This is a genomic window from Pseudomonas sp. Colony2 (assembly GCF_019382755.1).
Lineage (GTDB): Bacteria > Pseudomonadota > Gammaproteobacteria > Pseudomonadales > Pseudomonadaceae > Aquipseudomonas.
In genome coordinates, this window is record NZ_CP080030.1 from 1,534,813 (window position 1) to 1,578,424 (window position 43,612).

46 protein-coding genes, 2 tRNA genes and 1 riboswitch are annotated in these 43,612 nt (G+C 61.1%); of the genes, 24 read left to right on the forward strand and 24 right to left on the reverse strand.

Going from position 1 to position 43,612, the window contains the following annotated elements:
- Nucleotides 1–82 precede the first annotated feature (82 nt).
- From JV201_RS06485 to JV201_RS06530, 10 genes are all read right to left on the reverse strand, one after another.
- A tRNA-Gly gene (locus tag JV201_RS06485) sits at nt 83–156 on the reverse strand.
- Between the two features lie 137 nt (nt 157–293).
- Nucleotides 294–1,178 carry an alpha/beta fold hydrolase gene (locus tag JV201_RS06490; RefSeq protein WP_003212046.1) on the reverse strand — a complete coding sequence of 295 codons (885 nt, stop codon included), beginning with the start codon at nt 1,176–1,178 and terminating at the stop codon, nt 294–296.
- 305 nt (nt 1,179–1,483) lie between these two features.
- Nucleotides 1,484–2,176, reverse strand: coding sequence for a pseudouridine synthase (locus JV201_RS06495; RefSeq protein WP_178903176.1), 693 nt, complete (start codon nt 2,174–2,176; stop codon nt 1,484–1,486).
- Entirely contained in the window at nt 2,176–2,388 is a 213-nt protein-coding gene (locus tag JV201_RS06500) for a cysteine-rich CWC family protein (protein WP_008437822.1), read from the reverse strand. Before JV201_RS06500 ends, JV201_RS06495 begins: the two co-directional genes overlap by 1 nt.
- A 73-nt stretch (nt 2,389–2,461) precedes the next feature.
- Nucleotides 2,462–6,091, reverse strand: coding sequence for an urea carboxylase (gene uca, locus JV201_RS06505; RefSeq protein ID WP_219406651.1), 3,630 nt, complete (start codon nt 6,089–6,091; stop codon nt 2,462–2,464).
- Nucleotides 6,092–6,396: 305 nt separating this feature from the next.
- Complete coding sequence (locus JV201_RS06510; RefSeq protein WP_177123718.1) at nt 6,397–7,029, reverse strand: urea amidolyase associated protein UAAP2; 633 nt, start codon at nt 7,027–7,029, stop codon at nt 6,397–6,399.
- A 9-nt stretch (nt 7,030–7,038) separates the two neighbouring features.
- Nucleotides 7,039–7,764, reverse strand: coding sequence for an urea amidolyase associated protein UAAP1 (locus JV201_RS06515; protein WP_219406652.1), 726 nt, complete (start codon nt 7,762–7,764; stop codon nt 7,039–7,041).
- Nucleotides 7,761–8,525 carry an ABC transporter ATP-binding protein gene (locus JV201_RS06520; protein ID WP_003212032.1) on the reverse strand — a complete coding sequence of 255 codons (765 nt, stop codon included), beginning with the start codon at nt 8,523–8,525 and terminating at the stop codon, nt 7,761–7,763. The genes JV201_RS06515 and JV201_RS06520 overlap by 4 nt, the downstream gene beginning before the upstream one ends.
- The gene (locus JV201_RS06525) at nt 8,522–9,337 is read right to left on the reverse strand and encodes an ABC transporter permease (protein WP_003212030.1); all 816 of its coding nucleotides are present in this window, start codon (nt 9,335–9,337) and stop codon (nt 8,522–8,524) included. Before JV201_RS06525 ends, JV201_RS06520 begins: the two co-directional genes overlap by 4 nt.
- 12 nt (nt 9,338–9,349) lie before the next feature.
- Nucleotides 9,350–10,417, reverse strand: coding sequence for a putative urea ABC transporter substrate-binding protein (locus JV201_RS06530; protein ID WP_003212027.1), 1,068 nt, complete (start codon nt 10,415–10,417; stop codon nt 9,350–9,352).
- A 61-nt stretch (nt 10,418–10,478) separates the two neighbouring features.
- A riboswitch (guanidine-I (ykkC/yxkD leader) is annotated at nt 10,479–10,579 on the reverse strand.
- A 302-nt stretch (nt 10,580–10,881) separates the two neighbouring features.
- On the opposite strand from JV201_RS06530, the gene JV201_RS06535 reads away from it, so the two are divergent.
- Both JV201_RS06535 and JV201_RS06540 read left to right on the forward strand, forming a co-directional pair.
- Entirely contained in the window at nt 10,882–11,238 is a 357-nt protein-coding gene (locus JV201_RS06535) for a hypothetical protein (protein ID WP_003212026.1), read from the forward strand.
- 160 nt (nt 11,239–11,398) lie between these two features.
- A complete protein-coding gene (locus tag JV201_RS06540; protein ID WP_219406653.1) occupies nt 11,399–11,848 on the forward strand; it encodes a DUF3757 domain-containing protein in 450 nt (149 codons plus the stop codon).
- On the opposite strand, the gene JV201_RS06545 is transcribed toward JV201_RS06540, so the two are convergent.
- Complete coding sequence (locus tag JV201_RS06545; protein ID WP_087692610.1) at nt 11,842–12,954, reverse strand: enoyl-CoA hydratase/isomerase family protein; 1,113 nt, start codon at nt 12,952–12,954, stop codon at nt 11,842–11,844. The two genes, JV201_RS06540 and JV201_RS06545, sit on opposite strands and share 7 nt — an antisense overlap.
- Before the next feature lie 135 nt (nt 12,955–13,089).
- Between JV201_RS06545 and ung the strand changes: the two genes are divergently transcribed.
- Nucleotides 13,090–13,782, forward strand: coding sequence for a uracil-DNA glycosylase (ung, locus tag JV201_RS06550; RefSeq protein ID WP_003212020.1), 693 nt, complete (start codon nt 13,090–13,092; stop codon nt 13,780–13,782).
- A 68-nt stretch (nt 13,783–13,850) separates the two neighbouring features.
- Here ung and JV201_RS06555 read toward each other — a convergent pair whose 3' ends face one another.
- The 5 genes from JV201_RS06555 to JV201_RS06575 form a co-directional block, all read right to left on the reverse strand.
- Nucleotides 13,851–14,888, reverse strand: coding sequence for an AbrB family transcriptional regulator (locus tag JV201_RS06555; RefSeq protein ID WP_003212018.1), 1,038 nt, complete (start codon nt 14,886–14,888; stop codon nt 13,851–13,853).
- Nucleotides 14,881–16,395 (reverse strand): tripartite tricarboxylate transporter permease, encoded by a 1,515-nt coding sequence (locus JV201_RS06560; protein WP_003212016.1) that lies wholly within the window; start codon nt 16,393–16,395, stop codon nt 14,881–14,883. Before JV201_RS06560 ends, JV201_RS06555 begins: the two co-directional genes overlap by 8 nt.
- Nucleotide 16,396: 1 nt before the next feature.
- Nucleotides 16,397–16,855, reverse strand: coding sequence for a tripartite tricarboxylate transporter TctB family protein (locus JV201_RS06565; RefSeq protein WP_008437838.1), 459 nt, complete (start codon nt 16,853–16,855; stop codon nt 16,397–16,399).
- Nucleotides 16,856–16,985: 130 nt separating this feature from the next.
- Entirely contained in the window at nt 16,986–17,972 is a 987-nt protein-coding gene (locus JV201_RS06570; protein ID WP_219406654.1) for a tripartite tricarboxylate transporter substrate binding protein, read from the reverse strand.
- A 28-nt stretch (nt 17,973–18,000) separates the two neighbouring features.
- Entirely contained in the window at nt 18,001–19,281 is a 1,281-nt protein-coding gene (locus tag JV201_RS06575; RefSeq protein WP_008437839.1) for an OprD family porin, read from the reverse strand.
- 236 nt (nt 19,282–19,517) lie between these two features.
- Here JV201_RS06575 and JV201_RS06580 point away from each other — a divergent pair, with 236 nt between their 5' ends.
- Entirely contained in the window at nt 19,518–20,189 is a 672-nt protein-coding gene (locus JV201_RS06580) for a response regulator (RefSeq protein ID WP_003212008.1), read from the forward strand.
- Nucleotides 20,182–21,567 (forward strand): sensor histidine kinase, encoded by a 1,386-nt coding sequence (locus JV201_RS06585; protein WP_003212006.1) that lies wholly within the window; start codon nt 20,182–20,184, stop codon nt 21,565–21,567. Before JV201_RS06580 ends, JV201_RS06585 begins: the two co-directional genes overlap by 8 nt.
- Here the strand turns inward: JV201_RS06585 and JV201_RS06590 are convergent, their stop codons facing one another.
- Together JV201_RS06590 and JV201_RS06595 are read right to left on the reverse strand one after the other, a co-directional pair.
- A complete protein-coding gene (locus tag JV201_RS06590) occupies nt 21,568–22,389 on the reverse strand; it encodes an HDOD domain-containing protein (RefSeq protein WP_003212004.1) in 822 nt (273 codons plus the stop codon).
- Between the two features lie 36 nt (nt 22,390–22,425).
- On the reverse strand, nt 22,426–23,367 hold the full coding sequence (locus tag JV201_RS06595) for a folate-binding protein YgfZ (RefSeq protein WP_219406655.1): 942 nt from the start codon (nt 23,365–23,367) through the stop codon (nt 22,426–22,428).
- A gap of 139 nt (nt 23,368–23,506) precedes the next feature.
- On the opposite strand from JV201_RS06595, the gene JV201_RS06600 reads away from it, so the two are divergent.
- The gene (locus tag JV201_RS06600) at nt 23,507–23,761 is read left to right on the forward strand and encodes a succinate dehydrogenase assembly factor 2 (protein WP_003212000.1); all 255 of its coding nucleotides are present in this window, start codon (nt 23,507–23,509) and stop codon (nt 23,759–23,761) included.
- Nucleotides 23,745–24,197: a protein YgfX gene (locus tag JV201_RS06605; protein ID WP_177008913.1), complete on the forward strand. Its 453-nt coding sequence runs from the start codon at nt 23,745–23,747 to the stop codon at nt 24,195–24,197. The genes JV201_RS06600 and JV201_RS06605 overlap by 17 nt, the downstream gene beginning before the upstream one ends.
- Here JV201_RS06605 and nadB read toward each other — a convergent pair.
- On the reverse strand, nt 24,166–25,782 hold the full coding sequence (nadB, locus tag JV201_RS06610) for an L-aspartate oxidase (protein ID WP_219406656.1): 1,617 nt from the start codon (nt 25,780–25,782) through the stop codon (nt 24,166–24,168). The two genes, JV201_RS06605 and nadB, sit on opposite strands and share 32 nt — an antisense overlap.
- A 467-nt stretch (nt 25,783–26,249) precedes the next feature.
- Here nadB and rpoE point away from each other — a divergent pair, with 467 nt between their 5' ends.
- The 4 genes from rpoE to JV201_RS06630 all read left to right on the forward strand — a co-directional run bounded on the left by rpoE (nt 26,250) and on the right by JV201_RS06630 (nt 30,107).
- Nucleotides 26,250–26,831, forward strand: a complete 582-nt coding sequence (gene rpoE, locus JV201_RS06615) for an RNA polymerase sigma factor RpoE (protein ID WP_003172477.1) — start codon at nt 26,250–26,252, stop codon at nt 26,829–26,831.
- A 31-nt stretch (nt 26,832–26,862) separates the two neighbouring features.
- Nucleotides 26,863–27,450, forward strand: a complete 588-nt coding sequence (locus JV201_RS06620) for a sigma-E factor negative regulatory protein (protein ID WP_003172479.1) — start codon at nt 26,863–26,865, stop codon at nt 27,448–27,450.
- Between the two features lie 16 nt (nt 27,451–27,466).
- Nucleotides 27,467–28,423, forward strand: a complete 957-nt coding sequence (locus JV201_RS06625; RefSeq protein WP_219406657.1) for a MucB/RseB C-terminal domain-containing protein — start codon at nt 27,467–27,469, stop codon at nt 28,421–28,423.
- A gap of 244 nt (nt 28,424–28,667) precedes the next feature.
- Complete coding sequence (locus tag JV201_RS06630; RefSeq protein ID WP_003211993.1) at nt 28,668–30,107, forward strand: DegQ family serine endoprotease; 1,440 nt, start codon at nt 28,668–28,670, stop codon at nt 30,105–30,107.
- 67 nt (nt 30,108–30,174) lie between these two features.
- Here the strand turns inward: JV201_RS06630 and JV201_RS06635 are convergent, their stop codons facing one another.
- On the reverse strand, nt 30,175–31,608 hold the full coding sequence (locus JV201_RS06635) for a M48 family metalloprotease (RefSeq protein ID WP_003211991.1): 1,434 nt from the start codon (nt 31,606–31,608) through the stop codon (nt 30,175–30,177).
- 95 nt (nt 31,609–31,703) lie between these two features.
- On the opposite strand from JV201_RS06635, the gene JV201_RS06640 reads away from it, so the two are divergent.
- Together JV201_RS06640 and JV201_RS06645 are read left to right on the forward strand one after the other, a co-directional pair.
- Nucleotides 31,704–31,943: a sulfurtransferase TusA family protein gene (locus tag JV201_RS06640; RefSeq protein ID WP_003211989.1), complete on the forward strand. Its 240-nt coding sequence runs from the start codon at nt 31,704–31,706 to the stop codon at nt 31,941–31,943.
- Nucleotides 31,944–31,983: 40 nt separating this feature from the next.
- Entirely contained in the window at nt 31,984–33,054 is a 1,071-nt protein-coding gene (locus JV201_RS06645) for an AI-2E family transporter (RefSeq protein WP_003211986.1), read from the forward strand.
- Between the two features lie 132 nt (nt 33,055–33,186).
- Here the strand turns inward: JV201_RS06645 and JV201_RS06650 are convergent, their stop codons facing one another.
- Nucleotides 33,187–33,660: a peroxiredoxin gene (locus tag JV201_RS06650; protein WP_003211984.1), complete on the reverse strand. Its 474-nt coding sequence runs from the start codon at nt 33,658–33,660 to the stop codon at nt 33,187–33,189.
- 10 nt (nt 33,661–33,670) lie between these two features.
- Nucleotides 33,671–34,231 carry a glycine cleavage system protein R gene (locus JV201_RS06655; protein WP_003172487.1) on the reverse strand — a complete coding sequence of 187 codons (561 nt, stop codon included), beginning with the start codon at nt 34,229–34,231 and terminating at the stop codon, nt 33,671–33,673.
- Between the two features lie 261 nt (nt 34,232–34,492).
- Between JV201_RS06655 and dapA the strand changes: the two genes are divergently transcribed.
- The 11 genes from dapA (at nt 34,493) to JV201_RS06710 (ending at nt 41,672) form a co-directional block, all read left to right on the forward strand.
- Entirely contained in the window at nt 34,493–35,371 is an 879-nt protein-coding gene (dapA, locus tag JV201_RS06660; protein WP_003211981.1) for a 4-hydroxy-tetrahydrodipicolinate synthase, read from the forward strand.
- Between the two features lie 17 nt (nt 35,372–35,388).
- Entirely contained in the window at nt 35,389–36,504 is a 1,116-nt protein-coding gene (gene bamC / locus JV201_RS06665; protein ID WP_008437851.1) for an outer membrane protein assembly factor BamC, read from the forward strand.
- A 4-nt stretch (nt 36,505–36,508) separates the two neighbouring features.
- The gene (locus JV201_RS06670) at nt 36,509–37,267 is read left to right on the forward strand and encodes an MBL fold metallo-hydrolase (RefSeq protein WP_003211977.1); all 759 of its coding nucleotides are present in this window, start codon (nt 36,509–36,511) and stop codon (nt 37,265–37,267) included.
- 28 nt (nt 37,268–37,295) lie between these two features.
- Nucleotides 37,296–38,009 carry a phosphoribosylaminoimidazolesuccinocarboxamide synthase gene (gene purC / locus JV201_RS06675; RefSeq protein ID WP_003211975.1) on the forward strand — a complete coding sequence of 238 codons (714 nt, stop codon included), beginning with the start codon at nt 37,296–37,298 and terminating at the stop codon, nt 38,007–38,009.
- A gap of 83 nt (nt 38,010–38,092) precedes the next feature.
- Nucleotides 38,093–38,182: transfer RNA gene (locus JV201_RS06680), tRNA-Ser, on the forward strand.
- A gap of 121 nt (nt 38,183–38,303) precedes the next feature.
- Nucleotides 38,304–38,699 carry a nucleotidyltransferase domain-containing protein gene (locus JV201_RS06685; RefSeq protein ID WP_087692601.1) on the forward strand — a complete coding sequence of 132 codons (396 nt, stop codon included), beginning with the start codon at nt 38,304–38,306 and terminating at the stop codon, nt 38,697–38,699.
- Nucleotides 38,689–39,123 carry a DUF86 domain-containing protein gene (locus JV201_RS06690; protein ID WP_008437859.1) on the forward strand — a complete coding sequence of 145 codons (435 nt, stop codon included), beginning with the start codon at nt 38,689–38,691 and terminating at the stop codon, nt 39,121–39,123. The genes JV201_RS06685 and JV201_RS06690 overlap by 11 nt, the downstream gene beginning before the upstream one ends.
- Before the next feature lie 75 nt (nt 39,124–39,198).
- On the forward strand, nt 39,199–39,756 hold the full coding sequence (locus JV201_RS06695) for a cytochrome b (RefSeq protein WP_087692600.1): 558 nt from the start codon (nt 39,199–39,201) through the stop codon (nt 39,754–39,756).
- 43 nt (nt 39,757–39,799) lie between these two features.
- Nucleotides 39,800–40,351 (forward strand): tetratricopeptide repeat protein, encoded by a 552-nt coding sequence (locus tag JV201_RS06700; protein ID WP_003211945.1) that lies wholly within the window; start codon nt 39,800–39,802, stop codon nt 40,349–40,351.
- A gap of 59 nt (nt 40,352–40,410) precedes the next feature.
- Nucleotides 40,411–40,908: an RNA polymerase sigma factor gene (locus JV201_RS06705; protein WP_003211943.1), complete on the forward strand. Its 498-nt coding sequence runs from the start codon at nt 40,411–40,413 to the stop codon at nt 40,906–40,908.
- A complete protein-coding gene (locus JV201_RS06710; protein WP_219406658.1) occupies nt 40,905–41,672 on the forward strand; it encodes an anti-sigma factor in 768 nt (255 codons plus the stop codon). The genes JV201_RS06705 and JV201_RS06710 overlap by 4 nt, the downstream gene beginning before the upstream one ends.
- Nucleotides 41,673–41,674: 2 nt before the next feature.
- Here the strand turns inward: JV201_RS06710 and JV201_RS06715 are convergent, their stop codons facing one another.
- Together JV201_RS06715 and JV201_RS06720 are read right to left on the reverse strand one after the other, a co-directional pair.
- Nucleotides 41,675–42,703 (reverse strand): AraC family transcriptional regulator, encoded by a 1,029-nt coding sequence (locus JV201_RS06715; RefSeq protein WP_219406659.1) that lies wholly within the window; start codon nt 42,701–42,703, stop codon nt 41,675–41,677.
- Nucleotides 42,704–42,729: 26 nt separating this feature from the next.
- A complete protein-coding gene (locus tag JV201_RS06720) occupies nt 42,730–43,551 on the reverse strand; it encodes an SDR family NAD(P)-dependent oxidoreductase (RefSeq protein ID WP_003211936.1) in 822 nt (273 codons plus the stop codon).
- Between the last annotated feature and the right edge of the window lie 61 nt (nt 43,552–43,612).

Consider the following 43,612-nt stretch of genomic DNA (forward strand, 5'->3'; position numbering starts at 1 on the left):
CCATAAAAAAACCGGTCACCAAGGACCGGTTTTTTTACACATCCCCCGTCAAAACCAGCCTGACGCAGGAGCAAAATCTGAGTGGAGCGGGTAGAGGGAATCGAACCCTCATCTAAAGCTTGGGAAGCTTTCGTTCTACCACTAAACTATACCCGCTCAGAGCGGCTGACTTTGTACCAGATGTGCTCGCGGATTTGAAGTTTTTCTTCGAAAATTCTGTGTTTTACGTGCCAACGGTCGATCGTGGGCAGGCGGCCCCCCTGGGAAATCCGGCCCGCCCACAACCCCACCGCTCATACGGCAAACGCATGCTGTGGCTGTGACGCGTGGTACCGCAACCGGCTTGGCTGCTGCTCCGGTCTCAAAAAGCCCATCAACGCCTCCCGGCTATCCCGGCACGCGGCCTTGTGCTCCATATCCAGAAAGTGCCCGGTTGCCTGAATCGTGCCGAAGCTGCTTTTCGCAATATGTTGCCCAAACAGCTTGGCATCCTGGGCACTGGTGTACTCGTCCCATTCGCCGTTCAAGAACAACACCGGTATATCAATCTGCTTAGCGGCCTTGAGGTAGCACAGCCGGTCGCTGTTGAGCACGTGGCTGATGTGAAAGTGCATCTGCCCATACTCGTGCTCGGCCAGGCTGCTCACGTGTTTGTGATTGAAGCGTTTGAACAGCGACGGCAGGTGTTTGCCGATGGTGCTGTTGACCAGGTGGCCCACGCGGTCGCGGTCGAGGTTGCCGAGGTAGTCGACACCGCGCTCCAGGTAGTCGCGCATCGGGGCGTTGATCACCGGGGAGAACGAGCTGATCACGGCCTTTTCCACACGGCGCGGGCGGTGGGCGAGGGCGACGAGGGTCGCGGCGCCGCCCCAGGAAAAGGACAGCACGTGTTCGGCGGCGAAGTGGTCGATGAGTTCCAGAAGGATCTGGCCCTCGACTTCTTTCGTCAGCATATGCTCGTGGCGGTTGTGGATTTTGGAGCGGCCAGCGTAGGGCTGGTCATACAAAACCACGTTGAACGTCGGGTGCAGGCTTTTCACGGTCTGGGCGAAAGACGCAGTGGTGGCCATTGAGCCGTTGACCAGGATGATGGTCTTGGCTGCTGCGTCCGCGCGATAGAACTCCGTGTAAACCCGATACTGACCCTGTATATCCAGCACAGCGATTTCTGGCCTCATGTCGTAAGACTCCTGGCAAGCGGGTAATGCGCGCAGATCACTCTGCACGAGCTTTGTGACAGGTAGGCATACGCCTGGAAGTGAGGGCCCATGTCGATCCGGTACTGGCTGGCCGACGGGTGTTGTTATGGCGGGCAATTTGCCGTGAGAGGCCCGCAGGTCAAGCGTGCGGACGGGCAAAGTGTTTCTTGTAGGTAGGGGTGACTCGCCAGTCAGATTGCGGCTGGCTGGGTTGATTCAAGCATCAGGGATGCCAGTTCGCCAGTCGATGGCGTGGGTTTTTGCCATCATCGGCTGAACGGTCATCAGACCTGTTGGATTTCAGCCTCTGTAAGCGCCCGGTAATGGCCTGGCGCAAGGGCTGCGTCCAACTCCAGCGGTCCCATGCGTTCGCGGTGCAGGCGTATCACTTTGTTGTCGAAGTGCCCGAACATGCGCTTCACCTGGTGATAACGCCCTTCAATGATGCTCAGGCGCGCCGTTCTGGGGCCCAATAGTTCCAGTTCCGCCGGTTGGGTGGTGAGGTCTTCAAAGGCGAAGTACAGGCCGGCGGCGAAAGTGGCCGTGTATTGCGGGCCGATGTCCTGCTCGGTCTCGACGTAGTACACCTTGGGCAACTTGGTTTGCGGCTGGGTCAGGCGGCGCGACCACTGGCCGTCGTTGGTGATCAGCATCAGGCCGGTGGTGTTGAAATCCAGACGACCGGCGATGTGCAGTTCGTGCTTGTCCGGTTCATCCAGCAGGTCGAGCACCGTGGGGTGTTGCGGGTCGGACGTGGCGCTGACGCAGCCCTGGGGTTTGTGCAGCATGAAGTAACGCGCGGGTTTGCCGGCTTGCAGCACTTCGTCATCCAGCAACACACGGCTGAACTCGCTTACCGGGTGGTGCGGATCGCTGATGGCCTGGCCGTCGACGCTGATCCGCCGCTCCACCAGCAACAGGCGAACCTGTTTACGGTTGAAACGGGGCAGGTTGCTGAGGAAACGATCTACGCGCATTACGACCGCTCGTTGCCGCGCAGTTGTTCGTCCACCTGAGCACAACGCGGGCACAGGCAGGCTTTATTGCGCAGTTCCGCCGGCAAGGCTTCGAGCACTGCGGGGTCGATGCTGACGGAATAGCACCAGCACGCCTGGTCGGCAGTGCGCGGGTCGGCCAGGACGCAATCGTTGCGGGCGCCGCAGGCGGGGCAGAGGGTTGGCGTGGTCATCGGTCGGTTCAGGCTGTATCGGACAAGGTCCCGGTGAAACCCGGTGTGCCTTGCACGATACAGCCCCGCCGCGTTATTGCAAATCACGCTCCAGCACCACCACCCGTTGGCCTGCACCTATGCCGCTGCCCGGTTGCACGGGGATTTCCCTTACGGTACCGGCGAACGGTGCGACTACCGGGATTTCCATTTTCATCGACTCCAGGATCACCAGCACATCTCCCGCCGCCACGCGTTCGCCAGCGCTGACCTGCACTTGCCAGAGATTGCCGGCGATGTGGCTGTCGATGCTGTATTCGTTGGCCTGCAAGGGCGTGTCTGCGCCCTGTGGTGCGGCGAGTTCCTCGCTGTCGAAATGCGCCTGGCCGCTGGCGATCCAGCGTTCGCGTTCGGCGTTGAACGCGCGCTGCTGTTGCCCGCGAAACGCGCCGATGCTTTCGGCTTCCTGCGCGAGAAAGGCCTGGTAATCCGTCAGGTTCAACTGGCTGTGTTCGATGCTCAGTTCAAACCGCCCAAGGGGGAAATCCCGGCGTATCTGCACCAGCTCATCGGCGCTCACCGGGTAAAAGCGGATCTGGTCGAAGAAGCGCAGCAACCACGGTTTGCCATCGAACGCGGCCACTTCCCGGTAGCGGTTCCACATCTGCAAGGTACGCCCGACGAACTGATAACCGCCGGGGCCTTCCATGCCGTAGACGCACAGGTAGGCGCCACCGATGCCCACGGAGTTTTCGGCGGTCCAGGTGCGTGCCGGGTTGTACTTGGTGGTGACCAGGCGGTGACGCGGGTCCAGCGGCGTGGCCACGGGCGCGCCGAGGTAGACGTCGCCCAGGCCCATCACCAGGTAGCTGGCATCGAACACGGTGTGGCGCACTTCGTCGAGGTTGGCCAGGTCGTTGATGCGGCGGATGAACTCCAGGTTGCTCGGGCACCACGGGGCATCCTTGCGCACGGTGGTCATGTATTTTTCGATCGCCAGTTGGCAGGCCGGGTCGTCCCAGGACAGTGGCAGGTGGACGATGCGCGACGGCACCTGCAGGTTTTGGCTGGCGCAGACGGCGTGCCATTCGGCGGTGATCAGCGCCAGGAGGTCGGCGAGGGTAAGTTGTTCGGGCTGGTAGTGGATTTGCAGGGAGCGGATGCCGGGTGTCAGGTCGATGACGCCGTGCAGGGCTTGTGCTTCGAGGGCTTGCATCAGGGCGTGGGCGCGAAAGCGCAGCACCAGGTCGAGTTCCGGGGCGCCGATTTCCAGGAGCAGGTGGGTGTCGCCGGCGAGGCGGGCGACGAGGCGGGTGTCGGCCTGGCCGATGTCCAGAACAACAGGCGACTCAATCAAATGTGGGAGCGGGCTTGCTCGCGAAAGCATCGCCTCGGTTTGCCTGTCGGACCGAGTTGCCTGCATCGCGAGCAAGCCCGGCTCCCACACTTGATCCCAGTTCAAGGCGAGGTCTCGGGCGGTCTTGATGTCGACGGGGGTGAAGCAGATTTTGTCACCCGCCTTGAGCTGGCCCAACTGCCACAAGTCCGCCTCGATCACCGTCACCGGGCATACAAACCCACCCAGGCTCGGGCCGTCGGGGCCGAGGATCACCGGCATGTCCCCGGTAAAATCCACCGCACCTATCGCATACGGATTGTCGTGAATATTCGACGGATGCAACCCCGCCTCACCGCCATCCGTACGCGCCCACAGAGGCTTCGGCCCGATCAACCTCACACCCGTGCGGCTGGAGTTGAAATGCACTTCCCACTGGGTGGCAAAGAACGTCTCGATGTACTCGGGCTTGAAGTATTCCGGCGCGCCGTGGGGGCCGTAGATCACCCGCAGTGTTCGCACCTCGCCAAGCGGTTCAGGCACTAGCGTATTGCCGCAACTGAGATCCTCCAACGGCAGTAAGTGCAACACATCACCCGCCCGCAAAGCCCGCCCGCCATGCCCACCAAACTGGCCAAGGGTGAAGGTACTTTTGCTTCCCAGATAATCCGGAACCTGCAGCCCGCCGCGCACGCAAAGGTAGCTGCGAGCTCCGGCCCCGGCGATGGTGCCCAGGCTCAAGGTTGCGCCCGCCGGGATCAGCAACGCGGTGTTCATCGGTACCGCTTCATCATTCAAGCGCAGCACAATGTCTGCACCCGTCACCGCCACCACCGCCGCACAATTGAAGCGCAGCAACGGCCCGCTCATGGTGATTTCCAGCGCAGCGGTGCCCTCGGCATTGCCCAGCAGGCGATTGCCCAGGCGCAGCGCGCGACTGTCCATCGGCCCCGACGGCGGCACGCCTACGGCCCAGTAACCGAGGCGCCCCGGATAGTCCTGCACACTGGTTTGCGTGCCGGCGCTGAGCACTTCAAACGTGTTGGCGTGGTACACCAAATCTTCAAGGCAGCGCGTCCACGGATGGCCACTGGCGAACGGTGTAGCGAGCAGAATCTGGCGCAGATAATCGCGGTTGGTTTCCACGCCGCACAGTTGGCTGTTGCTCAGGGCTTGATGCAAATCCAGGCGTGCCTGTTCGCGGGTCGGCGCCCAGGTGATGAGCTTGGCGATCATCGGGTCGAAGTAGGGCGGAATCTCGCAACCGGCCTCCACCCACGTGTCGATGCGCAGGCCTTCAGCGACCGGGAAGTCCACATACGTCAAAAGCCCCGGGCTTGGCTGAAACTCCCGGCCCGGATCTTCGGCGTACAGGCGTGCCTGAATCGCGTGGCCGTGAGGCTTCAGTTGCAGTTCCCGCAATGGCGGCATTTCCCCGGCGGCCAATTGCACCATCCAGCGCACCAGGTCCACGCCCCACACTTGCTCGGTGACGCCATGCTCCACCTGCAACCGGGTGTTCACTTCCAGAAAATAGAAGCGGCCATCGGCGCTATCAAAGATAAATTCCACGGTGCCGGCGCTGCGGTAATCCACTGCCTTGGCCAGGGTGATGGCGGCACGGCACAGCTCATCCGCCATGCCGTCGGGCAGGTTCGGCGCCGGGGTTTCTTCAAGCACTTTCTGGTTGCGCCGCTGCACCGAACAGTCGCGCACGCCGAGGGCGATCACCTCGCCGCAGCCGTCACCAAACACCTGCACTTCCAGGTGCCGGGCGTGCTGGATGTACTTCTCGATAAACACACCGGCATCGCTGAAATTGTTCTGGCCCAGGCGTTTCACCGCCTCGAAACAGTCGCGCAATTCATCGGCGCTGTGGCACACGCGCATGCCGATCCCGCCACCACCGGCGGTGCTTTTAAGCATGATCGGATAGCCCACGGTTTCCCCGGCCAGTAGTGCGGCGTCGAGGCTGTTGAGCAGCTCGGTGCCTTCCAGCAGCGGGATGTTGTGCTGCCTGGCCAACGCGCGCGCGGTGTGCTTGAGGCCGAATACCCGCAGCTGTTCCGGCGTCGGGCCGACGAAGGCGATGCCTGCTGTTTCGCAGGCTTCGGCGAAGGCGGCGTTTTCCGATAGAAAGCCATAGCCGGGATGAATCGCGGTGGCGCCACACGCCTTGGCCGTGGCGAGGATTTTCTCCACCGACAAATAGGTGCCGGCCGCCGCGCCTTCGCCCAGGCTGTAGGCCTCATCCGCTTGCTGGATATGCAGGCTCGCGGCATCGGCTTCGGAATACACCGCCACGCCCTTGACCGAAAGCTCACGCAAGGTGCGCAGGATGCGGCAGGCGATGGCGCCACGGTTGGCGATCAACAGTTTTTCGAACATGGCAAAACCCCGCAGGCCGATGAGTGCTCGGCCTTGTCCTGGGATGCGGGCCGTCCCGCAAATGTGGATGGCGCTGCGGTCGTCCGCAGCGCAAATTTCAACACCAATGGAGATCAAATGTGGGAGCCGGGCTTGCCCGCGATGGCGGTGGATCAGTCACCCCATATGTCGGCTGATCCACCGCTATCGCAGGCAAGCCAGCTCCTACAGGTCATCTTCCACAGTTGATCTTCAGCGTTTTCGCAGGCACTGCCCGGCGCGGGCCTGGCACAGGGCGAACAACCACCGGCGCAACCGCTTGATCTTCAGTTCCATACCAGTAACTCCGCAGGGGTTGGGTTGTAGCCGTTGCACGGGTTGTTCAGTTGCGGGCAGTTGGAGATCAGTACGATCACGTCCATCTCGGCCCGCAGGTCGACGTACTTGCCGGGGGCGGAAATCCCGTCCTCGAAGGTCAACCCGCCATCGGCGGTCACCGGCACGTTCATGAAGAAATTGATGTTCGGCCCGATGTCGCTTTTACCCAGCCGGCCATCGTGGGCACAGGCCCGCAGATAGTTGTCACGGCAGCTGTGCATGTAGCGTTTTTCCAGGGCGTAGCGCACGGTGTTGCTCTCTTGGGCGCAGGCGCCGCCAAGGGTGTCGTGGCGTCCGCAGGTGTCGTCGACGATGGTCAGCATCGGCTGGCCGAGGTTGGAATACAGCACGCTGCCGGTGCTCAGGTACACGCTGTTTTGCCGACGCAGGGTGCGCTGCACGTCGTAGCGTTCCCTGGGGTTTTTCAGGCTGTAGAACAGCGTGTCGACCGCCTGGTTGCCCTCAAGGTCGAGGATGCGCAGGGTCTGGCCGGCCTTGACTTCCATCAGCCAGGGTTCGCCGGCGGGAATGGTCGCGCGGTACAGGGCCGCGTCCGGTTGTTTGGCGAGTGCGATAGACATGGCAGGTCCTCAGGCGAACAGACGGTCGGTGTTGATAAAGCCGCGCTCGTTTTCCGGGCGCGAGGCACGGCAGTGTTCGGCGACGCTTGGGTCGGCGTTCATCCAGCTGAGTTTCAGCGGCTGCGGCGCGTACTCGGGGTTGGGGTCCATGGGATGTTGCAGCGCGGTGAGCACCACCAGTGTGTCCATCGGTGCGTAGAGTTCGATGTAGTCGCCGGCCTTGGAGTGACCGGGGACAAAGTGCAGGCTGCCAGCTTCATCTACCGTGACTTTGCTGAACAGGTTGAGGGTCATCAGCAGGTCGGACAGCCCCAGGCCCCACTTGCCCAGTTCCACCAGCAGGTTGTCGGTGCCGTTGCGGTAGAAGCCGTTGCGCAGCTCTTGATAGCGGCCTTTGCCATATTTTTCCGCGACCTCGGAGGCGCATGACACGCCGCCGATACTGTCACTCCAGCCGCAGGTGTCGGCGGTGATGGCAGCCAGCACGCGGCCCATGTCCGAGTACAGGCAATGGCCGTTGGTGAGCTTGGCGGTGTGTTGGCATTTGAGGCTGTCGGGCAGGTTCAGGCGCTCGGTTTTTTCATTGGCATTGAGCAGGGTCAAGCTGACGTTGGCGCCGCCGCGAATGTCGGTGAGGCGCAGCAGTTGGCCGCGCTTGAGCACAAAGGAACGGTGGCCGCCGCCGGGGAGCATTTCCTCGGCAAAAGGTGGGAACAATTGAGTTGAGTCGGTCATTTGGAAGTGGCTCCAAGTTCGGCGGCGATCGCCTTGCGGCGCTCGCTGTTCAAAGGGATGTCGTAGGTGATGCGGGCGCCGTAGGCGCCGGGGGCGTGTGGGTCGAGGCGCACCTTGTCGAATACCAGCAAGCGGGTGCCGAGGCTGAAGCCTTCACTCAGGTCGTGGGTGACCATGAACACCGTCAGCCTGGTTTCGCGCCACAGCTCCAGCAACAGCAGGTGCATGTCTTTGCGAATGCCCGGGTCGAGGGCGCCGAAGGGTTCGTCCAGCAGCAACACGCGGGGCTTCATGATCAGCGCCTGGGCGATGGCCAGCCGCTGCTGCATACCGCCGGAAAGCTGCGCCGGGTACTTGTCCAGGGCATGGCCCAAACCGACTTTATGCAGCAGCGCTGCGGCCTGTTCCCGGGCCTGTTTTTTCGCGCTGCCGAACAGGCGGCCGAGCAACGCTGAACGCGGCAACTCAAGGCCCAGCGCAACGTTGTCCAGCACCGTCAGATGCGGGAACACCGAGTAGCGCTGGAACACCACGCCACGGCTGGCATCGGGTTCGGCGGCGAGCGGTTTACCGTCCAGCAGGATCTCGCCATGGCTGGCGGTTTCCTGCCCCAGCAGCAGGCGCAGGAAGGTCGATTTGCCGCAACCGGAGGTGCCGACCAGGGTGCAGAATTCGCCTTCGGCCACGTGCAGGTTCAGGCGCTCCAATACCACCTGGTCGCCATAGCGCTGCCACACATTGTTGACGCTGATAAAACTCATGCCCGCGCTCCTTCGTACCAGGGGAACGCGCGCCGCGTCAGGGCCTTGAGGCCCCAGTCCATCAGCCAGGCCAGCAGGGTGATCCACACCACGTAGGGCAGGATCACGTCCATCGCCAGGTAGCGGCGCACCAGGAAGATCCGGTAACCCAAACCGTCGGTGGAGGCGATGGCTTCGGCTGCAATCAGGAACAGCCACGCCGAGCCGAGCATCAGGCGCAGGGAGATCAGCAAGCGTGGCAGCAATTGTGGCAGCACCACCCGCAGCATCAGGGTCCAGGTGGAGGCGCCGAGGGTCTGTGCCTTCACCAGCAACTCCACGGGAATTTCCCGTGCCCGCTGTTCCAGGTCCCGCGCCAGGGCCGGGGTGATACCGATCACGATCAGCATCACTTTCGACAATTCCCCCAGCCCGAACACGATGAACAGGATCGGCAGGATCGCCAGCGGCGGCACCATCGACAGCACCGTCAGCAAGGGGGACAACGGTGCGCCAAACAGCGGCAAGGTGCCGGCTGCAATGCCCAGGCACAGGCCGGCGAGGGCGCTGATGCCCAGGCCGATCGCCAGGCGGCGCAGGCTTGAGGCGCTGTCTTGCCACAGCACGTATTCACCGGTGCGAGTGTCGGCGCTGAAGGCCAGGCGTTTCACTGCGTCGCCCATTTGTGCGGCGCTGGGCAGCAGCTTGTCGTTGGGGTTGTCTGCCAGGCGCTCGGCCGAGCCCACGAAGTAGGCGAACAGCAGCAGGGCGAAGGGCAGCAGCACCAACAGCAGGCGACTGGAGCGTTCCGGGTGACGGTTGATCAGGCGCATGGCCGCGTCCTCTTACAGCGTGCCGTCGGCGGCCATCTGTACGTAGCTGGGGTCGAAATGCAGCTTGAGGTTGGCGGTGTCGCCGCGGGTCACGCCATTGGCGAAGCTCATGCCCACGGCGTTGGTGTCCTTGGCACCTTCACCCAGCAGGCCGTGTTTAAACGAGAACTCGGCGACTTTGCCCATGGTGGCGGGCAACTGCGCGCTGGTGGCGAAGGCCAGGGCTTCCTTGGGCGTGGCGAACAGCTTGGTGGTGTCCAGTTGCGACTGGAAGCCCTTGAGGTCGGTGCCGGAGGCCTTGGCCATGTGCTCCAGGGCGTCGGTGCTGGCGGCGTTTTTCGCGTTCATCAGCGCCACCACTTCAAACCAGGCGCCGGTCAACGCTTTGCCCAGCTTGGGGTTGTCCTTGAGGGTCTGGGTGTTGACCACCATCATGTCCATGATTTCGCCGGGCACTTTGCTGGAGTCGAACACTTCGGTGACACCGGGCTTGGCCTTGATCTCCGAGAGCATCGGGTTCCAGGTGGTGACGGCCTTGACCTGGTCGGTGTTGAAGGCGGCGGCGATGTCGGCGTCGGAGGTGTTGACCACTTTCAGGTCTTTTTCGCTGAGGTTGGCCGACTCCAGGGCGCGGGCCAGCAGATAGTGGGACACGGAGAGTTCCACCAGGTTGACGTTCATGCCCTTAAGGTCGGCGACGGTCTTGCCTTCACCTTTGATGACCACGCCATCGTTGCCATTGGAGAAGTCGCTGACCACCAGCGCGGTGCTGTCCACGCCGCCGGCGGCGGGAATGGTCAGGGCGTCCATGTTGGTCATGGTGCAGCCGTCGAACTGGCCGGCGGTGTACTGGTTGATGGATTCGACGTAGTCATTGAGCTGCACCATGTCGATCTTGATGCCGTACTTCTTGGCCCACTTGTCGAGGATGCCTTGGCTGCCGGCGTATTCCCACGGCATCCAGCCGGCATAGATCGTCCAGCACACGCTGAAATGGTCTTTGGGGGCGGCTTGGGCGGAAAAACTCACCACGGCGGCGAAGGCGGCGGCGAGCAGGGCGGGTAAACGTATCGAGGGCATGGATGCTTCTCCAGTTGATCAAGGGCGAGCAGGAGCAACGCGGCACCGTGAACGGTGGCTTGTCTCCCGGGCTTTTATCCCGCCGTGTAACCTCAACTGGAGGTCGCCGACTCTCGGACCAGCCACTCGCCTTAGCGAGCCGGAACCCTAGTCAGCCATTGCAAATTGTGGTGCCGCGAACCTGTGATGACTCCTGCACGGGAGAGGTAAAGCGAGAGTCGTGCCAAGTGGCACGGGCGCAGTAATGGCGTGGGTTGGCGCGAGGAGGGGGGCGCAACGTGCGGTGAATATGCGTCGTGGTGGTGCGGGATTGCACTGCAATGAGGCGACCGGCAGATGTATCAATCTATGTCTAAATCGCACCAGATTCCGTTTTTGATGTCAGATATTTCGTCAGGCAGTGAAAGCTGTTTGCCGCCCCCCAGCGTCGCTGGGTGTGCTCTTCCGCGGTCCAGGAGGCCGCCATGTATCGTCGACTGCTTCTCATCGCTTTGCTCGGCTTGACCCTTTCTGCGTGCGCGCCTTATTACGGTGGCGGCCAGGCCTACTACGGTTCCGAGGTCTACACGGCGCCCGCGCCGGCGTATTACTACGGCGGCGGCCCGTATTACCATTACCGCCAGGGTTACTACCCGCCACCGCAGCGTTATTACCCGTCGCCGCGTTATTACCAGCCGGCGCCGCGCTATTATCCTGCGGGGCCGCGCGCGGGTTATCGGCCTTACCCAAACCAGGGTTGGGGCAACAGTCACTGGGGTAATGGTGGCGGACATGGCCAGGGTGGTGGTCAGGGTGGAGGCCGTGGCGGCGGTCATCGCTGATAGGAATAATTGGAAAAACGGCGCTCAGGCGCCGTTTTTGTTTACCGTTGGTCGGCACTGTCATATTTGACAGCTATGCTGTGGGTTACGCCTGTAGTTAATTGGGAGCAGTCGCCTGTTTGGCGTATCGCTTCCAGCATCGACTGATGGAACCCATGACATGAACGTCAGCCCGCTCTACCTGTTATTTTTTGCTTTTCTTGGCGTCAGTACGTTGGCAGCAGCGCAATCCTGTCCTTACCCGAGTGCTGTACGGTACGTTGACGGTCACTTTCAGGGAACTGACAGCGACTCGCCATGGATAAGCCAGGCAATGAGCGGCGGGGAATTCGTGGAAACCTTTGTCGGCGCGCTTTTTACTCCAAGCGAGCAGGACGAGCGCAAGCATGGCTATCTGGAAAAGTGCATTTATAAAACCCTGAGGGGTAAGACAGTCACCCTGAGGTACGGCACGGCTCAAGCCGGAGGCTCAATGTCGCTGGCAGATACCACGCATTGGGTACCGGGCACCGATGCTTTCGGGCAACAGATTTTCCAGTGCGACGACCACCAACCCGATAATTGTGCCTTCACGTTCGAGGGCAAAAAAGCGCCGACGGGCGCTCAATAGTCAGACAGGTCCGCCAGCGGATGCCGCCCTTCCCAGACCTTGTGGAAGTGCGCCTGCACCACGGCCTCGGGGATCAAGTTGATGTCCGGCCAGTGCCAGTGTGGCTGCTGGTCCTTGTCGATCAACCGCGCCCGCACACCTTCGCTGAATTCCGGGTGACGGCAGCAGTTCAGGCTCAAGGTGTATTCCATCTGGAACACCTGGGCCAGGGACAGGTGCCGCGCGCGCTGGATCTGTTCCCACACCAGGTGCGCGGTCAGCGGGCAGCCTTCGTTCAGGGTCTTGCCTGCGCGGCGGAGCAGCGGGTCGGTGTGATCGCGTAACTGGCTCAAGGCTCGCCACGCACAGCGCACATCCCCCACGTCCAGCCACTCGTCGATCTGCCCACGGCGCGGCAGCCATTGGGCTTCGGGCAACTGGACGGCGGCTTCCTGGGCCAGGGCCTTGAGCAGGCTGTTGAGCTGCATGTCGGTCTGTTCCTGCCAGTTCAGTTGCAGCAGGCCTTCAAGCAGTTCGTCTTGTTGTTCATCCAGCAGGAAACGGTCGGCCAGGCCCAGGTCCAGGGCGTCGCGGCCATTCATATGGGCGCCGGTCAGGCCGAGGAACAACCCCAACTTGCCGGGCAGGCGAGACAGGAACCAACTGGCGCCCACGTCCGGGTACAGGCCGATGCTGATTTCCGGCATGGCCAGGCGGCTGCTCGGAGTGACGATGCGCACGGCGGCGCTTTGCAGCAAGCCCATGCCACCGCCCAGCACATAGCCGTGGCCCCAGCAGATCAGCGGTTTGGGATAGGTGTGCAGGCGGTAGTCGAGGCGGTACTCCGCGGCGAAAAATTGCGCGGCCAGCGCCGGTACTTCGCCGGGATGTTCACGGCAGGCCTGGGCCAGGCTGCGGACTTCGCCACCGGCGCAAAAAGCCTTGGGGCCATTGCCGCGCAGCAGCACGCAGACGATTTGCGGGTCTTTGGCCCACGCGTCCAGGCGTTCGCTCAGGGCCAGGATCATCGGCAACGACAAGGCATTGAGGGATTTTTCCGCGTCCAGGCTGGCGATGCCAACGCGGGCGCCGCCGGTGCCAATCAGCTCTTCGAAGTGCAGGTTCATCATGACCTCAATCGATAAAGTGAAGGTTCAGTATGATCGCTTCGCAGGAAAGTGCGGTATCTGCGTCAGATCAATTGACAAGCAAGGTCGGCTTTCCTAGGGTTCGCCTCATTCTTTTGACTAGACAGCGTAACCATGACCACCGACGACCGTATCAAACTCGAACCCAGCTGGAAACACGCCCTGCGTGACGAGTTCGACCAGCCGTACATGGCCCAGTTGCGGGAATTCCTGCGCCAGGAGCACGCGGCAGGCAAGGAGATCTACCCACCCGGCCCGATGATCTTCAACGCACTCAACTCAACGCCCCTGGACAAGGTCAAGGTGGTGATCCTCGGCCAGGACCCGTATCACGGCCCGGGCCAGGCCCACGGCTTGTGCTTCTCGGTGCAACCGGGCGTGCCGGCACCGCCGTCGCTGGTCAATATCTACAAAGAACTCAAGCGTGACCTGAACATCGACATTCCCAACCACGGCTACCTGCAAAGCTGGGCCGACCAGGGCGTGCTGATGATCAACACCACCATGACCGTGGAGCGCGCGAATGCCAACGCCCATGCGGGCAAGGGCTGGCAGTTCTTTACCGATCGGATTATTGAAGTGGTGAGCGAGCATCAGCCGCACCTGGTGTTCTTGCTGTGGGGCGCCCATGCGCAGGGCAAGCAGAAGCTGATCGACGCCACCAAGCACCTGGTACTGACGTCGGTGCATCCGTCGCCGTTGTCGGCCTATAGAGGGTTTATTGGCTGCGGGCATTTCAGCCGCACCAACAAGTTTCTTGAGCAGAATGGCGAGACGCCGATCGAGTGGCGATTGCCGCCGGTTTGACATAGCTCCAATGTAGGAGCTGTCTCGCTAAAGCTCGACAGCTCCTACAATTGAACGTCTCTTGGGCTTCAGATTTTGTCTGGCTGCCGGTTCCAGTGCCGAAACAAAGGCTCCGCCAGAAACAGCACAAACAACAAACGCATCACCTGCATCGCCGTCACCAACGGCACCGACAATTGCAGGGTTTCCGCCGTCAGGCTCATTTCCGCAATTCCGCCTGGCATCATGCCCAGTGTCAGCGAACGCAGGTCCAGATGTGTGAGTGCACTCAAGCCCACAGCCGCCAGCGTCGCAATCAACATAGTCAACGCCGTACCGATCAACGTACGTCCCATGAACAACGGCGCGCGCCGGAAGAACTGCCGGTTGAAGTGGCAGCCCAGGCCGCTGCCGATCAGCCACTGGCCGATCTGGCTGCCGCCGTCGGGCAGCCCGATGTGCAAGTCCCAGGTAATGCTGGCGGCGGCACTGACCAGCAGCGGCCCGAACAGCCAGGGGTTTGGCTGACGCAAGCGCTGCCAGCCCCAGGCCACCAGTGCGCCGACGGGAAACAGCAGCGCCAGCCAGGTCCAATCCACCGTCGCCGGATGAAACTGCGGGGCACCTTCCCCCAGCAAATACTTGAACGCCGCCGGCACACAGAGCACCACCACCAATACCCGCAAACTCTGGCCCGCCGCGACGCGGCTGAGTACTGCGCCGTTGCGTGCGCCGAGGTTGACCATCTCCCCCGACCCACCCGGCATGCTCGAGAAAAACGCTGTGGCACGGTCTTCACCGCTGCGGCGCATCAACCACACACCCACGATGCTGGAGAGGCTGGTGACCAGCGCGCCGAAGAAGATCAGGCCGAAGTGGCTCATCACCTGCTCGATCACCACCGGGGTGAAGTGCAGGCCGATGCCGATGCCCACCACCCATTGGCCGCATTTGCGGCCGCCGGGAATTTCTGCGAGCTGCCAGGGTGTCAGGCAGCGCACCAGGATGATCGCCAGCAACGAGCCGACCATGTACGGCAGTGGCCAGCCGATCTGGCTGGCGAGATACCCGCCCAGCAGACCGACCAGCGGTGTTGCCCACCAGTTTCTGAACGTGGCCTCAGACATCGGCCACGGCACGACGCTGCAGGGAACGCTTGCGCCAGATGCGCAGGAGCGGGAACAACAGCATCAAGGCCGTCAGTACCCACACGCCGAAGGTGATCGGGCTCGACCAGAGGATCTGCAATTCGCCGTTGGAAATCGACAGCGCACGACGCAGGTTCTGCTCCATCAACCCGCCGAGGATAAAGCCCAGCAGCACCGGCGAGAGCGGGAAATCCAGCTTGCGCAGGATGTAGCCGAAGATGCCGATGCCGACCATCAGGAACAGGTCGAAGGTGGTGGCGTGAACCGCGTACACACCGATCGCAGTGATGATGGCGATCACCGGCACCAGTGCCCAGTTCGGCACGGCAAGGATGCGGGTGAAGATGCGGATCATCGGGATGTTAAGGATCACCAGCATGATGTTGGCGATAAACAACGAGGCGATCAGGCCCCAGACGATGTCCGGTTGCTGTTGGAACAGCAGCGGGCCGGGGGTGATGTTGTACAGCGACAGGGCGCCGATCATCACCGCCGTGGTGCCCGAGCCGGGTACGCCGAGGGTCAGCATCGGCACCAGGGCGCCGCAGGCGGAAGCGCCGATCGCGGTTTCCGGAGCCGCGAGGCCGCGCATGTCGCCCTGGCCGAATTTACCGCTGGCACCGGCCAGGCGTTTTTCGGTCATGTAGGCCACGGCCGAGGCCAGTGTGGCACCCGCGCCCGGCAATACACCCATGATGAAACCCAGCAGGCCGCAGCGAATATTCACAACGAATACCGCGGAAGCTTCCTTCAGGTTGAACATCATGCGTCCGGTGGCTTTCACGGCTTCCTGGCCACGGTGGGTTTTTTCCAGCAGCAACAGGATCTCGCTGATGGAGAACAGGCCCAATACAAGCACCACGAACTGGATGCCGTCGGTCAGGTGGATGTTATCGCCGGTGAAGCGGTAAACGCCGCTGTTGGCATCGATACCCACTGCTGACAGAAACAGGCCGATCAATGCCGCGACAAAGGTCTTCAGGGGCTTGTCACCGGCCATGCCGCCCAGGCAGACGATGGCAAACACCATCAGTACGAAATATTCCGCCGGGCCGAAGGCAATCGCCCATTTGGCCAGCAGCGGGGCGAACAGCACCATGCCGCAGGTGGCGATAAACGCACCGATGAACGAACTCCACGCCGACAGCGACAACGCCACGCCCGCCAGGCCTTTGCGAGCCATCGGGTAGCCGTCGAGGGTGGTCATCACGGTGGAAGCTTCACCCGGGATGTTCAACAGGATCGAGCTGATGCGCCCGCCGTATTCGCAGCCCAGGTACACGGCCGCCAACAGGATCAAGGCCGACTCAGGCGGCAGCCCCAGGGCAAATGCGATGGGGATCAACAGCGCTACGCCGTTGATCGGCCCAAGGCCCGGCAACAGGCCGACCACGGTGCCGATCAAGGTGCCGCACAGTGCGGTGATCAGGTTGTAAGGGGTCAGTGCAACGCCGAAGCCCTGGCCCAAATAGCTGAACGTATCCATATCAGTTCTCCAGAACTTCAAGCAGGCCGAGCGGCAGCGGTACATCCATGGCCTTGTCGAACAGCAGGTAAAGACCGATGCTCATCAAGGTCACGATCACCACGCTGGGCATCCAGCGGCCGCCATACAGGCGCGCCATCGGAATGCCGATCAGCATGCTGCTGAGGATGAAACCCAAGGGTTCGAAGGTGCCGGCAAACACCAGCAGCAACCCGACGCAGATGCCGATCTTGATCAGGGTCTGGCGGTCCAGCGCGGGCTCTTCTTCTGTGTGCTTGGTGGGCTGTGGACGAAACAGCATGTAGATCAGGCCCAGGCCCATCAGCCCGAGCATCAGCAGCGGGTAGGCCCGAGGCCCTACCGGCTCGTAGGAAAACGACGCCTGATATGGCCAGGCCATCAGTGCGAGGCCGGCACAGACCAGCAACATCACTGAGGCGAAAATGCGTTGTAAGAGCATGGGAAACTCCTTGGAGACTCTTGTAGGCGCGAGCTTGCTCACGAAGAACGCCAGGACGTCGCGTTTATACAGGCAGCACGCGTCATCGTTGAAGTTTTTCGCGAGCAAGCCCGCTCCCACAGAGGGGCGATTACTGGATCAGGCCGAACTCTTTGGCCAGCACTTTGTAGTCAGCCACCTGTTTCTTCACGTAGGTGTCCAGCTCCTGGCCGGTCATGGCGAACGGGAACAGCTCGCGCTGGTCACGCAGCTTGGCGAACTCTTCGGAAGCCAGCAGTTTGTCGAAGGCGTCTTTCCACCAGGCATAGTCTTCGTCGCTGACTTTTGGCCCGAGGTAGAAGCCACGCACCACCGGCCAGACGATGTCGTAGCCTTGTTCCTTGGCGGTCGGGATGTTCTTCATTTCCGGCTCGTCCAGGCGTTCGTCGGAGAACACCGCCAGCAGGCGCATGTCACCACTGAGGATGTGCGGCATGGAGTCGGAGATGTCGGTACTGCCTACCTGGATATGGCCGCCGAGCAGGGCGGTGGCGATCTCGCCGCCGCCTTCCAGTGCCACGTAACGCAGGTCACGCGGGTTGATGCCGGCGGCCTTGGCGATCAGGGCGGTTTGCATCCAGTCCTGGCTGCCGACGGTGCCGCCGGAACCGATGACCACGCTGCCCGGATCTTTCTTCAGGGCCTTGACCAGATCGTCGAGGTTTTTGTAGGGCGAATCGCTTTTCACCGCGATGGCACCGTAGCTGGTGCCGACGGCCGCGAGCCAGCGCACGGCGCTTTCATCGAAGCGGCCAAATTTGCCCTGGGCCAGGTTCAACAGCGAGCCGCTGGACCACGCCACCAGCGTGCCGGCGTCGGCCGGACGCTGCGCCACGACGGCGTTGTAGGCCACCGCGCCCACGCCGCCGGGCATGTAGGTCACGCGCATCGGCTTGCTCAGCAGTTTCTCGTTGACCAGCGCGCTCTGCGCCAGTTTGCAGGTCAGGTCGAAACCACCGCCGGGGGACGCCGGGGCGATGCATTCCGGGCGCTTGGGCTCGGCGGCCAGCAGTTGGCTGGCGAACAGCATGCAGCTGGCCGTCAGGGCAAATTTACGCAGTGAAAGGGTCATGTTCATCTCCATCATTGTTGTTATGAGGTTGCTGTTACCAGAGTGCGACGCTGTAGCTCACCAGCAGGCGCACTTCATCCGCATCACGGGCCGAATAGTTGGAACGGTAGGTGGCATTGCGCAGACGCACGGCCACGTCCTTGAACGTGCCGCTTTGCACCACGTAGCGGATCTCGCTGTTGCGTTCCCACTCCTTGCCGGTCTCGCCGTTCTTGAGCTTGATGTTGTCACCCGACAGGTAACGGCTCATGAAACTCAGGCCGGGAATCCCCAGCTTGGCGAAGTCGTAGTCGTAGCGGGCCTGCCAGGAGCGTTCTTCGGCGCCGGCAAAGTCGTTGATCTGCACGAAGTTGACAAGGTAAGGATCGCTACCGTCCACGTAGGGAAAGGCGCTGTCGCCGGACATGTGCTGGTAACCGGCGCTGAGCTTATGGCCATTGAGGGCATAGCTGAAGAGGCCGTTGAGGGAGGTGTTGTCGATCTTGCCGCCGCGCGCCGCGCCGGTGTCGTCACTGACGGCCAGGCGCAGGTCGGCGCCGAAGGTGCCGGGGCCCATCGGGCGCGAGGCCACGAGGCCGAGGAAATGCTGGCGGTACACGTCGTCGAGTTGGGCGAAGTGGTAGCTACCGGTGATCTTGTCGGCGAACTTGTAGTCCACGCCGCCGAAGTCGAAATGCTTGCCGGTGGCGCCGCTGAGGAAGCGGCTGTTCTTGTTGTTGAGGCCGATGTCTTCGTAGTTGGTGTCGTCGCGGTCCTTGGCCTTGTTCAGGCGGCCGCCGGTGAACACCAGGTTCTTGAATTCCCTGGAACTGAGCAGGCCGCCTTCAAACGTCTGCGGCAGGATGCGCCCGTCGTTGGGCTTGAGGATCGGCAATTCGGGGATCAGCGCGCCGATCTTCAGCTCGGTGGCGGAGATCTTCACTTTGCCGGTCAGGCCGAGTTTGGAATATTCGTTGGCGGCGCGGCCGTCGTCGTGGGTCGGCAACAGCCCGGTGCCGGTGCGGTCGGGGCTGGAGTCGAGCTTGACCCCGAGCATGCCCAGCGCATCCACGCCGAAGCCGACGGTACCGTCGGTATAGCCCGACTGCAGGTTGAGCATGAAGCCCTGGGCCCACTCGTCGCGCTTGGATTGTTGTGCGCTGGTGCCGTCGCGAAAGTCGCGGTTGAAGTACATGTTGCGGGTTTCGAGGGTGGCGGTGCTGTCCTCGAAAAAGGCGGCCTGGCCTGCGGGCGAAAAGCCGGCGAGGGCGGCGGCACTGGCAAGGGCGGTCTGGGTGATACGAGAAGAACGAGCAGGCGGCTGTGTGCGCAGCATCGTGGGTGTACTCCGTTATTGTTCTTATTTTGGCGAAAACGCTTCGAGGCGTTTTTCGGGCGCTATGGGTGAAATAGCTCGGCAGGCGAAACCCACCGTGGCTGGATGCTAAAGGGCGAAGCTTTCACTAACCTTTCAGTCGCCTTTCAATGTTTTCGGGCTTCACAGCGCAGGCCGCGCCTGTAAACTCCCCGGCAAAGCGTGGCGCCGACCACCCCCAAACGAGGTAAAGACCCATGCGTGTCCTTCTGGTCGAAGACCATTTGCAGCTAGCCGAAAGTGTCGCCCAGGCGCTCAAGAGCACGGGTTTGACCGTCGACGTGTTGCACGATGGAGTGGCGGCGGACCTGGCCTTGAGCAGCGAGGAATACGCGGTGGCGATTCTCGATGTGGGCCTGCCGCGCATGGACGGTTTTGAAGTGTTGGCGCGCCTGCGGGCCCGTGGAAAAAATCTGCCGGTGTTGATGTTGACCGCACGCAGCGATGTGAAGGACCGCGTGCATGGCCTCAACCTGGGCGCGGATGACTACCTGGCCAAGCCGTTCGAACTGACGGAGCTGGAAGCCCGGGTCAAGGCGCTGCTGCGCCGTAGCGTGCTGGGCGGTGAGCGGCAACAGGCGTGTGGTGTGCTGATTTACGACCTGGACACGCGGCGCTTCACCCTGGGCGGCGAATTGCTGACGTTGACCTCCCGCGAGCAGGCGGTGCTTGAGGCGCTGATCGCGCGTCCTGGCCGGGTGATGAGCAAGGAGCAACTGGCCTCCCAGGTGTTTGGCCTGGATGAAGAGGCCAGCCCCGATGCCATCGAAATCTACGTGCACCGCCTGCGCAAGAAACTCGATGGCCAGCCTGTGGCCATCGTCACTTTCCGTGGCCTGGGGTACCTGCTGGAAGCCCGCGATGCATAAGCCCAGCAGCCTGCGCTGGCGCCTGCTGTGGAACCTGGCGCTGTTGCTGGTGGTGTTGATGATTGCCAGCGGCTTGAGCGCTTACTGGAATGGGCGCGAGGCGGCGGACACGGCTTACGACCGCACGCTGTTGGCCTCGGCGCGGACCATTGCGGCCGGCCTGTCCCACCGCGACGGCACCTTGAGTGCCGATGTGCCCTACGTCGCCCTGGATACGTTCGCCTACGACAGCGCCGGGCGAATCTACTACCAGGTCAACGATATTCACCAGAAGCTGATTTCCGGCTACGAAAACCTGCCAGGCCCGCCGCCGGGTACTCCACGCACCGATGACTATCCGGCGCTGGCGCGCTTTTATAACGCCAGGTATCAAGGCCAGAACGTGAGAGTGGTCAGCCTGCTCAAGGCAGTCTCCGAACCGAACATGAACGGCATGGCGGAAATCCGCGTGGCCGAAACCGACGAGGCGCGGGTGGCGATGGCGCGCAGCCTGATGGCCGATACCTTGCTACGCCTGGGGATGCTGGCCATCGGTGCTTTGTTGTTGGTGTTCTTTGCCGTGAGTGCGGCGCTGCGGCCGTTGGAGCGCTTGCGCACGGCCGTGGAAGAGCGTCAGCCCGATGACCTGCGGCCATTGCCGCTGGTGGAGGTGCAGCATGAATTGGGCCCGCTGGTACATGCGCTCAACCATTTCACCGAACGCCTGCGCGGGCAGTTCGAGCGCCAGGCACAGTTTATTGCCGATGCCGCCCATGAGCTGCGCACTCCGTTGGCAGCGCTCAAGGCACGCTTGGAGCTTGGCCTGCGTGCCGAAGATCCGGCTACCTGGCGCACCACCCTGGAAACCGCAGCCCAGGGCACTGATCGCCTGACTCACCTGGCCAATCAATTGCTCTCGCTGGCGCGCATCGAAAACGGCGCCCGGGCGATTGCCGAAGGCGGGGCCCAGTTGCTGGACCTGAGCCAGTTGGCTCGCGAGCTGGGCATGGCCATGGCGCCGCTGGCCCATGCGCGTGGCGTGGCCCTGGCGCTGGAGGCGGATGAACCGGTGTGGCTGCGGGGCGAGCCCACCTTGTTGAACGAGTTGTTGAGCAACCTGGTGGACAACGCCCTGGCCCACACGCCCCCGGGCGGCAACGTGATCTTGCGGGTCACGGCGCCGGCGGTACTTGAGGTGGAAGATGACGGCCCGGGCATCCCGCTGGATGAGCGGGACCGAGTGTTCGAGCGCTTCTATCGGCGCAGCCAGCAGGGCTTGGGGGCGGGCTTGGGGTTGGCGATTGTTGGCGAGATCTGCCGGGCACACCTGGCGCAGATCAGCTTGCATGACGGAGAGTTGGCGGGGTTGAAAGTGCGGGTCAGTTTTATCGCGGGGTAATCAGTAGAACATCGACCGTGCTTCATCCAGCTCGGCGCGCAAGGTGTCGCTGTAGGGGTCGAGTCGCAGCTTCTTGATCGCAGGTACCGTCAATATCGGCACGCTGGCCAGCGGGTGGTCAGTGTCGCGGTGGCAATACAACACGGCGACCTGCACCAGGTCGATATAGTCCAGGCGCTCGGAGTCGCGCTCAAGGTTCATGTACTGCGCCGGCAGGTTCACCAGCATTTCCGGGAAGTCCCAGCGCCGCAGCAGCTTGTCCCCCAGCAACGGGTGGATGCTTTCAATCACGTGATCGAGGCTGACCGGATCGGACAGCAGTTCATAGTGATCTTCGGCGAAGGTCAGGATCGGTAGCACGCCAATCTGGTGCACCAGCCCACCCAGCGCCGCCTGGTCAGGCTTCAACTGGCTGTGGTTGCGGCACAACGCATAGCTCACGCCGGCCACTTCCAGGCTGCGCCGCCAGACATCGCGCATCTTCTGTTCGACCACTTCGGAACGGGCGTGGAAGATCTGTTCCATCACCAGGCCGATCGCCAGGTTGCTGCTGTAGTTGGTGCCCAGGCGGGTGATGGCGGTGTGCAGGTCGGTGACTTCCTGGGTCGCGCGCAACAGCGGGCTGTTGACCACTTTGATCAGCCGTGCCGACAAGGCAGTGTCACGGCCGATCACTTTGCTCAGGTGGCTGATGCTGATGTCCGGGTCTTCGGCGGCCTGGCGAATGTTCAGGGCCACTTCAGGCAGCGTTGGCAGAACCAGGTCATCGTTATCGATGGCCACAACCAACGCCTGTTGGACTTTTTCCGCCAGCTTGTTCATTCAAGATCTCTAGGGTGTAGCAAAAAGGTACGACGATCAGCGCTGGATCTCGCGATCCCGGTCCAGTTGGTAGGGCAGGTCGAGCAACTGAAGGCCCGGGCCTTCCAGCGTGCCTACATGCACATCGCCACTCTCTGCTGCTTCGGCTTGCAGCACCGCTAGAAGTTCAATCGCCTGATCGGCACGGGCGGCAAGCACCACCTCGCCGATGGCGCTGTTGTGATTCGGGGAAAACAGTGGGGTGCCGGGCTCAGGCAGCTCGCCGGCATTCAGGCTCAGGCGATACAGGCGACGCTTGAGTTTGCCCAAATACTGCATGCGCGCGACGATTTCCTGGCCGGTGTAGCAGCCTTTCTTGAAGCTGACGCCGCCGACGGCTTGCAGGTTGAGCATCTGCGGGATGAACAGTTCGCGGGTCTGGGGCATGACCTGGCCGATACCGGCACGGATCTGGCCCAGCAGCCATTGGTTCAGTTCACCTTCGTGCAATTGTGCGGCGAGTTGGCTGTGCAGGGTTTGAGCTTGGGCGGCGGGGGCCCAGAGTTCGGCACGGCCCGGCGATACGCGGATGGCGATCAGGTCGTCGCTGCGCACCACGCTGTCGGTCTCGGCGGGTAGTTGGAGGCCGAGGCCGGCCAGTACCTGATCGGCATCCGACACACCGAAACGCGCCCAGGCAGCGCTTTCGTCGGTGAGTTTGGATTTGGAGAACACGGCGTACTTTTTCAGGTCCGCCAGTTGTGGCTCCAGCAGTTCGGTGGCCATGGCCAGCAACACGCCATCGCCTTGCAGCAGGATGCGGAAGCTCGACTGCATGCGCCCCTTCTGGGTGCAGCGCGCGCCCAGGCTGGCCTGGGTGTCACTCAGGTAGTTAAGGTTGCAGGTCAGTTGTCCCTGGAGGAACTTGGCAGCGTCGGCACCGCGGACGGCGAGAACGCCTTCGTGGGACAGGGGGCAGAAAAAAGCAGAGTCAGCCATGGGTCATCGCAGGTTAAAAAGTCATGAGTGCATCATAGAGGGGCGCCCGGCAAATGGATAGTTTCCGTATGGCCGACCAAAGCCGACTGTTCCAGGCAGCTTCGGCCTGTATACTTGCGCTCTATTTGAGGAGCGCTCCATGGTCGAAGATGTAGAACTCAATCGCCTCTACTGGCACAGCCGACGCGGCATGCTTGAACTGGACGTGTTGCTGGTACCGTTCGTCAGGGAGGTCTATCCGCACCTCAACGACGTCGACCGCGACTGCTACCGCAAGCTGCTGGAATGCGAGGATCAGGACATGTTCGGCTGGTTCATGGAACGCGCCGAATCGGAAGACCCGGAGCTGCAGCGCATGGTTCGGATGATTCTGGATCGTGTCCAGCCCAAGTAATACGTTCGAATGCCGCTGGCACGCCTCCGGGCAGTTGCTGGCGGCTTATCTTTTCGCCCAGGCGTTCGCACTGGGTGCGCTGTGGTTTCTCGATGTGTCCCGATGGTTCGGAGCCTTTGGCGCCTTGTTGTGCCTGGCCCATGCCGGTTGGGTATTGCCGCGTCATATCCTGCTGACTCACCGTTCGTCGATCCGTGGCCTGCGTCGCGACGAGGATGGCTGGCAGTTGTGGAGCGCCGCGCGTGGCTGGCACAGCGTGCAACTGCGCCCCGACAGCCTGGCGTTGCCGTTGATCGTGGTGCTGCGCTTTCGGGTGCAGGGTGACTGGCGGGTGCGTTCGATCTGCGTGCCACGGGATTCGCAGGCTACCGATGTGCATCGGCGCCTGCGGGTGCGCTTGAAGTTCAGCCGCCGTAGGTGGTTGGCACCAGAATAGTGTCGCGCGCTTCGGGCAGCATTTGCGGGTAGTCGAGGGTGTAATGCAATCCCCGGCTTTCCTTGCGCTCCATGGCCGAGCGGATCATCAGTTCCGCCACCTGGGCCAGGTTGCGCAGCTCGATCAGGTCGCGGCTGACTTTATAGTTGCTGTAGAACTCGTCGATCTCATCCAGCAACAGTCGAACCCGGTGCTGCGCCCGCGCCAGGCGCTTGTTGGTGCGCACGATGCCCACGTAGTCCCACATGAAGCGCCGCAACTCGTCCCAGTTGTGGGCGATGATCACGTCTTCGTCCGAATCGGTCACCTGGCTGGCGTCCCAGCGGGGCAGGGCGGCCGGCACCGGGATGCGCGGCAGCTGTTCAAGGATGTCGGCGGCGGCGGAGCGGGCGTACACGAAACACTCCAGCAACGAATTGCTGGCCATGCGGTTGGCGCCGTGCAGGCCGGTGAAGCTGGTTTCGCCAATGGCGTACAGGCCGGGCACGTCGGTGCGGCCGTTCTGGTCGACCATCACGCCGCCGCAGGTGTAGTGCGCCGCCGGGACGACCGGGATCGGGCCCTTGGTGATGTCGATATTGAACGCCAGGCAGCGCTCGTAGACCGTCGGGAAATGGGTCTTGATGAAGGCTTCGGGCTTGTGGCTGATGTCCAGGTAGACGCAGTCGATGCCCAGGCGCTTCATTTCATGGTCGGTGGCCCGGGCGACGATGTCCCGCGGGGCCAGTTCTGCTCGTGGGTCGAAGCGCTGCATGAAACGTTCGCCGTTGGGCAGCTTCAGGTGTGCGCCTTCGCCGCGCAGGGCTTCGGTGATCAGGAAGCTCTTGGCCTGCGGGTGATACAGGCAAGTGGGGTGGAACTGGTTGAATTCCAGGTTCGCCACCCGGCAGCCCGAACGCCAGGCCATGGCAATGCCGTCACCGCAGGCGCCGTCGGGGTTGCTGGTATAGAGGTAGACCTTCGCTGCGCCGCCCGAGGCGAGAATGGTGAAGCGCGCGCCGTAGGTGTCGACTTCGCCGCTGGCCCGGTTGAGCACGTAGGCGCCGAGGCAGCGTTCGCCCGGCAGGCCAAGGCGCTTTTCGGTGATCAGGTCGACGGCGACCCGCTGTTCCAGCAGTTCGATGTTGGGGCGTTGCCGGGCCTGGGCGAGCAGGGTCTTGAAGATCGCGGCGCCGGTGGCGTCGGCGGCATGGATGATCCGCCGATGGCTGTGGCCGCCTTCGCGGGTCAGGTGGAACTCGAAGCCGCCGTCGTCGGTGCCGGAATGTTCGTCGCGGGTGAAGGGCACGCCCTGGTCGATCAGCCACTGGATGGCTTCGCGGCTATGCTCGACGGTGAAGCGCACCGCTTCTTCATTGCACAGGCCGCCGCCGGCATTCAGGGTGTCTTCGACGTGGGATTGCACCGTGTCGGTGTCATCGAGCACCGCGGCGACACCGCCCTGGGCCCAGAACGTCGAGCCATTGGCGAGGTCGCCCTTGCTCAGTACGGCTATGCGCAGGTGGCCCGGCAGGGTCAGTGCAAGGCTCAAGCCCGCGGCGCCGCTGCCAATCACCAGGACATCGTGTTGAAACTGTTGGCTCATTTGAAGGATTCCGCAAAAAGCGATCCGTAGGGGGCGCAAACAGGACGCCTGGATCGGCGAATCAAAGGGTGACACGGCCCACTAGTATATAGAGGGGGGGAGCGGCACAATAGCCGGGCATTCGTGGCATTGTGAGACTACGGGCAACGAACTGCACGGCTTTCATGAAACGGACAGCGATTGGGATGGGAACTTTTTGCATAGGCCCCGACTCAATAGCAGGATGCCCGAAAGCTGGGAACACGCTGGATTTGCTGAGCCGCGTCTGTGTCAGGCGCGTCAGGAAACTGGCGACAGATTATTCGCGCAGCCGGCATTGCCCGCGCTGCGTTTTTCGTGTGTGCCAAATCAGTGCGCGCCGGAAACTTGCTTGGAGGGGGAGAACTTTTGCGAAAAGTCCGAGTCTATGTTTGCAAGCCTGATCGATTAGTTATGCAAGCCTCCTTCAAGTACAACGAGGAGTGTTCATGCTAACCCAGGAAGAGGATCAGCAGCTGGTCGAGCGCGTTCAACGCGGCGACAAGCGGGCATTTGATCTGCTAGTGCTGAAATACCAGCACAAAATTCTCGGGTTGATCGTGCGGTTTGTGCACGACACCCATGAAGCGCAGGACGTTGCACAGGAAGCCTTTATCAAGGCGTACCGTGCACTCGGTAATTTCCGCGGTGACAGTGCGTTTTACACGTGGCTGTATCGCATCGCCATTAACACGGCGAAGAACTATCTGGTTTCTCGCGGTCGCCGCCCGCCGGATAGTGATGTTAGTTCGGAAGATGCTGAATTTTATGATGGTGATCACGGCCTCAAGGATCTCGAGTCGCCGGAGCGTGCATTGCTGCGCGACGAGATCGAAGGAACCGTCCATCGCACTATTCAACAACTGCCAGAAGATTTGCGTACGGCGTTAACTTTACGTGAATTCGATGGTCTGAGTTACGAAGACATTGCGAGCGTCATGCAATGTCCGGTGGGTACCGTACGCTCCCGGATCTTCCGGGCTCGGGAAGCCATCGATAAAGCCCTGCAGCCGTTGTTGCAGGAAAACTGAGACAGCGGCGACAGCCAAGAGAGGAACCGCCATGAGTCGTGATGCCCTGCAGGAATCGCTGTCCGCAGTGATGGATAACGAAGCGGATGAACTGGAACTTCGTCGAGTGCTTAATGCATTTGATGATGCCGAAACCCGTGATACCTGGTCTCGTTACCAAGTCGCTCGGGCGGTGATGCACAAGGATCTTCTAATCCCTCGTCTGGATATTGCTGCGGCCGTTTCTGCTGCACTGGCTGATGAAGCCGTTCCGGCAAAAGCTGCTCGCGGTCCTTGGCGTAGCCTGGGCCGTCTGGCAGTCGCTGCTTCGGTGACCGTCGCTGTATTGGCAGGTGTCCGCCTGTACAACCAGGACGAAATCGCCGGTGCCGAACTGGCCCAACAGACCCAGCAACCGGTCATGGCCGGCCCGCAGGTCAAGGGTCCAGCCGTACTGGCCGGCTACAAGGAAAGCTCCGATACCACCGGGCCTATGGCCAACGGTGTACTTCAAGGGCAATCCGGCTGGCAGGATCAGCGTCTTCCAGGCTACCTGCGCCAACACGCACAGGAATCGGCCTTGAAAGGCACTGAAAGCGCTCTGCCTTACGCCCGCGCTGCAAGCCTGGAAAACCGCTAGTCCGCCAAGGAGCTTTATGCGCGCCATACCGCTCCTTGCGCTTTTGCTCAGTGGCTGGTTTGCAGTCCCCGCCCATGCCGATGAAGCCCAAGACTGGCTGACGCGTCTTGGGCGGGCGGAGCAGCAGCAAAGCTTTCAGGGCACCTTCATCTACGAGCGTAACGGTAGTTTTTCTACCCATGACATCTGGCATCGTGTCCAGAATGGTCAGGTCCGTGAGCGGCTTTTGCAGCTCGATGGTTCTGCCCAGGAAGTCCTGCGCGTCGATGGCCGTACCCAATGCGTGAGCGGCACGCTGGTTGCCGGGCTTGGGGGCTCCCCCAATACCTCTGCGCGTACCCTTGATCCGCAAAAACTCAAAGCGTTCTACGATCTTGCCGTCATCGGCAAATCGCGCGTGGCCGGTCGGAATGCGGTGATCGTCTCCGTGACCCCCCGCGATCAATACCGTTATGGTTTTGAGCTGCATCTGGATCGTGAAACTGCGCTGCCATTGAAGTCATTGTTGCTTAACGACCAGGGCCAGTTGCTGGAGCGTTTCCAGTTCACCCAGCTCAATACATCGGTGCCTGACGATCGTGATTTGCAGTCCAGTGGCGAATGCACGCCGGTGGCGGTGACCAACGCCAAGGCCCCGGAGGTCGAGATCCCTCAGGATTGGCGCCTCGACTGGTTGCCACCAGGCTTTCAGCTGGTCAACAGCAGTGCCCATAAAGACTCCCACACCAAGGTAACCGTCAGCAGTCTGATGTATGACGATGGTCTGGCGCGTTTTTCGGTATTCCTGGAGCCGCTTAACGGTGCGACCGTAAACGAGACCCGCACCCAGTTGGGCCCGACAGTCGCCGTTTCACGGCGGTTGAATACCCTGGAAGGCGAGGTGATGGTGACCGTCGTCGGCGAGATCCCGATTGGCACCGCCGAGCGAATTGCGCTGTCACTACGCAGTGGCACCGTGCCCGCCAAGCCTTGAGTTGTTAATCCTATGTTCATCCTGATATTTCAATGTTGCGCAGGAGATAGTCGATGCCTGCCTCTGCCGAGAGCATGAAATGTCTGGATCATTTTTTTCACTTGCTAATATCCCCTATGTTTTTTATAGGTCAGGGCTTAACGGCCCTGGCCTTGTTTTGTTCGCGGAACAAAAATGTCGGTCGCAGTTTTTCGGCGTTTATTGAACCCTGTCGCTCAACCCTGCTCGTCGTAACGGGAGCTGTATGTCGATACCACGTTTGAAGTCTTACCTATCCATAGTCGCCACGGTGCTGGTGCTGGGTCAGGCGGTTACCGCGCAAGCGGCCGAGCTGCCTGACTTCACCCAACTGGTGGAGCAGGCGTCGCCTGCCGTGGTGAACATCAGTACTACGCAGAAGCTGCCGGATCGTAAGGTCTCCAACCAGCAGATGCCCGACCTGGAAGGCCTGCCGCCGATGCTGCGAGAGTTCTTCGAACGCGGCATGCCCCAGCCGCGCACGCCGCGTGGCGGTGGTGGCGGCCAGCGTGAGGCCCAGTCCCTGGGCTCGGGCTTCATCATCTCGCCTGACGGCTACATCCTCACCAACAACCACGTGATTGCCGACGCCGACGAGATCCTGGTGCGCCTGGCGGACCGCAGTGAGCTGAAAGCCAAGCTGGTGGGCACCGACCCACGTTCCGACGTGGCCCTGCTGAAAATCGAAGGCAAGGACCTGCCGGTGCTGAAACTGGGCAAATCCCAGGACCTGAAAGCCGGCCAATGGGTCGTCGCCATCGGTTCGCCGTTTGGTTTTGACCATACTGTGACCCAGGGTATCGTCAGCGCCATCGGTCGCAGCCTGCCGAACGAAAACTACGTGCCGTTCATCCAGACCGACGTGCCGATCAACCCGGGCAACTCCGGCGGTCCGTTGTTCAACCTGGCGGGTGAAGTCGTTGGCATCAACTCGCAGATCTACACCCGCTCCGGTGGTTTCATGGGCGTTTCATTCGCGATTCCGATCGACGTGGCCATGGACGTTTCGAACCAGCTGAAAACCGGTGGCAAAGTCAGCCGCGGCTGGCTGGGGGTGGTGATCCAGGAAGTGAACAAGGACCTGGCTGAATCCTTCGGTCTCGACAAGCCGGCCGGTGCCCTGGTCGCGCAGATACAGGACGATGGCCCTGCTGCCAAAGGTGGCCTGCAAGTCGGTGACGTGATCTTGAGCATGAACGGCCAGCCGATCGTCATGTCTGCGGACTTGCCACACCTGGTGGGCGCGCTCAAGGCCGGCAGCAAGGCCAAGCTGGAAGTGATTCGTGACGGCAAGCGCCAGAACGTCGAACTGACCGTCGGTGCGATCCCGGAAGAAGGCGCGGCGCTGGATGCGCTGGGCAACAGCAAGCCAGGTGCCGAGCGCAGCAGCAATCGCCTGGGCATTGCCGTCGTCGAGTTGACCGACGAACAGAAAAAGAGCTTCGACCTCAAGAGCGGTGTAGTGATCAAGGAAGTCCAGGACGGTCCTGCCTCCCTGATCGGCCTGCAACCAGGTGATGTCATCACCCACCTGAACAACCAGGCTATCAACTCCACCAAAGAGTTCACCGACATCGCCAAGGCGCTGCCGAAGAACCGTTCGGTGTCGATGCGCGTCCTGCGTCAGGGGCGTGCCAGCTTCATTACCTTCAAACTGGCCGAGTAATCCGCTAGTCCAATAAAAAGCCCCGCTCTCGATGTTCGAGAGCGGGGCTTTTTTGTGGCTGAAAGGTTTAGCCCATCATGTCTTTGACCATGCGTTCCTGGTCGATCAGTTCACGCTGGCGTGCGTCGATACGTGACGAAAGCGGGAAGTTGCTGCCGGCGCGACGCTTGGCGAAATCCAATTGCTGGATGGCCTGCTTGAAATCTCCCACCAGCGCGAAGTACTCGGCCCGGGCCTGATGCAGGCCGATGATATTGCCCGACAAACCACGGGTTTCCGCAACCTGGTACCAGACGTCCGGATCGTCCGGGCGAGACTTCAACAATCCTTCCAGGGCTTTTTCCGCGTCAGCGTTGCGGTTCTGCTTGAGCAGCAGATCCACACGAACCTGGTTCAGCGGATAGTTGCCTGGATATTGCGTCAACATTCGGTCCGTACGCTGCTGGGCATCCGGCAGGCGATTGTTGGTCATGTCCAGCTCGATCTGCGCCAGGTTGTAGGTGATGTCGTTGGGCGCCTTGGCCAGCAGCGGCTTGAGGTTTTCCCGGGCCAGGTTGAACTGGGCACCCTTGATCTGAGCGATGGCGAGGCCATAACGCGCGATATCGTTCTTCGGATTTTCATCCAGCTGGGCCTGGAAACGTTTGGCGGCCAGCCCCGGGGTGTCTTCGTAATACAGTTGCACTCGAGCACGGATCAGTTGATAGCGCAGGCTGTCCTCAATGCCACCCAGCTTGGCTTGCTCCGCACGGTTGCGGGTGTCGGCGATCCGCGATTCGGTTACCGGGTGAGTCAGCAGGAATTCAGGCGGCTTGGCATCGAAACGGTACTGGCGCATCAAGCGCTCGAACATGGTTGGCATGGACCGTGGGTCGTAGCCGGCTTTCTCCAGGTTGAGAATGCCGATGCGGTCAGCCTCTTGCTCGTTTTGCCGGGAAAAGCGCCGTTGCTCCTGGATCGCGGCGGCCTGGCTGCCGGCGATCGCGGCAATGCCCGCATCGCCTGCGCCAGCGGCGGCAGCGATGATGCCGCCGAGCAGCGCAGCCATCATCGGGATCTGCATGCGCTGCTGTGCTTCCACGCCTCGTGCGAAGTGACGCTGGGACAAGTGAGCCAGTTCATGGGCCAGTACCGAGGCATATTCGCCTTCGGTCTGGGCGTTGAGGAACAGGCCGCCGTTGACCCCGACGATACCGCCCGGTGCGGCAAAGGCGTTCAACTGCGGGCTGTTGATCAGAATGAATTCCAGGCGCCGGTCATTGACCTGGCTGGTTTCCACCAGCTTATAAACGCTGGATTCGACGTAATCCTTGAGCTGCGGGTCGTTGAGTTGCGAGACCTGGCCACGCAGGTAGGCCAGCCATGCCCGACCCAGATCGTATTCCTGTTTTGGCGAGACAATGGCAGAACTGGCGTCGCCAAGTGACGGCAGGTCGTCGGCGAAGCCTGGAGAGGCAAGCAGGCAAGCCAGCGTCAGCAGGGTAGGGCGCAAAAAAGTCATGCACAAAGCCTTTCGACAAAGAGCTTACTGTAGCCGGACACTGAGCTTCGGACCAGATATTCTAAGCGCCCTCGACGCCCACCCGGAGTTAGACCATGACCGACGCTGTAGCCTTCGATGCCGAACTGGATGCCAGTGGCCTTAACTGCCCGCTGCCCTTGCTCAAGGCCAAGCTGGAGCTCAATCGGCTGGCCAGCGGCGCGGTGCTCAAGGTGATCGCCACGGACGCTGGCTCCCAGCGGGACTTTCGTACGTTTGCCAAGCTGGCCGGCCACACCCTGCTGCATGAAGAAGACGAAGCGGGCGTCTATCGTTACTGGTTGCGCAAGGCCTGAATCGCTTGAATATGCTGTCCTTATCGCCTGAGGTTTATTGATGTTCAAAGTGTTACGTGACTGGATTCAGCGCTACTTCTCCGACGAAGAAGCCGTGGTGCTGGCCGTCCTGCTGTTTCTTGCCTTTACGGCCGTGCTCACTTTGGGCGGCATGCTGGCGCCGGTACTGGCGGGGATGGTGCTGGCGTACCTGATGCAAGGCCTGGTCTCCATCCTGGAGCGTCTGCGCTTACCGGGTGGGGCAGCGGTGGGTCTAGTGTTTGCCTTGTTCATGGGGCTGTTGCTGGTATTTATCGTGATCGTGGTGCCTTTGCTGTGGCACCAGTTGATCACCTTGTTCAACGAGCTACCGGGCATGCTCGCCAAGTGGCAGTCATTGCTGCTGCTGTTGCCTGAGCGCTATCCGCACCTTGTGTCGGACGAGCAGGTCCTGCAGGCCATTGAGGTGGCTCGCGGCGAAATCGGAAAGTTCGGACAATGGGCGCTGACCTTTTCCCTTTCGAGCTTGCCGCTGCTGGTCAACATCATGATCTACCTGGTACTGGTGCCGATCCTGGTGTTTTTCTTCCTCAAGGACCGCGAGATGATCGGTCGCTGGGTGCGTGGCTATCTGCCCCGTGAGCGTGCGCTGATTACCCGGGTCGCCGAGGAAATGAACCGGCAGATTGCCAACTACATCCGCGGCAAGGTTATCGAGATTTTTATCTGCGGTGGCGTCACTTACATCGGTTTTGTCGCGCTGGGGCTTAACTACGCTGCCCTGTTGGCGCTGCTGGTGGGTGTTTCAGTGGTGGTGCCATACGTTGGCGCGGTGGTGGTGACGGTGCCGGTGATGTTGATCGCGCTGTTCCAGTGGGGCTGGAGTGATCAATTCATCTACCTGATGGCGGTGTACGGCATCATCCAGGTGCTGGACGGCAACGTGCTGGTGCCGCTGCTGTTCTCCGAGGCGGTGAACCTGCATCCGGTGGCGATCATCTGTGCGGTGTTGTTGTTTGGCGGGTTGTGGGGCTTCTGGGGGGTGTTCTTTGCGATTCCCCTGGCGACGCTGTTCAAGGCGGTGCTGGATGCCTGGCCTCGGCAGGAGCCGGTGGTGGCGCCGTTACTCTGATATTTGTGGTGCCGGTGCAGGCCTCATCGCGGGCAAGCCCGGCTCCCACATTGACTGAGTTGTCCTGTCGAACAATGATCACAGGTGGGAGCTGGCTTGGCTGCGATAGCTATTTCAAAGCCAGCAGGTGAATCAAGCCTGGTTCAGCGCTTGCGCCGCTTCAAGCACTGCATCCACATGGCCCGGCACTTTCACACCGCGCCATTCCTGGCGCAGTACGCCATTCTTGTCGATCAGGAAGGTGCTGCGATCAACACCCAGGTATTCCTTGCCATACAGCTTCTTCAGCTTGATCACATCAAACAGCTGGCAAACCGCTTCGTCCTTGTCGCTGATCAGCTCAAAGGGGAATTCCTGCTTGGCCTTGAAATTCTCGTGGGACTTCACGCTGTCCCGGGACACGCCAAACACCTCGGTGTTGGCCGCCTTGAACGCAGCATGCTGGTCACGGAAGCCCTGGCCTTCAGTGGTGCAGCCCGGGGTGCTGTCTTTCGGGTAGAAGTAGATCACCACTTGCTTGCCCTTGAGCCCGGCGAGGCTGAAGGTTTGCCCGCTGGTGGCCTGGGCTTCGAAGTCGGCTACCGGTTGGTCGATCACTACAGACATGAAGACTTCCTTACATAGGGTTCTGTGGGCGCCAAGGCTCGATCAGTGCGTCGAGGTTCAGGGCATCGGCGAAATCCAGGAACTGGTCGCGCAGCCAACTGATCTGCACGCCGGCCGGCAAGGTCACGGTAAAGGTGGCGTTGAGCATGGTGCCGCCGGTCTGCGGAGCCTGATAGGTGTCGCAGGTCAGGTTTTCCAGCTCGACGTTGTGGTCGATAAAGAACTGGCACAGCTCGTTGACGATGTCCGAGCGGTAGGCCGAACTGACATAGGCCACGTAGGGCAGGGCCTGCGGACGGTTTTCCAGGGCGGCGCTGCGCACCACGTTGACCGTGAAGTCATGCTTCTTCGCCAAACCCGGTAAACCGGTTTCAAGGCGGGCCAGGGCATCCCAGGTCCCGGAAATCTGCAGGACCAGCGCACTGCACTCGCCATGGCGGGTCAGGCGGGAGGTCACGACGGCGCAGCGGTTTTCATGGCTGGCGCGGCACAGGACGTTAGTCAGCTCCATGGGGTTGGCGCCGAGGGCACTGATGACAAGGAATTGTTCGCGGACTGTGGGGGTGGACATGCAGCCTTCCTAAAGCGATGAGCGGTCGATACGATGCAAGCGGTATCAATCAAAGGATGAAGGGTAGCGAAAACCATCGCCAAGGGCTAGGAGGTGGCGTTTTCATTACGTAATCAGCTTCATCAAACCCCGCTTTGGCAGAATGATGGCGCTGCCGCGAACTAAGTTGATCCAGAACGCATCCTCAGGCGGTACTTCGCTTGTACAAGCATCTTGGCGCCAGTACCATTACCGCTCTCTTTTTCCGGCAGGAGCGGTTGCATGATTGCGGGCAGTATGGTGGCACTGGTCACACCCATGGATGCACAAGGTAATCTCGACTGGGACAGCCTGGGCAAACTGGTGGACTTCCACCTGCAAGAGGGCACCAACGCCATCGTGGCGGTCGGCACCACAGGTGAGTCGGCCACACTGGATGTGGAAGAACACATCGAAGTGATCGAGTTCGTGGTCAAGCGCGTTGCAGGGCGCATTGCTGTCATCGCCGGCACGGGCGCCAATTCGACCCGCGAAGCGATCGAATTGACCAGCAACGCCAAGAAAGCCGGCGCCGATGCCTGCCTGCTGGTGACGCCGTACTACAACAAGCCGACCCAGGAAGGCCTGTACCTGCACTTTCGCGCCGTTGCCGAAGCGGTCGATATCCCGCAGATCCTCTACAACGTACCCGGTCGCACCGCCTGCGACATGAAGGCCGAGACCGTGATCCGCCTGTCCACCGTACCGAACATCATCGGTATCAAGGAAGCCACCGGTGACCTGCAGCGCGCCAAGGACATCCTGGCCGGCGTCAGCAGCGACTTCCTGGTGTATTCCGGTGACGACGCCACTGCCGTCGAACTGATCCTGCTGGGCGGTAAAGGCAACATCTCGGTGACTGCCAACGTCGCACCGCGCGCCATGAGCGAGCTGTGTGCCGCAGCCATTGCCGGTGATGCGGTCAAGGCCCGGGCGATCCACGAACAATTGGCACCGCTCAACAAAACCCTGTTTATCGAATCCAACCCTATCCCCGTGAAATGGGCGCTGCATGAGATGGGCCTGATGCCGGACGGTATCCGTCTGCCGCTCACCTGGCTCAGCGAAGCCTGTCACGAACCGCTGCGACAGGCCCTGCGCCAGTCCGGCGTCCTGGTTTAATTGAGGAAGCACTACGCATGAAGCGATTGGCCGGACTTTCCGCACTTGCCTTGATTATCTCCAGCACCAGTGGCTGCGGTTGGATCTGGGGCCCGGAAGGCTACTTCCGCGACCGCGGTAGCGATTACCTGGAAGCCCAACAAACCGCCCCGATGAAATTGCCGTCGGACGTCAATGTCGCCAAGCGCCTTGACCCGTTGCTGCCGATTCCGCGCAACGTGGCCGACGACACCGTCAAGGGTGAATACGAAGTGCCGCGTCCACAGCCGTTGTCGGCCGTGGCCGATGCCAGCGACTACAGCCTGCAGAAGAGCGGCGACACCCGTTGGGTCATGGCCCAGCGCCCACCTGCCGAAGTCTGGCCGGTGGCCGTGCAGTTCTTCCAGGACAACGGTTTCCGCCTTGACGAACAACGCCCGCAGACCGGTGAATTCACCACCGCGTGGCAGCACACCAGCGAACTGTCGGCATCCATGGCCAAGCGCCTGCAGGCCGGTGGTGTAGCCAATGACAGCGAAGCCCGCATCCGCGTGCGTATCGAGCCAGGCGTGCAACGCAACACCAGTGAAGTCTACGTAGTCAGCGCCGAGCGTCCTGCCGGCAGCACCGCCAACGTCGACTTCACCCCGCGCTCGGTCAACACCGGCGTGGACGCTGCCCTGGTCGACGAAATGCTCGCCAGCATGAGCCGTATTTCCGAGAAGGGCGGCTCCGTCTCCCTGCTCGCCGCCGGTAGCTTTGACACACCTAGCCGCGTCAGCCTCAGCGAAGACGGCAGCGGCAACGTGGTGCTCAACCTGGGTGAAGACCTGGACCGCGCCTGGTCGAGTGTCGGCCGCGCGCTGGAGCACGGCGAATGGCGCGTTGAAGACATCAACCGCAGCCTGGGCCTGTACTACATCAACCTGGCCGAAAAAGCCGAGAAGAAAGACGACGAGCCAGGTTTCTTCAGCAAGTTGTTCGGCAGCAAGCCGACCAAGGAAGAGATCGAGACCCGCGCCGAGCGTTACCAGGTTCGTTTGAGCAAGGTAGGCGAAAGCGTGCAAGTCACCGTCGAGAAAAACATCAACACCGTGGCGCCGGCAGAAGTGGCGCGCAAAGTGTTGGGCGTGATTCAGGACAACCTGGGCTGATCCGATGCGTTTTGCCGTTCTCGGCAGCGGTAGCCAAGGGAACGGCACGCTTGTAGCCCATGACGACACGTACGTCCTGGTGGATTGTGGTTTCTCCCTGCGGGAAACCGAGCGGCGCCTGCTGCGCCTGGGGGTTCACCCCGCGCAGCTGAGCGCGATTCTGGTGACCCACGAACATGCCGACCACGTGCATGGCGTGGGTTTGCTGTCTCGGCGCTACAATCTTCCGGTGTACCTGAGTCGCGGCACCTTGCGCGGGATGCGCAAACCGATTGAGCCCGCAGGTTTGCTGGCCGGTGGCGAACAATTGCAGATCGGTGCCTTGAGCATCGATGTGATTGAAGTGGCCCACGATGCCCAGGAACCGACGCAATACGTATTCAGTGACGGTGAACGGCGTTTTGGCCTGCTCACTGACCTGGGTTCGTACTGCGCCAAGGTGCTGGACGGTTACCGGGACCTCGACGCATTGATGATCGAGTCCAACCACTGCCGTGACCTGCTTGCGCGTGGCCACTACCCGGCCTTTCTCAAGCAGCGGGTCGGCGGGCAGTTTGGACATTTGAACAACCACCAGGCGGCGTACCTGGTGTATGAGTTGGGCTGGCAAGACCTGCAACACCTGGTCCTGGCCCACCTGAGCAGCAAGAACAACCTGCCGCAGCTGGCCCGGCAATGTTTTGTCGACACCCTTGGGTGCGACCCGGACTGGCTGCAACTGGCCGATCAAGATTCAGGGCTCGACTGGCGACACATCGCCTAGCCCACCTACTTAGCAAGCGGAGCCCATCATGGAAAAACGTGAAGAACTCTACCGCGGCAAAGCCAAATCGGTTTACAAGACCGACGACGCCAACCGCTTGATCCTGCTGTTTCGTAACGACACCTCGGCGTTCGACGGCAAGCGCATCGAACAGCTCGACCGCAAAGGCATGGTGAACAACAAGTTCAACGCCTTCATCATGCAGAAACTCGAAGCGGCCGGCATTCCGACCCAATTCGACAAACTGCTGGGCGACAACGAATGCCTGGTGAAAAAACTCGACATGATCCCGGTCGAGTGCGTCGTGCGTAACTATGCGGCCGGCAGCCTGGTGAAGCGTTTGGGCGTGGAGGAGGGCCTCAAGCTCAACCCCTACACCTTCGAGCTGTTCCTGAAAGACGACGCCAAGGGTGACCCGTTCATCAACGAATCCCACGTGGTGGCATTTGGTTGGGGCACCGCTGAGCAACTGGCTCGCATGAAGGAGCTGTCGCTGAAGGTCAACGACGTCCTGAGCAAACTGTTCGACGACGCCGGCCTGCTGCTGGTGGACTTCAAACTGGAATTCGGCGTGTTCCACGACGGCTCCATCGTCCTGGGCGACGAATTCAGCCCGGACGGCTGCCGCCTGTGGGACAAAGACACTCGCAAGAAGATGGACAAAGACCGCTTCCGCCAGGGCCTCGGTGACGTTATCGAAGCCTACGAAGAAGTCGCCAACCGTCTCGGCGTACCGCTGTAATCGACGCAAGCATCTGATAGCACGGAAAAAAATCGCTTTTGCGCTTTGCTTCCAGGAAACAGGCTGTTATGATGCGCGCCGTTGGAGAGATGCCAGAGTGGCCGAATGGGACGGATTCGAAATCCGTTGTACCTTCACCGGTACCTAGGGTTCGAATCCCTATCTCTCCGCCATTATTGAAAAATGAAAAACCCCCGATAACTTCAATGTTGTCGGGGGTTTTTTGCTTTCAGTCAGAAACTGCATAATGAATTCTGCTACGGTCTTCGTTAATTGGCGCTTCGGACATCGGTCATGAATTTTAAAAAAGTACTGGCGCATTTGCAGGCTGAAGTTCCCGAGCTATTGGCTGTGTATGTGTTCGGTAGCCAAGTGACGGGTGAGGCAGGTAGTGAGAGTGATCTGGATGTTGCGGTCCTTTCTGCGGGAGTGGTCGAGCCTTTATTGCTATGGCAGCTTTCTGGGGAGTTGGCGGATATCGTTGGAGTTCCCGTCGACTTGCTTGATTTGCGCGCAGCCTCAACGGTAATGCAATACCAAGTATTGACCACTGGGCGTCGGCTCTGGTCCGGGAACGTCCAGGCGGGTCTATTCGAGAGCTACGTCCTGAGCGAAAAAACCGCGCTGGACACGGCAAGGGCTGAGTTGTTGGCGGATATCCAGAAGGAAGGGAAAGTTTATGGTCGATGATGTTCTCATCAATAAAGCAGCCAGCATTGAGCGGTGCGTTGCTCGCGCCCGTCAGGAATACGATAAAGATCCCACCAGCTTCGCCACAGATTTCACGCGCCAGGATGCGGCGATTTTTAATATTCAGCGTGCCTGTGAGGCAGCGCTGGACATGGGCCAACACTTGATTCGTCGTGAGCGCCTGGGTGTTCCACAAGGAGCTCGTGACGTGTTTGAGTTGTTATGTCAGGGCGGTTGGGTCAATCCTGCGTTGCTGACCAACCTGAAGAACATGGTCGGGTTCCGTAACATTGCTGTTCACGAGTACCAGACGCTTCAATTGCCGATTACTGTAGCGATCATTACAAAACACCTGGATGAGTTTCTAGCATTTAGTTCGCATATTTTGACCAAGGATGCGGGGTTGGAAAATAAACAAGTCTAATCTGTAAATTTTCCATCCCTCTGAATAAGTTTTCCTGCTGCGGTGTTCACCACACAGACCACTCAGGAAACGCCCATGAACAATCCCGCCGACCGCTACGACCGCCTGACCCGCACCTTCCACTGGCTGACCGCCGCCCTGGTGATCTTCATGTTCGCCAGCGCCCACGTCTGGGAAAACCTGGAAAAAGGCACGCCACTGCGCAAGGGCCTGCAATCGGTCCATATCTCCCTGGGCATCGCCATGGCGGTGCTGATCGCTGCACGTATCCTCTGGCGTGTGTTCGGCGGCAATCACCCAAAGGCCGACAATCACCCTGCGCTTAACGTGGCCGCCAAAATCGCCCACGGCTGTCTATACCTGTTGTTACTGACGCAGGTGACCCTGGGCTTCCTGTTCCGCTGGGCCCAGGGCGAGCCCTTCAACTTTTTCGGACTGTTCCCGGTGCCAGCGCCTTTTGTGATCGATCACGAATTGCGAGGCACCCTGGGTGGCCTGCACAACAATGTCGCCTGGGCGATCATCGTACTCGCCGGGCTGCATGCCTGCGCCGCGCTGTGGCATCACTACATCCAGCGCGACAGCACGTTGCGCCGCATGCTGCCGGCCCCTCGTGGCGATCTTCCCTACTGAGTTTGCTGCTGTACTTTCCCTATCGTTACGGAGCATGAATGCCATGAAGAATCGTCCCGAGCACGCCGTTGGTTACCGCACCGCTTTGTTCTTTGGCGCCTGTATGGCCGCCGCGCTATTGGCCGGCCAGGCCCATGCCTCCGGTGACGAATCGGCGCCGCCCAAGCCCAACTGCCCCAAAGGCCAGGTCTGGGATACCAAGACCGGCAAGTGCGTGCTGCAAACCAGCAAGGCCACGTCGGACGCCGACCGCACCGACTACGCCTATCGCCTGGCCAAGGACGGGCGTTATGAAGAAGCCTTGTCACTGCTCGACACCCTGCACAACCCGAACACCGCCAAGGCCCTGAACTACCGCGGCTACGCCACCCGCAAACTGGGGCGCACCGATGAAGGCATCAGCTACTACCTGAAGTCCGTGGCACTGGACCCCAACTATGCACAAGTCCGTGAGTACCTGGGGGAAGCCTACGTCATCAAGGGCCGTGTGGACCTGGCCCAGGAGCAACTGGTGAAGATCAAGGCGTTGTGCAGCACCACCTGCGAAGAGTACGAAGACCTGGCTGAAGCCATCGCCGCCGCGCCTCAGGCTTGAACCTGTGAGCGAACAGTCGGGAGATTGCCATCACCACAGACGCTGAGTTGCGCCGAGAGTTGAGCCAGCTGTTGCCACGTTTATGGCGATACGGGCTGGTGCTGTCGCGACAAAAGCATGTGGCTGATGACCTGGTGCAAGCCACCTGCGTGCGGGCGTTGGAGCGTGCAGGCCAGTTCGTGGCTGGCACGCGGCTGGACCGCTGGTTGCTGACGATCATGCATTCGATCTGGCTTAACGAATTGCGCGCCCAGCGAGTACGGCAAGGGCAGGGGTTTGTCGACGCCGAGCAGGCGTTGTCGTTCGACGGTGAAGCCCTGGCTCAGGACCAGGTCCTTGCCGCACAGGTGATCAAGCGCGTCAATGCATTGCCCGAAGCGCAGCGGGAGACTGTTTTTCTGGCCTACGTCGAAGGCCTCTCATACAAGGAAATTGCCGAAGTCCTGCATATTCCCGTAGGAACGGTGATGAGCCGGTTGGCCGCTGCACGCATGAAGCTGGCTGAAACTGCGCACTCAAGCGGCTTGTTGGATAAATCGAGCGGAGAACGACGATGACTCAAAATACACCACCGTCGGATGAACTGCTGGTGGCTTACCTGGACGGTGAGTTAGACCCTCAGCAGCGTCAGGTTATCGATAACCTGCTGGGGATCGATCCTGCCGTGACGGCCCGCTTGGAGCTGCTCAAGCGCGGCCACTTGCCGTTCAAATCAGCCTTCGATTCGGTTCTCGATCAAGCCCCTACAGAGCGTTTGCAGGTGATGCTCGATGCCTTGCCGCCGGCACAAACACCCACCCTGAGTCGACGCAAATTTCTCGCGGTAGCAGCAAGCTTTGCGGTGGCCGGTGTGGTCGCTGATCGATTGTTCATTACCTGGCCCCGGCCTGAGCCCGGTTCGGGCTGGCGTGCCTCGGTGGCCGAATACATGGCGCTGTATACGCCCCAGACCCTGGAAAACCTCAGCGCCGATCCCGACTCCCATATCGCCCAGCTGAGTTCGGTCGGGACCCAGCTCGGCCTGCCGTTGAACCCGGATGCAGTACACCTGCCTGGCGCCGAATTTCGCCGCGCACAAATCCTCGATTATGACGGCGTACTGATCGGCCAACTGACCTACCTCGACGCGCGCCACGGCCCGCTGGCGCTGTGCATTACGGCGGCGAAAAAAGGTGTGGTGGCCATGGCCACCGAACAGCGCCGGGGCATGAACGTGGTGTTTTGGTCCAGCCCGTCCCATGCGTTCATGTTGATTGGCAGAAACCCGTTCGAGGATTTGCAGATCATGGCGCGCAGTGCCGAGAAGGCTTTGTCGGCATAGCGTCAATGAGACGATGAGGGCGTCTGCAACGTCCGCCACCGAGCCGGCGTCGTCCCCTCCCAGGAACGAAACGCACGATAAAACGAGTTGGTATCTTCATAGCCCACCAGGCACGCGATCTCGTCTATCTCAATCGACGGCTCGGTGAGCAGATGCCGCACCACTTCCTGGCGGGTTTCCAGCATCAGTTGCCTGAAACTGGTGCCGGCCTCGGTAATGCGCCGTTGCAACGTGCGTTCGCTCATGCCCAGCTCCCGCGCTACCTCGACCATCTCGGGGCGGCCACTGGCCAGGAAGCGCTTGAGGGTGATCTTGACCTGATGGCTGATGCTGGCCGGTGTCGAGGCCTCCGCAAGCGCTGCCACCAGGCCCGGGTTCAGCATTTCGAGCATTTGCGGGTTGTACCCCGGAAAAGGTCGGTCCAGATCGGCGGCGTCCAGTATCAGCGCGTTGCGCCCGGCACCAAAACGCACGGAGCAACCGAAAAACTCGGCCAGTGCACGGCTGCCATCGTCCGGGCGAACCAGTTCGACCTGCAGGGGAGTGATCTGCGTCCGTGCTCCCCGTCGCCCCAATTCAACAAACGTCGCAAACGCCGCATCCACCAGCAGCGCAGGCGGTAATTCTGGCGTGTGCAACCAGTCGATGGTCACCGTACAGGCACGGCCATCCTCGCAAACCAGCAGGCGCTCGGGTGTGCACAATTGCTTGAAGCGGGCGAGGCGGTGCAGGCCATCGCGATAATCCCGGGCGATAAAAGCGGCAAAGCTGGAGGGTGGAAGCGCAGTGATATCCAGCCGCGTCACCAGTAATATCCCGACAGCCGGATCAGGATTAAGTGTGCGCACCGCCTCCCACAAGCGAAAGAATTCCAGCGTCGTCACCTGCCGCCGGTCTCGCCGCTCGCGGATATGCAGGGTCATGGGCAAGCGTGCCTGACGCAACACCACCGACGGCTCCAGCCCGACGCTCTGCAGCGCCAGCCAGAACACATCCGGTATGTTGAAACGGGGTTGGGTCACGTCAGGCATGCGGCACCTTTTTCAAAAGCGTGAGATTAATCCGAGGCCGACACGCTGAGGTCATGCCACTTTTTATCCGACTCGGCCAAGTCTGCTGCTGCCCGGGCGGCGTATTGCACGGCATCGCTGCCGATCAGCAAGCGTAGCGGGGCGTCTTTGTTCAGTGCCAGCTCCAGCACGATTTCGGCAACCCGGTCCGGACCCGTCGGCAGGATGCCGGGGGAGTTGAGCAATTCAACCAGGGCGCCGACCGTTTGTTGGTAGGGCTCACTGATGGCCGGAATCGTCATGGAACTGCCCGACCAGTCCGTGCGCATGCCGCCCGGCTCCAGCACGGTCACCTGGATGCCCAGTGGCGTGACTTCCTGTGCCAGTACTGTGGAAAATCCACCGACTGCCCATTTCGCACTCTGATACGCGGCCAGGCCGGCCATGCCGATGCGGCCACCCAACGACGATACCTGGAAGATATGCCCACGGCCCTGGGCGCGCAGCACCGGCACCACCGCCTTGCTCACGTGCACCACACCATAGAAGTTGGTGTTGATCTGCGCGGAAAAATCCTCCAGCGTCACATCCTCCACCGACGCCAGGTCACCGTAGCCGGCGTTATTGACCACCACATCCAGGCGACCAAAATGTTTCACCGCGGCATCCACCGCTTCCAGCACCTGCTGGTTATTGGTCACGTCCAGCGCGACCGGATAAATCGCCTCGCCGTATTCGGCCACCAGGTCATCCAACTGCTTGGGATTGCGCGCGGTGGCAACCACACGATCACCGGCGCGCAGGGCGGCTACGGTAATCGAGCGGCCGAGGCCGCGGGAACTGCCGGTGATAAACCATATCCTGGACATTCGAACACCTCTTCGTTTGAGACTGCGGGAGTAACCTGTGAACGAATGATGGTGGACGGGC

Coding starts and splice junctions, on each gene's coding strand:
- JV201_RS06490 (WP_003212046.1), bottom strand. CDS start 1,178: ATGAGGCCAGAAATCGCTGTGCTGGATATACAGGGTCAGTATCGGGTT.
- JV201_RS06495 (WP_178903176.1), bottom strand. CDS start 2,176: ATGCGCGTAGATCGTTTCCTCAGCAACCTGCCCCGTTTCAACCGTAAA.
- JV201_RS06500 (WP_008437822.1), bottom strand. CDS start 2,388: ATGACCACGCCAACCCTCTGCCCCGCCTGCGGCGCCCGCAACGATTGC.
- uca (WP_219406651.1), bottom strand. CDS start 6,091: ATGTTCGAAAAACTGTTGATCGCCAACCGTGGCGCCATCGCCTGCCGC.
- JV201_RS06510 (WP_177123718.1), bottom strand. CDS start 7,029: ATGTCTATCGCACTCGCCAAACAACCGGACGCGGCCCTGTACCGCGCG.
- JV201_RS06515 (WP_219406652.1), bottom strand. CDS start 7,764: ATGACCGACTCAACTCAATTGTTCCCACCTTTTGCCGAGGAAATGCTC.
- JV201_RS06520 (WP_003212032.1), bottom strand. CDS start 8,525: ATGAGTTTTATCAGCGTCAACAATGTGTGGCAGCGCTATGGCGACCAG.
- JV201_RS06525 (WP_003212030.1), bottom strand. CDS start 9,337: ATGCGCCTGATCAACCGTCACCCGGAACGCTCCAGTCGCCTGCTGTTG.
- JV201_RS06530 (WP_003212027.1), bottom strand. CDS start 10,417: ATGCCCTCGATACGTTTACCCGCCCTGCTCGCCGCCGCCTTCGCCGCC.
- JV201_RS06535 (WP_003212026.1), top strand. CDS start 10,882: ATGTATCGTCGACTGCTTCTCATCGCTTTGCTCGGCTTGACCCTTTCT.
- JV201_RS06540 (WP_219406653.1), top strand. CDS start 11,399: ATGAACGTCAGCCCGCTCTACCTGTTATTTTTTGCTTTTCTTGGCGTC.
- JV201_RS06545 (WP_087692610.1), bottom strand. CDS start 12,954: ATGAACCTGCACTTCGAAGAGCTGATTGGCACCGGCGGCGCCCGCGTT.
- ung (WP_003212020.1), top strand. CDS start 13,090: ATGACCACCGACGACCGTATCAAACTCGAACCCAGCTGGAAACACGCC.
- JV201_RS06555 (WP_003212018.1), bottom strand. CDS start 14,888: ATGTCTGAGGCCACGTTCAGAAACTGGTGGGCAACACCGCTGGTCGGT.
- JV201_RS06560 (WP_003212016.1), bottom strand. CDS start 16,395: ATGGATACGTTCAGCTATTTGGGCCAGGGCTTCGGCGTTGCACTGACC.
- JV201_RS06565 (WP_008437838.1), bottom strand. CDS start 16,855: ATGCTCTTACAACGCATTTTCGCCTCAGTGATGTTGCTGGTCTGTGCC.
- JV201_RS06570 (WP_219406654.1), bottom strand. CDS start 17,972: ATGAACATGACCCTTTCACTGCGTAAATTTGCCCTGACGGCCAGCTGC.
- JV201_RS06575 (WP_008437839.1), bottom strand. CDS start 19,281: ATGCTGCGCACACAGCCGCCTGCTCGTTCTTCTCGTATCACCCAGACC.
- JV201_RS06580 (WP_003212008.1), top strand. CDS start 19,518: ATGCGTGTCCTTCTGGTCGAAGACCATTTGCAGCTAGCCGAAAGTGTC.
- JV201_RS06585 (WP_003212006.1), top strand. CDS start 20,182: ATGCATAAGCCCAGCAGCCTGCGCTGGCGCCTGCTGTGGAACCTGGCG.
- JV201_RS06590 (WP_003212004.1), bottom strand. CDS start 22,389: ATGAACAAGCTGGCGGAAAAAGTCCAACAGGCGTTGGTTGTGGCCATC.
- JV201_RS06595 (WP_219406655.1), bottom strand. CDS start 23,367: ATGGCTGACTCTGCTTTTTTCTGCCCCCTGTCCCACGAAGGCGTTCTC.
- JV201_RS06600 (WP_003212000.1), top strand. CDS start 23,507: ATGGTCGAAGATGTAGAACTCAATCGCCTCTACTGGCACAGCCGACGC.
- nadB (WP_219406656.1), bottom strand. CDS start 25,782: ATGAGCCAACAGTTTCAACACGATGTCCTGGTGATTGGCAGCGGCGCC.
- rpoE (WP_003172477.1), top strand. CDS start 26,250: ATGCTAACCCAGGAAGAGGATCAGCAGCTGGTCGAGCGCGTTCAACGC.
- JV201_RS06620 (WP_003172479.1), top strand. CDS start 26,863: ATGAGTCGTGATGCCCTGCAGGAATCGCTGTCCGCAGTGATGGATAAC.
- JV201_RS06625 (WP_219406657.1), top strand. CDS start 27,467: ATGCGCGCCATACCGCTCCTTGCGCTTTTGCTCAGTGGCTGGTTTGCA.
- JV201_RS06630 (WP_003211993.1), top strand. CDS start 28,668: ATGTCGATACCACGTTTGAAGTCTTACCTATCCATAGTCGCCACGGTG.
- JV201_RS06635 (WP_003211991.1), bottom strand. CDS start 31,608: ATGACTTTTTTGCGCCCTACCCTGCTGACGCTGGCTTGCCTGCTTGCC.
- JV201_RS06640 (WP_003211989.1), top strand. CDS start 31,704: ATGACCGACGCTGTAGCCTTCGATGCCGAACTGGATGCCAGTGGCCTT.
- JV201_RS06645 (WP_003211986.1), top strand. CDS start 31,984: ATGTTCAAAGTGTTACGTGACTGGATTCAGCGCTACTTCTCCGACGAA.
- JV201_RS06650 (WP_003211984.1), bottom strand. CDS start 33,660: ATGTCTGTAGTGATCGACCAACCGGTAGCCGACTTCGAAGCCCAGGCC.
- JV201_RS06655 (WP_003172487.1), bottom strand. CDS start 34,231: ATGTCCACCCCCACAGTCCGCGAACAATTCCTTGTCATCAGTGCCCTC.
- dapA (WP_003211981.1), top strand. CDS start 34,493: ATGATTGCGGGCAGTATGGTGGCACTGGTCACACCCATGGATGCACAA.
- bamC (WP_008437851.1), top strand. CDS start 35,389: ATGAAGCGATTGGCCGGACTTTCCGCACTTGCCTTGATTATCTCCAGC.
- JV201_RS06670 (WP_003211977.1), top strand. CDS start 36,509: ATGCGTTTTGCCGTTCTCGGCAGCGGTAGCCAAGGGAACGGCACGCTT.
- purC (WP_003211975.1), top strand. CDS start 37,296: ATGGAAAAACGTGAAGAACTCTACCGCGGCAAAGCCAAATCGGTTTAC.
- JV201_RS06685 (WP_087692601.1), top strand. CDS start 38,304: ATGAATTTTAAAAAAGTACTGGCGCATTTGCAGGCTGAAGTTCCCGAG.
- JV201_RS06690 (WP_008437859.1), top strand. CDS start 38,689: ATGGTCGATGATGTTCTCATCAATAAAGCAGCCAGCATTGAGCGGTGC.
- JV201_RS06695 (WP_087692600.1), top strand. CDS start 39,199: ATGAACAATCCCGCCGACCGCTACGACCGCCTGACCCGCACCTTCCAC.
- JV201_RS06700 (WP_003211945.1), top strand. CDS start 39,800: ATGAAGAATCGTCCCGAGCACGCCGTTGGTTACCGCACCGCTTTGTTC.
- JV201_RS06710 (WP_219406658.1), top strand. CDS start 40,905: ATGACTCAAAATACACCACCGTCGGATGAACTGCTGGTGGCTTACCTG.
- JV201_RS06715 (WP_219406659.1), bottom strand. CDS start 42,703: ATGCCTGACGTGACCCAACCCCGTTTCAACATACCGGATGTGTTCTGG.
- JV201_RS06720 (WP_003211936.1), bottom strand. CDS start 43,551: ATGTCCAGGATATGGTTTATCACCGGCAGTTCCCGCGGCCTCGGCCGC.